This window comes from Agromyces tropicus (genome assembly GCF_039531345.1).
GTDB lineage: Bacteria > Actinomycetota > Actinomycetes > Actinomycetales > Microbacteriaceae > Agromyces > Agromyces tropicus.
Genome location: NZ_BAAAPW010000004.1, coordinates 110,668 through 168,039 on the forward strand (window position 1 = coordinate 110,668; position 57,372 = coordinate 168,039).

General features: G+C 73.5%; 51 protein-coding genes (2 of these 51 cut by a window edge). 13 read left to right on the plus strand and 38 right to left on the minus strand.

Annotated elements, in window-relative coordinates; translation table 11 throughout:
• The 4 genes from exaC to ABD230_RS13000 form a co-directional block, all read right to left on the minus strand.
• Positions 1-30: the beginning of an acetaldehyde dehydrogenase ExaC gene (gene exaC, locus ABD230_RS12985; protein ID WP_344374800.1), read on the minus strand. 1,494 nt of this gene lie to the left of the window's left edge; only the first 30 of its 1,524 coding nucleotides appear in the window; the start codon lies at positions 28-30; the stop codon falls past the left edge of the window.
• 161 nt (positions 31-191) lie between these two features.
• Entirely contained in the window at positions 192-1,484 is a 1,293-nt protein-coding gene (locus tag ABD230_RS12990) for a GAF domain-containing protein (RefSeq protein WP_344374805.1), read from the minus strand.
• 73 nt (positions 1,485-1,557) lie between these two features.
• A complete protein-coding gene (locus ABD230_RS12995; protein WP_344374809.1) occupies positions 1,558-2,733 on the minus strand; it encodes a PrsW family intramembrane metalloprotease in 1,176 nt (391 codons plus the stop codon).
• 9 nt (positions 2,734-2,742) lie between these two features.
• Entirely contained in the window at positions 2,743-4,164 is a 1,422-nt protein-coding gene (locus ABD230_RS13000) for an FAD-binding oxidoreductase (RefSeq protein ID WP_344374812.1), read from the minus strand.
• Positions 4,165-4,238: 74 nt separating this feature from the next.
• On the opposite strand from ABD230_RS13000, the gene ABD230_RS13005 reads away from it, so the two are divergent.
• A complete protein-coding gene (locus ABD230_RS13005; RefSeq protein ID WP_344374815.1) occupies positions 4,239-5,789 on the plus strand; it encodes an AlkA N-terminal domain-containing protein in 1,551 nt (516 codons plus the stop codon).
• Positions 5,790-5,914: 125 nt separating this feature from the next.
• Complete coding sequence (locus ABD230_RS13010) at positions 5,915-6,790, plus strand: fumarylacetoacetate hydrolase family protein (protein ID WP_344374819.1); 876 nt, start codon at positions 5,915-5,917, stop codon at positions 6,788-6,790.
• 85 nt (positions 6,791-6,875) lie between these two features.
• On the opposite strand, the gene ABD230_RS13015 is transcribed toward ABD230_RS13010, so the two are convergent.
• The 9 genes from ABD230_RS13015 to ABD230_RS13055 form a co-directional block, all read right to left on the minus strand.
• Positions 6,876-8,387, minus strand: coding sequence for an aspartate ammonia-lyase (locus ABD230_RS13015; protein WP_425546233.1), 1,512 nt, complete (start codon positions 8,385-8,387; stop codon positions 6,876-6,878).
• 167 nt (positions 8,388-8,554) lie between these two features.
• Positions 8,555-9,934 carry an adenylate/guanylate cyclase domain-containing protein gene (locus tag ABD230_RS13020; RefSeq protein WP_344374824.1) on the minus strand — a complete coding sequence of 460 codons (1,380 nt, stop codon included), beginning with the start codon at positions 9,932-9,934 and terminating at the stop codon, positions 8,555-8,557.
• Between the two features lie 117 nt (positions 9,935-10,051).
• On the minus strand, positions 10,052-10,342 hold the full coding sequence (locus ABD230_RS13025) for a hypothetical protein (protein ID WP_344374827.1): 291 nt from the start codon (positions 10,340-10,342) through the stop codon (positions 10,052-10,054).
• 130 nt (positions 10,343-10,472) lie between these two features.
• Positions 10,473-12,008 (minus strand): NCS2 family permease, encoded by a 1,536-nt coding sequence (locus tag ABD230_RS13030; RefSeq protein ID WP_344374830.1) that lies wholly within the window; start codon positions 12,006-12,008, stop codon positions 10,473-10,475.
• A gap of 100 nt (positions 12,009-12,108) precedes the next feature.
• On the minus strand, positions 12,109-12,444 hold the full coding sequence (locus ABD230_RS13035; protein WP_344374833.1) for a peptidase: 336 nt from the start codon (positions 12,442-12,444) through the stop codon (positions 12,109-12,111).
• Complete coding sequence (locus ABD230_RS13040) at positions 12,441-13,619, minus strand: inorganic phosphate transporter (protein WP_344374836.1); 1,179 nt, start codon at positions 13,617-13,619, stop codon at positions 12,441-12,443. The genes ABD230_RS13035 and ABD230_RS13040 overlap by 4 nt, the downstream gene beginning before the upstream one ends.
• Positions 13,620-13,712: 93 nt before the next feature.
• Entirely contained in the window at positions 13,713-14,231 is a 519-nt protein-coding gene (locus ABD230_RS13045; protein ID WP_344374838.1) for an 8-oxo-dGTP diphosphatase, read from the minus strand.
• A 3-nt stretch (positions 14,232-14,234) separates the two neighbouring features.
• Positions 14,235-15,266: a 6-phosphofructokinase gene (locus ABD230_RS13050; RefSeq protein WP_344374841.1), complete on the minus strand. Its 1,032-nt coding sequence runs from the start codon at positions 15,264-15,266 to the stop codon at positions 14,235-14,237.
• Between the two features lie 154 nt (positions 15,267-15,420).
• Complete coding sequence (locus ABD230_RS13055; protein ID WP_344374843.1) at positions 15,421-17,544, minus strand: DEAD/DEAH box helicase; 2,124 nt, start codon at positions 17,542-17,544, stop codon at positions 15,421-15,423.
• A gap of 293 nt (positions 17,545-17,837) precedes the next feature.
• Between ABD230_RS13055 and ABD230_RS13060 the strand changes: the two genes are divergently transcribed.
• The gene (locus tag ABD230_RS13060) at positions 17,838-18,041 is read left to right on the plus strand and encodes a hypothetical protein (RefSeq protein ID WP_344374844.1); all 204 of its coding nucleotides are present in this window, start codon (positions 17,838-17,840) and stop codon (positions 18,039-18,041) included.
• 12 nt (positions 18,042-18,053) lie between these two features.
• On the opposite strand, the gene ABD230_RS13065 is transcribed toward ABD230_RS13060, so the two are convergent.
• Positions 18,054-20,042: a DUF2207 family protein gene (locus ABD230_RS13065; RefSeq protein WP_344374846.1), complete on the minus strand. Its 1,989-nt coding sequence runs from the start codon at positions 20,040-20,042 to the stop codon at positions 18,054-18,056.
• A 109-nt stretch (positions 20,043-20,151) separates the two neighbouring features.
• Here ABD230_RS13065 and ABD230_RS13070 point away from each other — a divergent pair, with 109 nt between their 5' ends.
• Positions 20,152-20,430, plus strand: coding sequence for a metal-sensitive transcriptional regulator (locus tag ABD230_RS13070; RefSeq protein WP_344374850.1), 279 nt, complete (start codon positions 20,152-20,154; stop codon positions 20,428-20,430).
• Position 20,431: 1 nt separating this feature from the next.
• The gene (locus ABD230_RS13075) at positions 20,432-20,980 is read left to right on the plus strand and encodes an O-acetyl-ADP-ribose deacetylase (protein WP_344374855.1); all 549 of its coding nucleotides are present in this window, start codon (positions 20,432-20,434) and stop codon (positions 20,978-20,980) included.
• A gap of 34 nt (positions 20,981-21,014) precedes the next feature.
• Here the strand turns inward: ABD230_RS13075 and ABD230_RS13080 are convergent, their stop codons facing one another.
• The 9 genes from ABD230_RS13080 to ABD230_RS13120 form a co-directional block, all read right to left on the minus strand.
• Entirely contained in the window at positions 21,015-21,959 is a 945-nt protein-coding gene (locus ABD230_RS13080) for a glycerophosphodiester phosphodiesterase (protein ID WP_344374860.1), read from the minus strand.
• A 77-nt stretch (positions 21,960-22,036) separates the two neighbouring features.
• Positions 22,037-23,572, minus strand: a complete 1,536-nt coding sequence (locus tag ABD230_RS13085) for an SDR family oxidoreductase (RefSeq protein ID WP_344374863.1) — start codon at positions 23,570-23,572, stop codon at positions 22,037-22,039.
• A gap of 34 nt (positions 23,573-23,606) precedes the next feature.
• The gene (locus ABD230_RS13090) at positions 23,607-23,846 is read right to left on the minus strand and encodes a hypothetical protein (protein WP_344374866.1); all 240 of its coding nucleotides are present in this window, start codon (positions 23,844-23,846) and stop codon (positions 23,607-23,609) included.
• A gap of 10 nt (positions 23,847-23,856) precedes the next feature.
• On the minus strand, positions 23,857-24,717 hold the full coding sequence (locus tag ABD230_RS13095) for an aldehyde dehydrogenase family protein (RefSeq protein ID WP_344374869.1): 861 nt from the start codon (positions 24,715-24,717) through the stop codon (positions 23,857-23,859).
• Positions 24,714-26,276, minus strand: a complete 1,563-nt coding sequence (locus tag ABD230_RS13100; RefSeq protein ID WP_344374872.1) for an aldehyde dehydrogenase family protein — start codon at positions 26,274-26,276, stop codon at positions 24,714-24,716. Before ABD230_RS13100 ends, ABD230_RS13095 begins: the two co-directional genes overlap by 4 nt.
• Before the next feature lie 17 nt (positions 26,277-26,293).
• Positions 26,294-27,301: a deoxyribose-phosphate aldolase gene (gene deoC, locus ABD230_RS13105; RefSeq protein WP_344374874.1), complete on the minus strand. Its 1,008-nt coding sequence runs from the start codon at positions 27,299-27,301 to the stop codon at positions 26,294-26,296.
• A gap of 33 nt (positions 27,302-27,334) precedes the next feature.
• The gene (locus tag ABD230_RS13110) at positions 27,335-28,279 is read right to left on the minus strand and encodes a sugar-binding transcriptional regulator (RefSeq protein ID WP_344374877.1); all 945 of its coding nucleotides are present in this window, start codon (positions 28,277-28,279) and stop codon (positions 27,335-27,337) included.
• Between the two features lie 125 nt (positions 28,280-28,404).
• On the minus strand, positions 28,405-29,628 hold the full coding sequence (locus ABD230_RS13115; protein WP_344374879.1) for an MFS transporter: 1,224 nt from the start codon (positions 29,626-29,628) through the stop codon (positions 28,405-28,407).
• A 100-nt stretch (positions 29,629-29,728) separates the two neighbouring features.
• Positions 29,729-30,358 carry a TetR/AcrR family transcriptional regulator gene (locus tag ABD230_RS13120; protein ID WP_344374882.1) on the minus strand — a complete coding sequence of 210 codons (630 nt, stop codon included), beginning with the start codon at positions 30,356-30,358 and terminating at the stop codon, positions 29,729-29,731.
• A gap of 78 nt (positions 30,359-30,436) precedes the next feature.
• On the opposite strand from ABD230_RS13120, the gene ABD230_RS13125 reads away from it, so the two are divergent.
• The gene (locus tag ABD230_RS13125) at positions 30,437-31,918 is read left to right on the plus strand and encodes a DHA2 family efflux MFS transporter permease subunit (RefSeq protein ID WP_344374887.1); all 1,482 of its coding nucleotides are present in this window, start codon (positions 30,437-30,439) and stop codon (positions 31,916-31,918) included.
• Between the two features lie 144 nt (positions 31,919-32,062).
• Entirely contained in the window at positions 32,063-32,743 is a 681-nt protein-coding gene (locus ABD230_RS13130; RefSeq protein ID WP_344374890.1) for a hypothetical protein, read from the plus strand.
• Between the two features lies 1 nt (position 32,744).
• Here ABD230_RS13130 and ABD230_RS13135 read toward each other — a convergent pair whose 3' ends face one another.
• From ABD230_RS13135 to truB, 4 genes are read right to left on the minus strand one after another with little or no spacing between them, the layout of a single operon-like run.
• Positions 32,745-33,674, minus strand: a complete 930-nt coding sequence (locus tag ABD230_RS13135) for a bifunctional riboflavin kinase/FAD synthetase (RefSeq protein WP_425546234.1) — start codon at positions 33,672-33,674, stop codon at positions 32,745-32,747.
• Entirely contained in the window at positions 33,671-34,120 is a 450-nt protein-coding gene (locus ABD230_RS13140) for a hypothetical protein (protein WP_344374894.1), read from the minus strand. Before ABD230_RS13140 ends, ABD230_RS13135 begins: the two co-directional genes overlap by 4 nt.
• A gap of 26 nt (positions 34,121-34,146) precedes the next feature.
• Positions 34,147-34,515 carry a hypothetical protein gene (locus ABD230_RS13145; RefSeq protein ID WP_344374896.1) on the minus strand — a complete coding sequence of 123 codons (369 nt, stop codon included), beginning with the start codon at positions 34,513-34,515 and terminating at the stop codon, positions 34,147-34,149.
• Positions 34,512-35,378: a tRNA pseudouridine(55) synthase TruB gene (gene truB, locus ABD230_RS13150; protein ID WP_425546238.1), complete on the minus strand. Its 867-nt coding sequence runs from the start codon at positions 35,376-35,378 to the stop codon at positions 34,512-34,514. Before truB ends, ABD230_RS13145 begins: the two co-directional genes overlap by 4 nt.
• Before the next feature lie 102 nt (positions 35,379-35,480).
• On the opposite strand from truB, the gene ABD230_RS13155 reads away from it, so the two are divergent.
• Both ABD230_RS13155 and ABD230_RS13160 read left to right on the plus strand, forming a co-directional pair.
• Entirely contained in the window at positions 35,481-36,485 is a 1,005-nt protein-coding gene (locus tag ABD230_RS13155) for a ketopantoate reductase family protein (RefSeq protein ID WP_344374899.1), read from the plus strand.
• 68 nt (positions 36,486-36,553) lie between these two features.
• Positions 36,554-37,639, plus strand: coding sequence for a hypothetical protein (locus ABD230_RS13160; RefSeq protein ID WP_344374902.1), 1,086 nt, complete (start codon positions 36,554-36,556; stop codon positions 37,637-37,639).
• Positions 37,640-37,663: 24 nt separating this feature from the next.
• Here the strand turns inward: ABD230_RS13160 and ABD230_RS13165 are convergent, their stop codons facing one another.
• Entirely contained in the window at positions 37,664-38,320 is a 657-nt protein-coding gene (locus ABD230_RS13165; protein WP_344374905.1) for a nucleoside/nucleotide kinase family protein, read from the minus strand.
• 60 nt (positions 38,321-38,380) lie between these two features.
• Here ABD230_RS13165 and ABD230_RS13170 point away from each other — a divergent pair, with 60 nt between their 5' ends.
• The gene (locus ABD230_RS13170) at positions 38,381-39,292 is read left to right on the plus strand and encodes an HhH-GPD family protein (RefSeq protein WP_344374907.1); all 912 of its coding nucleotides are present in this window, start codon (positions 38,381-38,383) and stop codon (positions 39,290-39,292) included.
• 74 nt (positions 39,293-39,366) lie between these two features.
• Here ABD230_RS13170 and ABD230_RS13175 read toward each other — a convergent pair whose 3' ends face one another.
• The 3 genes from ABD230_RS13175 to ABD230_RS13185 form a co-directional block, all read right to left on the minus strand.
• Entirely contained in the window at positions 39,367-40,767 is a 1,401-nt protein-coding gene (locus ABD230_RS13175) for an adenylate/guanylate cyclase domain-containing protein (RefSeq protein WP_344374909.1), read from the minus strand.
• A complete protein-coding gene (locus tag ABD230_RS13180; protein ID WP_344374910.1) occupies positions 40,764-42,488 on the minus strand; it encodes an NAD(P)/FAD-dependent oxidoreductase in 1,725 nt (574 codons plus the stop codon). The genes ABD230_RS13175 and ABD230_RS13180 overlap by 4 nt, the downstream gene beginning before the upstream one ends.
• Before the next feature lie 194 nt (positions 42,489-42,682).
• Positions 42,683-44,053: an MFS transporter gene (locus tag ABD230_RS13185; RefSeq protein ID WP_344374913.1), complete on the minus strand. Its 1,371-nt coding sequence runs from the start codon at positions 44,051-44,053 to the stop codon at positions 42,683-42,685.
• Between the two features lie 124 nt (positions 44,054-44,177).
• Here ABD230_RS13185 and ABD230_RS13190 point away from each other — a divergent pair, with 124 nt between their 5' ends.
• On the plus strand, positions 44,178-45,095 hold the full coding sequence (locus tag ABD230_RS13190; RefSeq protein ID WP_344374915.1) for a LysR family transcriptional regulator: 918 nt from the start codon (positions 44,178-44,180) through the stop codon (positions 45,093-45,095).
• Between the two features lie 21 nt (positions 45,096-45,116).
• On the opposite strand, the gene rbfA is transcribed toward ABD230_RS13190, so the two are convergent.
• The 4 genes from rbfA to nusA all read right to left on the minus strand — a co-directional run bounded on the left by rbfA (position 45,117) and on the right by nusA (position 49,812).
• Positions 45,117-45,566 carry a 30S ribosome-binding factor RbfA gene (gene rbfA, locus ABD230_RS13195; protein ID WP_344374918.1) on the minus strand — a complete coding sequence of 150 codons (450 nt, stop codon included), beginning with the start codon at positions 45,564-45,566 and terminating at the stop codon, positions 45,117-45,119.
• Positions 45,567-45,645: 79 nt separating this feature from the next.
• Positions 45,646-48,423 carry a translation initiation factor IF-2 gene (gene infB, locus ABD230_RS13200; protein ID WP_344374922.1) on the minus strand — a complete coding sequence of 926 codons (2,778 nt, stop codon included), beginning with the start codon at positions 48,421-48,423 and terminating at the stop codon, positions 45,646-45,648.
• Between the two features lie 87 nt (positions 48,424-48,510).
• Positions 48,511-48,756: a YlxR family protein gene (locus tag ABD230_RS13205; protein WP_344374925.1), complete on the minus strand. Its 246-nt coding sequence runs from the start codon at positions 48,754-48,756 to the stop codon at positions 48,511-48,513.
• 57 nt (positions 48,757-48,813) lie between these two features.
• The gene (gene nusA, locus ABD230_RS13210) at positions 48,814-49,812 is read right to left on the minus strand and encodes a transcription termination factor NusA (RefSeq protein WP_344374928.1); all 999 of its coding nucleotides are present in this window, start codon (positions 49,810-49,812) and stop codon (positions 48,814-48,816) included.
• 140 nt (positions 49,813-49,952) lie between these two features.
• On the opposite strand from nusA, the gene ABD230_RS13215 reads away from it, so the two are divergent.
• Positions 49,953-51,458 (plus strand): alanine/glycine:cation symporter family protein, encoded by a 1,506-nt coding sequence (locus ABD230_RS13215; RefSeq protein ID WP_344374931.1) that lies wholly within the window; start codon positions 49,953-49,955, stop codon positions 51,456-51,458.
• A gap of 15 nt (positions 51,459-51,473) precedes the next feature.
• On the opposite strand, the gene ABD230_RS13220 is transcribed toward ABD230_RS13215, so the two are convergent.
• Entirely contained in the window at positions 51,474-52,037 is a 564-nt protein-coding gene (locus ABD230_RS13220) for a helix-turn-helix domain-containing protein (RefSeq protein ID WP_344374934.1), read from the minus strand.
• Positions 52,038-52,183: 146 nt separating this feature from the next.
• Between ABD230_RS13220 and ABD230_RS13225 the strand changes: the two genes are divergently transcribed.
• Positions 52,184-53,794: a flavin monoamine oxidase family protein gene (locus tag ABD230_RS13225; RefSeq protein ID WP_344374938.1), complete on the plus strand. Its 1,611-nt coding sequence runs from the start codon at positions 52,184-52,186 to the stop codon at positions 53,792-53,794.
• A 51-nt stretch (positions 53,795-53,845) separates the two neighbouring features.
• On the opposite strand, the gene ABD230_RS13230 is transcribed toward ABD230_RS13225, so the two are convergent.
• Both ABD230_RS13230 and ABD230_RS13235 read right to left on the minus strand, forming a co-directional pair.
• On the minus strand, positions 53,846-57,205 hold the full coding sequence (locus tag ABD230_RS13230) for an AfsR/SARP family transcriptional regulator (protein WP_344374942.1): 3,360 nt from the start codon (positions 57,203-57,205) through the stop codon (positions 53,846-53,848).
• Positions 57,206-57,250: 45 nt separating this feature from the next.
• Positions 57,251-57,372, minus strand: the final stretch of a protein-coding gene (locus ABD230_RS13235; RefSeq protein ID WP_344374945.1) for a hypothetical protein. 391 nt of this gene lie beyond the right edge of the window; 122 of the gene's 513 nt are visible here — the last part of the coding sequence; its start codon lies off the right edge, out of view; it ends in the stop codon at positions 57,251-57,253.

Genomic DNA, 57,372 nt, shown 5'->3' on the forward strand with positions numbered 1-57,372 from the left:
GGCGGTGCCGGGCGCGGCGTACACGGTCATCGTGTCTCCTCGTGACGTCGTCGTCATGCCCTCGGAGTGGGGCGTTCGTCACGGTACGGGCGGGGGCGTTGCGGGCCGGTTGCCCGAGGGTTGCAACCACGTTGCAGTGCGGACGCGCGGCGGATCCGTCCTCGATGCGGCGGACGAGCGCGGGGCGCGACTCAGCGGAGCGCCGCGTCGATGCGCTCGAGGTGGGCCACGACCGAGGCGCGCCGAGGGGAGCGCGCGGGCAGCACCTCGAGGAGCGCGCGCCACAGCGCCGCGTCGTAGCGGTGCTCGTCGCGCTCGGCGAACGCGAGCAGCACCTCGGCTGGGGCATCCGCGAGCATGGACTCGCGGAGGCGGCTCGCGAGCTCCTCGCGGAGCTCCACGACGCCCGGCGCGGTCGACGAGGGGAGGATGGGCCCCGGGTACTGCTCGAGCGCCCGGCGCAGCGCGCCCTGCCCGACCAGTCGGGCGACACGGGCGGCATCGACGTCGAGCTCGCGGGCGAGGCGGTACGGACGGGACTCGAGGGGCGGCTCGCCGGCCGCCTCCAGCACGCGGCGGAGGCGCGTCATCTCGGCGCGCAGCGTGACCGGCGACGGGTCGCCCTCGTAGACGAGGGCGGCGAGGCGTTCGGCGCCGAGACCGCGCGGGTGCCACGCGAGCAGGGTCAGGATCTCGGCGTGCCGGGGGCTGAGCTCGTGGACGCCGAGGCGGGGACGCTGCTCGCCGAGCACCGACAGCGAGGTGCGCTCGACGGGCACGGCCCGCATGCGGGAGCGGCGGATGGTGCTGCGCACGGTCGTCTCGAGGTTCGCGATGCGCAGCTCGGCCTCGACGGCCGCGACCGTCGCGGACACGAGCGAGAGCGTGTGCGGCGCGACGGCGAGGTCGGTTCCCGTGATGTCGATGACGCCGAGCAGGGCGCCCGTCTCGGGGTCGTGGACGGGCGCCGCGGTGCAACTCCACGGGTGCACGATGCGGTTGAAGTGCTCGGCGCCGCGGATCTGCACGGCGCGGTCGAGCGCGAGCGCGGTGCCGGGCGCGCTCGTGCCGATGCTGCCCTCCGACCAGTCGGCCCCCGCCACGAACAGCATGTCCTCGGCGCGCCGCCGCAGGTGCGGGTCGCCCTCGACCCAGAGCAGGCGCCCCTGCGCATCGCCGATCGCGACGACGAGGCCATGGTCGTCCGTGCCGTCCACGAGCAGCCGACGGATCACGGGCATCACGGGCGCGAGCGCGTGCGCCGCTCGGTACTCCCGGAAGGCGTCCTCGTCCATGTCGATGCGCGGGAGCGCCCGGTCGGGATCGATGGCCCCCCGGATGGCGCGCTCCCAGGACGCGCGAACGACCGGGCGGAGGCTGAGCGGCACGACCCCCGTCGTGATCGCGTCCTCCTGGGCGCGCACCAGTCGGTCGCGCAGGGAGCCGTCACCGCCTCCTCGCGGGTCCTGCTGCGGCACGGGCATGCCGCCTCCGATCGCCGTCAATCCGGAACGGGGCCATCATAGTCGCCGCGCACCCCCGGGCGACCGGTCGGGGTCAGGACGAGATCGTGTTCCGGTCGCGGACCACGGCCTCGAGCAGCGCCCGTTCGTCCTCGAAGCGACGGACGTCCGCGCGCCCGGTCGCGATCGCGTTGCGCGTGAACGCCAGCCTCGTGGCATCCGCGATGAATCGCTGCACCTGGCCGGTCCGGGGAGGACGCTGCGCGCGCGCCCAGGCGAGCGCGGCACGTCGGCCGGCCCAGCTGGAGAGGCCGTCGACCTCGTCCGCGCTGAACCAGCCCGCCGCGGCGTACTCGCCGAGTCTCGCGCGCGTGACGCGCCGCTCTTCTCGGCGGAGCAGCACGGTGACCACGATCGCGCCGACGAAGAAGGGCACCTGCACCGTGAAGTAGAGCGCGAAGGCGTCGGCGAACGCGAGCGAACCGTTCCAGAACGCGTGCAGGAGCACCGCGCAGGCGAGGCCGAGCCCGAACCAGCCGAACACGTTCGCGCCGTGGCCGCGCCGCGCGGCGATGCCGACGGCGATGCCCGTGCACGCGGTGAAGAGGACGTGGGCGAACGGCGAGAAGAGTCCGCGGATGACGAACGTCATGCCGAGCTCGCCGGCGCCGCCTTCGATGAGGGCGGAGCCGAAGTAGAGGATGTTCTCGGTGAACGCGAACCCGGCCGCGATCGTGGCGGCGTACACGAGGCCGTCGACGGGGCCGTCGAGGTGCGAGCGGGCGAGCGCGTAGATGAGCAGCACGCCGAGGCCCTTCGCGAGCTCCTCGACGAACGGCGCCTGCACGACCGCCTGCAGGGCCTCGTCGCTCGAGGCGCCGTCGGGCGAGGCGAACGCCGCGAACAGCTGCACGCCCAGGTCGACGAGGAGCGCGATCGCGACCGACACCGCGGCACCCCACAGGAACGCCAGCCAGAGCGCCCAGCGCGGCTCGGGCTCCCACCGGTCGACCCAGCGCACCGCGAGCAGGACGATCGCGAGCGGCACGAGGGCGACCAGCGTGCCGACGGCGAGCACCGACATCCCGAGCGCGACGGCGAGGTAGCCGGCGACGAGGAGGCCCACGAGCCCGGCCACGGCGATGAGCACCACGACTGCGGTGCCCGCACCGGAGCGGCGCCGCGACGGCGGCGGGAAGGCCGGCATGCCGGCGACGGGGCCGCCCGGGCGCGGCCCTGCGGCGGAGGGGTCGATGGGGGGCGCGGTCACCCGGGAAGCCTAGCGATCGCCGCCGTCCTCCGGCGCGAAGATCACGCCGGGGTTCAGGATGCCGTCCGGGTCGAACACCGCCTTGATCCGGCGCTGGAGGTCTACGGACGGCTCGCCGAGCTCCTCGGCGAGCCACCGGCGCTTCAGCACGCCGACGCCGTGCTCGCCCGTCAGGGTGCCCCCGAGGCGGACCGCGGCGCGGAACAGCTCGCCGGCGGCCGCCCAGATCCGATCGGGCACCTCGTCGCCCTCGAACACGAAGTTCGGGTGCAGGTTGCCGTCGCCGGCGTGGGCGAGGGTCGGGATCTCGACCTCGTACCGCTCCCCGATGCGGGCGATCTCCCGGAACATCTCGGGAAGGCGCGACCGGGGCACGGCGACGTCCTCGATGAGGACGCTGCCGCGCGACGCGAGCGCGGGATGCATCGCGCGCCGCACCGCGAGGAGCCGGTCGCCGGTCGCAGCGTCGGTCGAACGGCTGACCCGGCCGCCCGCGTCGGCGAACACGCGCGCCACGACCTCCGCCTCGTCCGCGGCATCCCCCGCGTCGAGCTGGGCGAGCAGGAACGTCTCGCCGGGCGCGAAGTCCTCGAGCGGGGTCCCCGCGAGCGCCGCCGGACCGAGGTGCTCGGCAACGCGGGCGAGTCCGACCGGATCGATGAGCTCCAGGATGGCGGGCCGCACGCGCGCGGCCGCGACGCCGCCGACCGCCGCGCCGGCGGACTCGACGTCGGGGAAGGCGGCCGCGACGGTCTCGACGGCGCCGCGCACGATCGGCCGGAGGCGCACCGTCGCCTCGACGATCACGCCGAGCGTGCCCTCCGAGCCGGTCACGAGGGCCGTGAGGTCGTATCCGGTGACGCCCTTGACGGTGCGGTGGCCGGTGCGGAGCAGGGAGCCGTCGGCGAGCACCACGCCCAGGCCGAGCACGCTCTCGCGCGTCACGCCGTACTTGGCGCAGAGGAGCCCGCCGGCGTTCGTCGCGATGTTGCCGCCGATCGACGAGATCGCCCGGCTCGCCGGGTCGGGCGCGTACCAGAGCCCGTGCTCGCGCGCGGCCGCATCGAGGTCGCCGTTCAGGACGCCCGGTTCGACCACGGCGAGCTCGTCGACGGCGTCGAGCTCGAGGATGCGGTCCATGCCCGACACGTCGAGGACGATCGACCCGCGGCTCGACATCGCGCCGCCCGCGAGCCCGGTCCCGGCACCGCGCGGGACCACCGGCGTGCGGGTCGCCGACGCGATCCGCATCAGCGCCTGCACGTCCTCGACGGAGGCGGCGCGGACGACCGCCACGGGCGGCGCGTCGCTCCGCTGCCCGGACCGGTCCTCGCGCGTGGCCTCGAGCGACGGCCCCTCGAAGGCGACGCGGTCGCCGAGCACCGCCGCGAGGCTCGAGTGCAGGTCGGTGGTCGTGGCATCCGTCGGCATGGGGTTCAGCGTAGCGTCGCCGCGATGTCCGATTCCCGCTATGCGGAGCCGCCGGGGGATGCGACGCTGGAGGGGTGACCACGACCAGCGCCACCCGCCCGGGCAGCCCCCACCGTCCCACGAGGACCGCCGACCCGCTCGCGGACCCCGTCTTCGCCGAGCGGTACCGCGCGATGCTCGCCCGCGACGCCCGGTTCGACGGGCAGTTCATCACTGGCGTGCACTCGACCGGGATCTACTGCCGGCCCAGCTGCCCCGCCGCGCCGCCGAAGCCGGGGAACGTCACCTTCTACCGCACGGCGGCGGCCGCGCACGAGGCCGGGCTGCGGGCCTGCAAGCGGTGCCTGCCCGACGCCGTGCCCGGCTCGCCGGAGTGGGACCTCGACGACGACCTCGCGGCGCGGGCCATGCGGCTCATCGCCGACGGCACGGTCGAGCGCGAGGGCGTGCCCGGGCTCGCCGCCCGGCTCGGCTACACGCCCAGGCATCTCACGCGGGTCCTCACCGCCGAGCTCGGCGCCGGGCCGCTCGCACTCGCCCGCGCGCATCGGGCCCAGACCGCGCGGGCACTGCTCACCTCGACCGCGATGCGCGTGTCCGACGTCGCCTTCGCGGCGGGATTCGGCAGCATCCGGCAGTTCAACGACACCGTCCGCGCCGTCTACGAGCGCAGCCCGCTCGAGCTGCGCGCATCGGCCCGCGCGCGGCGCCGGCCCGTCGGCCCGGCCGCGGTCGAGCCCGCCGTCGGCGAGACGGGCGTCGTGCGGCTCCGACTGCCCGCGCGCGCGCCCTTCGACGCCGCGGGCGTGTTCGCCTGGCTCGCGACCCGCGCCCTCGAGCGCGTCGAGGTCGCCGGCGCCGACCGCTACGAGCGGACGCTCGCGCTGCCGACCGGCCCCGCCCTGGTCCGCCTCGCCGCGGTGCCCGACGCCGCAGCCCTCGACGTCGAGGCGCACCTGGCGAGCCTCGCCGATCTCGCTCCCCTCGTGGCACGCGTGCGCCGGCTGTTCGACCTCGATGCCGACGCCGAGGCCATCGACGCGGCGCTCGCGTCCGACCCGGCGCTCGCGCCCGCCGTCGCGGGCGTGCCCGGCATCCGCATGCCCGGCGCGCTCGACCCGCACGAGCTCGTGATCCGGGCGCTCGTCGGCCAGCAGGTCTCGGTGGCGGCGGCGCGGACCGCGCTCACCCGGCTCGCGTCGGACCTCGGCGAGCGGGTCGCGCTCGGCGGCGCCGAGCGCGTCCTGTTCCCGACCGCGGCCGCGATCGCCGAGCACGGCGCCGACGTGCTCCGCGGCCCGGCCGCCCGGATCCGCACCATCCTCGACGTCAGCGCCCGGCTCGCGTCGGGCGAGCTGGTGGTCGCGGCCGAGCGGGAACGGAGCGAGCTCCGCGCGGAGCTCCTGTCGCTGCCCGGCATCGGCCCGTGGACGGCGGGCTACCTCGCGATGCGGGTCACGCGCGAGCCCGACGAGCTGCTCGTCTCCGACGTCGCGCTGCGCAACGGCGCCGCGCGGCTCGGCCTGCCGTCGGAGGCGCGCGCGCTCGCCGCGCGCGGTGCCGCCTGGGCGCCGTGGCGCAGCTACGCCTCGATGCACCTCTGGCGTGCCGCCGCGGCCACGTGAGTGCAGTACGGCGCCCGCGCCGATGCGGGCGCCCCGACGGCATTGTCGACGTGACGGAGCATCACAGGTGGTTCGTTGTACGTTCTGCACAGCGACGACGCGAAGCCGGCCGATAGCCTAGACAGGTGAAGTTCGCGCACCTCCGAGTCGAAGGCCAGACGACCCCCCGACTCGCGGTGGTCCTCGACGAACAGGCGCTCTTCCTCGACGACGCGATGCCCGATGCGCCTCGCGACCTGCAGGAGCTCATCGAACGCGGGCCCGAGGGCCTCGCCGAGGTCCGTTCCGTGGTCGACGCGGCCGTGTCCGCCGGCTCGCCGACCGCCCCGGTCGCCGAGCTCCGCCACGACTCCGCGGTCCTCAGGCCCACGCAGGTGCTCGCGATCGGCGCCAACTACGCCGCGCACGCGTCCGAGCTGAAGCTCCGTTCCGAGTCGGCCATGACGATCTTCTCGCTCTGGCCGAACTCGCTCACCGGCCACGGCGCGACGACGACGTGGGCCGGCGACGTCGCCACCCAGGTCGACTACGAGGCCGAGCTCGGCGTGATCATCGGCACGCCCGCGCGCGACGTCGCCGCGCGCGACGCGCTCGACCACGTCTGGGGCTACACCGTCGTCAACGACATCACGGCACGGGACATCCAGTTCAGCGAAGCCCAGTGGTCGCGGTGCAAGTCGTTCGACGGCTTCACGCCGACCGGTCCGGTGGTGGTCACGGCCGACGAGGTCGCCGACCCGCAGGACCTCTGGCTGACCACGAACCTCGACGGCCACATCCTGCAGGACGCCTCGACGAACGAGATGGTCCGCAGCGTCGCCGAGATCATCGCGTACCTCTCCCGCACGGCGACGCTGCCCGCCGGCACGCTCATCTCGACCGGCAGCCCGGGCGGCGCCGGCTACTCGCGCAATCCGCAGGTCTTCCTGCACGACGGCTCGACCGTGACCGTGTCGATCGAGGGCATCGGCTCGCTGACCACGCACTGCCGCGTCATCTGACGCGCGTCGTCCGGACCGCCGCCGCCCCGACGCGCGAGGGGGCGGATGCCGCGGCATCCACACCCTCGTCGACGCCCCGGACGGGTCAGTCGCTCGGCTCGCCCTTGCGCTCGACGACGTTGATCGCCTGCGTGATCGGGGCGACGCCCGACAGGCGCGAGGGCAGGAGCTGGCGGGTCACGTCCTCGCGGGTCATGAGCCCGGCCTCGACGACGAGGTCGGCGACCGGCCGGCCGGTCGCGAGCGCGGCCTTGGCGAGCTTGGCCGCCTCGGTGTAGCCGATGAACGGGATGAGCGCGGTGATGACGCCGACGCTCGACGCGACCTGCGCCTCGAGCCGCTCGGTGTTCGCGGTGATGCCCTCGACGCAGTTCACCCGCAGCGTCCAGCACGCCTGGCGCATCCACGTGATCGACTGCAGCAGCGAGTGCGCGATGACCGGCTCGAACGCGTTCAGCTGCAGCTGGCCGTTCTCCGCGGCCATCATCACCGTGACGTCGGCGCCGGCGACCGCGTAGGCGACCTGGCTGACCGCCTCGGGGATGACCGGGTTCACCTTGCCCGGCATGATGCTCGAGCCCGCCTGCTTGGGCGGGAGGTTGATCTCGGCGAGCCCGGCCTGCGGACCGGACGAGAGCAGCCGGAGGTCGTTGCAGATCTTCGAGAGCTTGATCGCGCTGCGCTTGAGCGCGCTCGAGAACGTCATGAACACGCCGGTGTCGCTCGTCGCCTCGACGAGGTCGGGCGCCGTCTCGAGGCGCTGGCCCGTGATCTCGCTGAGGTGCCGGACGACGGCGGCCGCGTACCCGGGGTCGGCCGTGATGCCCGTGCCCACCGCGGTGCCGCCGAGGTTGACCTCGGAGAGCAGCTTGATGGTCTCGCGGAGTCGCGCGATGTCCTCGCCGAGCGTCGTCGCGAACCCGTGGAACTCCTGGCCAAGCGTCATCGGCACCGCGTCCTGCAGCTGGGTGCGGCCTACCTTGAGCACCTCGTGGAACTCGCGTCCCTTGCGGCCGAACGAGATGCGCAGCGCGTCGAGCTCGGCGAGCATCGTCGTGAGCGAGGCCGTCATCGCGAGCTTCAGCGCGGTCGGGTACGTGTCGTTGGTCGACTGGCTGCGGTTGACGTCGTCGATCGGGTGGATGAGGTCGTAGCGGCCCTTGGGCCGGCCCGAGATCTCGAGCGCGACGTTGGCGATCACCTCGTTCGCGTTCATGTTCGTCGAGGTGCCCGCACCGCCCTGGATGACGCCCACCACGAACTGGTCGTGGAACTCGCCGTCGATGATCCGCTGGCACGCCTCGTCGATCCACGCCTGCTTGCGCGGCTCGAGGGCGCCGAGCTCCTTGTTCGCGCGGCACGCGGCCTGCTTCACCTGCGCGAGCGCGACCACGAGCTCGGGGTACACCGAGATCGGGCGCTTCGAGATCGGGAAGTTCTCGAGGGCGCGCATGGTGTGCACCCCCCAGTACGCGTCCTCCGGGACCTCGACCGACCCGAGCGAGTCGGTCTCGGTCCTCGTCTCGGTCGTCTTCGTGGGGATCACGTCGTCCTCCGATCGGACGCTCTCGACGGTTCGGGGATGCGGTCGGGTCATCGACACTGTGGCTCCATCGCCTCGGGGATGCACGGGATCGCCGCGCCTGGTACGCCCCCGAGCCTACTCGCGGCGCTCCGGCGATTGCCGCCGCAGCGTGTACGATCCGTGCGCATCCGTTGTACACGGCGTCCGATTCGTGCGCCCCGGCGCCCGCGCATCGCACTTCACCCGATGCCCGCCACCTCGAACAGCCGCCACTCCCCCGGCACGCCGCGCAGCTCGTGCACGCCGCGGTCCTCGAACGCGATGCCCGAGCCGACGACGAGGTCCTTGACCGTGCCGGACGCGAGCACCGTGCCGGCGCCGGCGAGCGACATCACGCGCGAGGCCAGGTGCACCGCGATGCCGGCGACCTCGTCGGCCTGGAACTCGACCTCGCCGCTGTGCACCCCCGCGCGCACCTCGATCCCGAGCGACCGCACCGCGGACGCGATCTCCCAGGCGCAGCGCACCGCACGCGCGGGGCCGTCGAAGAGGGCGAGGAACCCGTCGCCCGTGGACGAGACGTGGGTGCCCCGATACCGCTCGATGCGCGAGCGGACGAGTTCGTCGTGCGCCTGCTTGAGGTCGAGCCAGCGCTGGTCGCCGAGGCGCGCGGCGAGGTCCGTCGAGCCGACGATGTCGGTGAAGAGCACCGTCGCGAGCACGCGGTCGTCGGTCGGCACGGGTCGGTCGCCGGTCACGAACTCCTCGACCTCGTCGAGGAGGGCGTCGGCCTCGACGAACGCGGGGTACCACGCGGACCCGGGCAGCTCGACCAGCCGCGCGCCCGGGATGTGCTCGGCGAGGTACCGCCCCATCGGGAGCCGGTAGTGCCGGTTGCCCGCCTTGTGCAGTACGAGCGTCGGCACCTGGATGCTCGGCAGCACCGACCGCACGTCGAGCTGGAGCACCCACTCGTACATCCGGGTCGCCGCGGCCGGGGATGCCGACAGCCGCATGTACCGGCCGACCCACCGCTGCAGCTGCGGGTCGTCGGCGACGTCGGGCGCGGTGAGCTGGAGCACGGCCCCGGTCCCCCAGTTGCGACGCCACTCGCCGAGGAGGAGCTCGGCCGTCGGCTCGGGGATGCCGATCGGGTAGTCGGGGGCCCGCAGCAGCCGCGCGAAGGTGTTGACGAGCACGAGGGAGTCGGTGCGATGCGGATGGCTCGCCGCCAGCATCATCGCCATGGGGCCGCCCTCCGCATCGCCGAGGAGCGTCGCCGACGTCGACCCGACGGCATCGAGCACGGCCCGCGCGTCGTCCATCCAGTGCTCGAGGGTTGGCAGCGCGCCCATGGCCACCGGATCCGACAGTCCGGCTCCGCGCTTGTCGAAGCAGATGACGCGGGAGAAGCGGGCGAGGCGGTCGAGGTAGCGGACCATCGACGGGTGCTCCCACATCACCTCGATGTTGCTCGCCCAGTTGCCGATGAACATGAGGTCGCGCGGGCCGCGACCGAACACCTGGTAGGCGACGGAGCCGTCCTCGCTCTCGGCGTAGCGCGGCTCGGGTGCACCCGTCCCCCAGGTCGAGATGCGTGCCCCGTGATCCGCGTCCATGCCGCCCCCTCAGCGTCAGGGTAGCGCCGCGGGCCGTACGCCGGGAGCAGGCGACGGGGCCCCGACCGGATCGGCCGGGGCCCCGTCGGGCGCGCGCCGTGGAACCGGCGCGCCGGATCAGATGAACGCGAGCGGCGCGAACGGCAGCAGGAGCAGGCCGAAGGCGAGGAACGCCAGCGTGGCGATCACGGCGCCGGCGAGCACGACGCCGTTGAGGACGACGCCCCAGATCGCCATGGTCCGGGCCGAGGGCTCGCGCCGCAGTGCCAGGATGCCGAGCACGAGGCCGGCGACGGGCACCACGACGGTGAATCCGGCGACGAGCGAGACGATGCCGAGCACGAGGCTCGAGACGGCGAACCCGCGCGTCTCGACGTCGGTCGCCGGTGCGGGGGTGACGGTGGTCATGAGTGGATCTCCTTGTCCGTGGGTACGTCGTCCACGCTAGGGATCGCGCCGTGACCGCGACATGGGGCAGACCCCCGCATCGGCGCGGTGGCGCGCCGTCGGGACGGCGGGCCGGCCGGCGGACGGCGCGTCAGCCGGCGAGCAGCGCCTCGACGGGACCGCGGGCGAAGTAGACCACGAACCCGGCGGCGACGATCCACAGCAGCGGGCTGATCTCCCTCGCCCGGCCTGCGAAGGAGCGCACGACCACCCAGCTCACGAAGCCCGCGCCGATGCCGTTCGCGATCGAGTACGTGAGCGGCATGACGGTGACCGTGAGGAACACCGGCAGCAGCACGCTCACGTCGCGGAGGTCGATCTCGCGGATCTGCGACATCATGAGCGCCCCGACGATGACGAGGGCCGCGGCCGCGACCTCCGACGGCACGACCGAGGTGAGCGGAGTGAGGAACACGGCCAGCAGGAACAGCCCGCCGGTGACGACGTTCGCCAGGCCCGTCCGTGCGCCCTCGCCGATGCCGGAGCCCGATTCGATGAACACCGTGTTCGACGAGCTCGACGCGAACCCGCCGGCGACGGCGCCCACGCCCTCGACCACGAGCGCCGACCGCAGCCGCGGGAACTCGCCCCTCGCGTCGGCGACGCCGGCCTCCTTCGACAGCCCGGTCATGGTGCCCAGGGCGTCGAAGAAGTTCGTGAACACCAGCGTGAAGACGAGCATGAGCGCGGCGAGGACGCCGATGCGCTCGAAGGACCCGAAGCTCACCTGGCCGACGAGCGAGAGGTCGGGCAGGCTCACCCACTGCGCGGGCAGCTCGGGAACGGAGAGGCCCCAGCCCTGCGGGTTCACGGCACCGTCCGCGCCGACCTTCGGGCCAAGGTCGAGGATCGCCTCGAGCACGAGCGCCAGCACGGTGCCCGAGAGGAGCCCGATGAGAATGCCGCCCTTCACCCGACGCGCGACGAGCACGCCCGTGAGCAGCAGCGTGACGACGAAGACGATCGTCGGGACGGTGCCGACCGAGCCGTCGACCCCGAGGCCGACGGGCGGCGAGGCCGAGCCGGTCGCCGTCACGAACCCGGCGTCGACGAAGCCGATGAAGGCGATGAACACGCCGATTCCGACGGTGATCGCGAGCTTCAGCGGCATCGGCACGGCCTCGAAGATGAGCCGGCGCAGGCCCGTCGCGGCGAGCAGCACGATGATCAGCCCGTTGACGAGCACGAGTCCCATCGCCTCGGCCCACGTCACCTGGCCGACGACCGAGACGGCGAGGAAGGAGTTGATGCCGAGCCCGGCCGCGAAGGCGAACGGCAGGCGCGCGACGAGGCCGAAGACGATCGTCATGACGCCCGCGGTGAGCGCCGTGACGGCGGCGACCTGCGCGAACCCGAGGGTCTCGCCGGCGACGTCGGTGCCGCCCGAGAGGATGATCGGGTTCAGGATGACGATGTAGGCCATCGTGACGAAGGTCACGATGCCGCCGCGCACCTCCGCGGCGACCGTGGAGCCGCGGCGGGTGATCTCGAAGAAGCGGTCGAGCGCGTTCCGGGGCGCAGGCTCGTGGGGGGCGGCCGGGTCGGCGACGGGTGCGTCGGCGACGCCCGCGGCGTTCGTCTCGGTGGTCGTCTCGACGGGCGGCTCGGTGTCGGGTCGGAGGGTCATCTCGTCCAGTGCGTGGTCGGGTGCGCGGTGCGCACGATCGGTCGGGGTCCGCTCTGCGGAGCGGGAGCGGGACGACGTCGGCCCGACGATCGGGGGCGGATCAGCCGCCGTGGAAGGCGGGCACGATCAGGTAGATGCCGTACAGCACGGCGAGGCCGCTGAGGCCGAAGCACGAGTACCCGCCGATGACGGCGAGGCGCTTCTGGGCGTCGGTCAGGGGGTTCTTCCTCGCGGCCTTCTGCGCCCGCTTGGCGGCCCTGGCCGCCTCCTCGGGCGAGATGACCGTGATCGCGTCGGTGAACTCCGCCGGGGCGACGACCGGCGTGCGTCCGCCGATCGTGAGCAGGCGGAGGCCGAGCGCGTAGGCGCTGACGACGACGCTCGCACCGACGAGCGAGGCGACGAGCACGATCACGAACGCGATCCAGTCGATCACGAGGTCACCTTCCGCTTGGGCTTGGGGTTGCGCTTGATCTTCACGGCCCGGCCGGAGTCGGCCACCTCGCTGAGGATGTTGCGGTGCGACACCTCGTCGCGCCGCGACCAGAGGAAGATGCCGCCGATGATCACCGCGGCGCCGACCGCGTCGATGAGGACGCCCGCGATGCCCATGGTCGCGACGACCGCGGCGAGGGCGCCGACGCCGCCGGCGGCGGGGAGCGTGAGGATCCAGCCGATGCCGATGCGTCCGGCCGTGCGCCAACGCACCTTCGAGCCGCGGCGGCCGAGGCCGGAGCCGATCACCGAGCCGGACGCGACCTGGGTGGTCGAGAGCGCGAAGCCCAGGTGGCTCGACGCGAGGATGGTCGCCGCGGTCGAGGTCTCGGCGGCGAAGCCCTGCGCCGGCTTGACGTCGGTGAGCCCGGTGCCGAGCGTCTTGATGATGCGCCATCCGCCCATGTACGTGCCCAGCGCGATCGCGATCGCACAGGTCACGATGACCCAGAACTCCGGACCGGAGCCCACCGGCTGCGCTCCGACCGAGATGAGCGTGAGCGTGATGACGCCCATCGTCTTCTGCGCGTCGTTGGTGCCGTGCGCGAGCGCGACGAGCGAACTCGAGAACACCTGGGCGTAGCGGAAGCCGTCGCGCCCGTCCGGGCGTCCGTCGTAGCGGCGCGTGATCGCGTAGGCGAGCTTCGTGGCCGTGAACGCCACGACGCCCGCGGTCAACGGGGCGAGCAGCGCCGGGAGGATGATCTTCGACATCACGACGCCGCCGTCGATGGCCTGGATGCCGAAGCCCACGAGCGCGGCGCCGATCAGGCCGCCGAAGAGCGCGTGGCTCGACGACGAGGGCAGGCCGAGCAGCCAGGTCACCATGTTCCAGGTGATCGCGCCGATCAGGCCGGCGAAGATGAGCTCGGGAGTGATGAAGATCCCGTTCTCGCCCTCCTTGATCAGGCCGCCCGAGATGGTCTTCGCGACCTCGGTCGACAGGAAGGCGCCGATCAGGTTGAGCACCGCGGCGAGTGCGACGGCGACCTTCGGGCGCAGGGCACCCGTGGCGATCGGCGTCGCCATCGCGTTGGCGGTGTCGTGGAAGCCGTTCGTGAAGTCGAAGAAGAGCGCCAGTGCGATGACCAGCACGACGATGAGGGTGAGATCCACCGGCGTCTTTCTGTCCGTCGGTGAGACCGTGGTTCACCGGATGTTCACGGAAGGTGGGTTGCGGAGGTCGGCGAGCGCCGAGCCCCGTAGATCCTACGCGACGTGATCGTGCTCATCCACCACGGTCGCGAGGTCGGGCCCGAACACGTAGGTGCGCTCGACCCGGCCGCCGGCCAGCACGCCCGGCAGCCACCGCCTGGCGTCGTCCCACATCTCCCCGAGCGGCACCCCCTCGAGCGGGAACCACTCGGGGTCGAGCTCGTCGGACGGCGCGGGGACGCCGCGGAACGCGCGCACGACGAACACGTTCGACACCTGGCTCCAGGCGCGCCGGTGCGGGAACAGGTAGGTGAGCCGCCCCCGTGCCTCGAGGTCGGCCGCGGACACGAGCAGCCCCGACTCCTCGTGCACCTCGCGCACCGCGGCGTCGACGGCCGACTCCCCCGCCTCGAGCTTGCCGCCGAGGCCGACGAAGTAGCCGGTGCCGAGCCCGTGCTTCTTGCGCCCGAGCAGCACCTCGGTCCGCCCCGCCGCCTCGCGCAGCACGTAGCAGACGCAGACCTCGGGCAGCGGCATCCGCCCGCCCGGGCCCTGCGACGGCTGGTCGGCCACGGATCAGCCGAAGAGGATCTTGGCCTCGTCGTAGCGCGACTGCGGCACCAGGTTGAGGCCGCCGGTCGCCTCGGCGATCGTCACGCGGGCGATGTCGGTGCCGCGCAGGGTGACCATGCTGCCCCAGGCGCCGTCGACCGCCGCGTCGACCGCGGCCATGCCGAGCCGCGTCGCCAGGACGCGGTCGTACGCGGACGGCGCACCGCCGCGCTGGATGTGGCCGAGCACCGTGTGCCGCGACTCGATGCCCGTGCGCTCCTCGATCATGGGCGCGAGCTTCTCGGCGATGCCGCCGAGGCGCGGGCGGTTGAAGGCGTCGAGTCCGAGGTGCGAGTGCGCCTCGTCCATGGTGTCGAGCTTGAAGCCCTCGGCCACCACCACGAGCGGCGCGCGGCCGCGGTCGCGGACCGACTCGACGTACTCGCAGATCTCCTCGATGCCCATGGGCTGCTCGGGGATGAGGATGGCGTGGGCGCCCCCGGCCATCCCGGAGTGGAGCGCGATCCAGCCGACGTGCCGGCCCATGACCTCGAGCACCATGCAGCGGTCGTGCGACTCGGCCGTGGTGCGGAGGCGATCGATCGCCTCGGTCGCGATCTCGACCGCGGTGTCGAAGCCGAACGAGTAGTCGGTCGCCGCGAGGTCGTTGTCGATGGTCTTCGGCACGCCGATGACGGGCAGTCCGCCCTCGTCGACCAGGCGGCGCGCCGCCGTGAGCGTGCCCTCGCCGCCGATCGCGACGATCGCATCGATGCCGTTGGCCTCGAGCATCTCGCGGATGTTGTCGGGACCGCCGCGCTCGCCCTCGAACGGGTTGGTGCGGCTCGAGCCGAGGATCGTGCCGCCCTGCTTCGAGAGGCCGCGCACGTCGTGGCGGGTCAGCGGCATGATGTCGCCCTCGACGACGCCGCGCCAGCCCCAGCGGAAGCCGACGAACTCGGCCTCGTGCGAGATGACGCCCTTGAGGACGGCGCCGCGGATCACCGCGTTCAGCCCTGGACAGTCGCCGCCGCTCGTCAGAATGCCGATCTTCATGCCTGTGTGACTCCTCGTGAGGGTGGACGTTCGCGGGGGTGCCGCATCGTCGAGGCGCGAACGTGGGGAGTCTAGCGGGGCCCGCGGCATCCGGTCGCGCCGACGACCGCCGCCGGTCCGGCGTGCGGTGTCGGGCGGATGCCGCGGGCCGGCGCTACAGCGCGCCGTCCAGCGCCTGGCGGAGCAGGTGCTGGAGGGCGTCCAGCTGCACCGAGTCGGCCGAGCCCGGCTCGATGTCGCTTCCGTCGAGCGCGCGGAGGGCGAGGCCCTGCTTCTGGTCGATCAGCTCCGCGATCCGCGCGTCGACCGTGTGCGCCGCGATGATGCGCCACGCCGTGACGGGCTCGTCCTGGCCGATGCGGTGCACGCGGTCGATGGCCTGGGTCTGCTCGGCCGCCGTCCAGCTCAGCTCGGCGAGCACGACGTTCGACGCGGACTGCAGGTTCACGCCGACGCCCGCCGCCGTGAGCGAGCAGACGGCGATGGCGACCTCGGGATCGGTGTTGAACGCGTCGATGGCCTGCTGGCGGGCGACCGCGCCCTGGTCGCCGCGGATCGACACCGTGCGCAGCTCCCGCGCCGCGAACGAGGCCTCGGCCTGGTCCATGACGTCGATGTGCTTGGCGAAGAACACGACCTTGCCGGCCGAGCGGGCCAGCTGCGCGGCGTAGTCGGCCGCGAGCCCGGCCTTGGCCTGGCCGATCCGGCGGACCATCGTGAAGACGTTCTCGCCCGACTTCGACGACTTCGACTCCTCGAGCTCGGAGAGGGCGACCGCACGGATGAACTGGTCGCGCTCGAGCTCGTCGAGGTCGCCCACGCGGAGCTTGCGCGACTCGACCAGCGCGCGGAAGCGGCTCGCGAGCCGGTTGCCGAGCTCGCGCTCGGCGGCGCGGATCGAGCGCCCGAGCTCGTCGTCGAGTTCGACGGGCAGGTCGGCGATGCGCTTGTCGGGCAGGTCGGCGGCCACGTCGACCTTCCGGCGGCGGACGATGCCGAGGTCGATCACGCTCTGCCGTGCCTCGGGGTAGAACCCCGGGTCGGCCGGCGTCAGGCCGGTCTCCTCGAGGCGTCCGAGCAGCTCCGGCGACGGCCGGTCGCCGACGATCCAGCCGAGGAACTGCCAGATGGCGCGGAAGTCGTCGACGTCGTTGATGAGCGGCGTGCCCGTGAGCGCGAGCAGCAGCGGGTCGCCCCCGGGCGTGTTCGCGCGGATGCGCTCGGCGAGCGCGAGCACGTTGCGCGAACGCTGGGACTGCAGGTTCTTGATGAAGTGCGCCTCGTCGACGACCATGCCCCGGAACCCCAGGGTCGACAGCCACGCCATGTGGCGGTCGAGCACGTCGTAGTTCACGACGATCACGTCGGCGAACGCGTCGACGGTGTCGCCGTCGCCGTGGATGACGGTCGCGCGGCGGTGCGGGGTCCAGCGCTCGACCTCGCGGGCCCAGTTCATCTTCACGACGTTCGGCACGACGGCGAGCAGCGGGTAGGCGTCGGCGACGGATGCCGCGAGCACCGACTGCGCCGTCTTGCCGAGCCCCGGCTCGTCCGCGAGCAGGAAGCGGCGGTGACCGTCGCGGGCGGACTCGATGAAGCGCGCCTGGTGCGGCATGAGCTCGAGGCCGCGCGGGGCGAGCCGGTCGACCTTCGGCGCCTCCGGCAGCTCCATCGACGCGGCCTGGCCGCCCGAGCCGGACTCGAACGACTTGAACAGCGGGCCGAGCAGTTCCCAGTTCGCCAGTCGCCGCACCGGCACGGCCGCCGGGGCGCCGCGGTCGAAGTCGGGAGCCAGGAACGGGTTCGCGAGCTGTCGCGACTTCACGGACGGCGGCACGACCTGGTTCTCGGACAGCATCGGCCGGGGCTCGGGTTCGCGGACGATGATGAGCTCGTCGTCGCTGAGCTCGGCGCCCGACTCGAGCAGCCAGTCGCGGCGGAAGCGCTGGGCGACGGTCGAGATCGACGCGTCCGGCTCGAGCAGCGTGATCAGGCTCGTGTCGCGCGCGGCGGTCTTCGCGAGGATCTGCGCGATGCCGTCGAGCCGCTTCAGGAGCTCGGTGCGGGCGGCGTCGCCCAGCTCGGCGTCCGCCTTCACCCGCGCGCGCTCCTCGCGCATGAGCAGCGCGATGACCTGGAACTTGGTGCGGTTCGTGGGACCCAGCTTGTTCTTCTGGGCCTTCTGCTCGACCTCGCGCACCTTGCGCGCGAGGATCGGGATGATGGGCGCGTCGTCGTCGCGCGAACGCGTGCGCTGCCGCTGCCTCGTCTGGGCCAATGGTCCTCCCCTTCTGGGCCCGATGCGATCCGGCGCACTCGGCCACGGGCAGGTGGCCGGCACCGGCGAACGGGATCGGACGAGCGAGGCCGTCGCGGTGCGGCGGATCCGTGAAGGGCCGAGCATGGCGGAGCGAGTTCCCCCCGGCCGTCGGCCCGCGGATGGATCCGTCGAGCGCCGGAGCACATTCTACGCGCCGGAGCCGATTCCGCGCGAATGCGGGCCCGATCGGGTGTCTCGGAGACGGGACCGATGCCCTGTCGCGGCGCGACGCGCAGGGCTAGTCTCGTCGCATGGACGTGTCGACGGGGGTCGGCGGAGGCATCGCCGACGATCACGAGTTCCAGGTCGCGCAGGACGGCGAGCTCCCGCCGGAGCCGGAGCCGGGCGCGGACGACACCCGCGAGATCGGCGACGGCGACCAAGACGACGTGGTCGGCATCGACGCCGAGCGCCGGGTGGTCCTGCCCCAGGAGCGCCCCGCCGACGAGGACTGACGCGGCCGCGCGTCAGACGCCGCCGCCACCACCTCCGCCGCCGCCCCCGCCCGACGAGCCGCCGCCGCCGGAGCCGCTCGACGAGGAGCTCGACGACGACCCCGACCAGCTCGTGCTCGACGCGGCGCTGAACGAGCTGACGCTCGCGGCGAAGTACGCGGCGTTGAAGCCGCTGCGGCCCGAGTACCAGTCGGGCTCGCGGCCCTGCTGCGCGTAGAGCGCCGCCAGCACCTGGCTCCACTCGCGCTCCATGCCGAAGAGCACGGAGTACGGCAGCAGTCGCTCGTTCAGTCGCAGCATGACCTCGGGGTCCGGCGAGCCGTCCGCACGGATCGGCCGGCCACCCGCCGGTGCGGGCCGCTCGAAGCGCGCGGCGCCCGGTGCGGGCGGCGGGATCGCCGGCGCCGGGACGGTGGCGCGCTCGGCTCCGCTCGGCGACTGCAGCACGCGCAGGCGGTCGGCCTCGGCGAGGCGGATGTAGAGGCGGAGCCCCTCGAGGTGGTCCTTCGCGGTCCGCCCGCGCTCGGTGAGCGGACGCACCGAGCCCACGATCCCGAACGTGACGAACACGGCGACGCCGCCGACGAGGATGGTCGCCCACGGCCAGGCGCCGCCCATCTGCTCGTCGAGCGCCAGGAACCCGAACACGACGGCGACCACGGCCGCGCCGATCGCGAGGAACGACAGCAGCGCGCGCAGGCCGCGGTCGGGCTTCCGGCGCAGTCCCTCGCGCTCGACGCGCGAGTGCACGGTGGTGCGCAGCCGCGCCAGCGCGGTGCCGAGCGAGCTGTCGCGCGACTTCAGGTCGCGGGTCGCGCCGATCGGTGCCAGCGGTCCGAACAGGGCCCGGAGCACGCGCGACGCGTCGCGGTCGGCGCCCTCGATCGACCCGGCGACCTGGACCGAGTACCGGCGCGAGCCGGTCTCGAGCACTCGGACGCGTCGATCGACGGCCTCGCCCAGCAGCGTCGCGGTGACGCCCTTCCCGGCGGCGCCGACGAGGTCGGCGGCCTCCATGAGGGTGATCCCCTCGGGTGGTTCGTACTCGGCGATGATGAGCCCGCGACCCGGATGGTCGCGCCAGCGCGTCGCACGCCGCACCCCGGCGAAGATCGCGACGCCGACGGCGCCGAGCGCCCCGAAGAGGGAGGTCATCGCGACCGGCGAGGAGGTGAACCGCTCGTCCCGCGGCTCGAACGTCCCCGTTCGGAAGCCGAGCGCCACCGTCAGGTTCTGGTACGGGCCGAGCGCGTCGGCCCGGGCGATCACGACCGGCTCGCCGCCGGGTTGCACCTCGAGGCTCGCGCACGGCGTGCTCGAGCCCTCGTAGCCGCTGTAGCAGGCGACGTCGCCGGTGAAGGCGGGAACGAGGTCGGGCGCGAGCCGGACCTCCCCGCGGACCACGCCGAACGGCTGCCGCCAGCCGGTGCCGTTGACGTCCCAGTAGAACTCCTGGAGGTCGGCGTCGTCGGGGTCGAACGTGACGTTGCGCTGGTCGTAGGCGATGACGTAGGTCTGCTCGCCGTGCACGAAGTCGTCGGCGGCGATCGTGACGAGCTCGAACTCGCCGTCCTCACTGCGCTCGGTCTCGAACCCGCGCGCGGCGCCGGTCTCGTCGACCACGGACACCACGTGCACGTCGGTGGGGTGTCCGTCGTACCAGCGCGGGATGGCGCGGCGGATGCCGCGGTTCTGGTCGTACTCGGGGAACACCGCGACCAGGGTCTCCGTCGTCCGCAGCGTCGACCGCCCGTCGCCGTCGCGACCGAGGTCGTAGACCGCGTCGAAGCTCGCGAACGTGAAGTCGTCGACGCCCGCCGGGACCGCGACGACCGGCGCGACGGCATCGGCGGCGAGATGCGGGGCGGGGCGGACGGGGACGGAGCCGGGGGTCGCGGACGCGGTGGCGGCGACGGGAGCGCCGAGGCCGAGCACGACGACGGCGGCGGCGAGCGCGGCGGTGGCGAGCCGGCGGAGCCGGACCGGTCGCGGGGTGGACATGCGATCACGCTAGCGAACGGCCCGCGCGGCGTCACGCGCCGCATCGTGCACCGCGGGCGCGTGGGCGCGATACCGGCCCGGGTATGGCGCGCGGGCGTATCCTGACGTGGTGATCGAGGACATCAAGAAGCGGGCGCTGCACCGCACGAAGATCATCGAGGGCCAGCTGCGCGGCATCGAGAAGATGATCGAGAACGAGGACTACTGCGTCGACATCATCACGCTGTCGCTCGCAGTCCAGAAGTCCCTCGGATCGCTCAACAAGCTCCTCGTCGAGAACCACCTCCGCACGCACGTCTCCCATATGTACGAGGAGGGCGGCGACCAGCGCGAGGAGGCGGTGGCGGAGCTGGTGCGCATCTTCGAGCTCTCCAACAACCGGAGCTGAGATGGCGCGCATCGAACTCGTCACGGGCGACCTCACGCTCGAGCGCGTCGATGCGATCGTGAACGCCGCCAACTCGTCGCTGCTCGGCGGCGGCGGGGTCGACGGCGCGATCCATCGCGCGGGCGGCCCGGAGATCCTCGCGGCGTGCCGACGGCTGCGCGAGACGACGCTGCCGGACGGGCTGCCGACCGGCGAGGCGGTCGCGACGACGGCGGGCCGGCTCGCGGCGCGCTGGGTGGTGCACACTGTCGGTCCGGTGTGGCCGGGCGCGGGCGCCGAGGCGGTCCGGCGGCGCGCCCTGCTCGTCGGCGCCTACCGGAACTCGCTCGCGGTCGCGGCCGGCCTCGGCGCGGCATCCGTCGCCCTGCCCGCCGTCTCGGCGGGGATCTACGGCTGGCCGGCCGACGACGCCGCGGAGGTCGCGATCGGCACCGCCGTCGCGGCGACGGAGGCCCCGGAGCTGGTGCGGTTCGTCCTGTTCTCGACGCGCATGCACGGCGAGTTCGTGGCCGCCGCGGAGCGGCTCGGTGCGGAGGTCGTCGTCGCCTGACGCCTCGGCGCCGGTCACGCCGGCCGGCGGCGGCTCAGGTGCCCGGCGAGGTCGAGGCGATCCAGGCGTCGAGGTCGCTCGGCTGGTCGGTGATGATGCCGTCGACGCCGAGTTCGCTCACCTCCTGCCACCGGTCCTGGCTGTTGAGCGTGTAGCAGAGCACGGCGACCCCGGCGGCGTGCGCCGCGTCGACCGCGTCGGGCACGGCCGTGACGGATGCCGCGGTCGTGCCGAACCCGATCAGCCCGAGCTGCTCGGCGAGCGGCACGGGGTCGGCGGGGAGCTCGCGGATGAGCATGATGCGGGGCGTCGTCGGTGCGACGCGCTGGATCGACTGCAGCGTCTCGACGCTGAAGCTCTGGAACACGACGCGGCCGCGGAGTCCGTGCCGCTCGACGAGGTCGAGCACCGTGCGGACCTCGGTCGGGGTCCAGTCGGCCTTGAGCTCGACGAGCGCCCGGGCGTCGTCGCGCTCCGCGAGCGCGACGAGGAACCGCTCGAGCGTGGGGATGCGCTCCCCCGCCCACTCGTCGGAGTACCACGCGCCGGCGTCGAGCCGCTCGAGGTCGGCGAGGTCGAGCTCCTCGACGGTGTCGTCGCGCCCGGCGACCCGCTCGAGGTCGGTGTCGTGGAAGAGCACGGGCACGCCGTCGCGCGTGAGTCGGACGTCGGTCTCGACGTACGCGAGCTCGTCCATCGCGAGCTCGAGGGCGGGCATGGTGTTCTCGGGCGCCTGCGATCGGTCGCCGCGGTGGCCGATGATGGCGGCAGCGTCGCCAGGCTGGCGGAGCGCGCCGAACACGTCGATCGCGTAGACGTCGGTCGGGGTGGACGCCGTCCAGAGCAGTCCCGCGGTGGCGATCATGCCGGCCGCGGCGAGCGGGATGCGCACGAGCGGGCGCGGCGGTCGGAGCAGGCGGGCGGACGGTCGAGCGGGGGTCGCGGTCGCCGGGTCGACCGCGTCTCGGGTGGGACGCACGGATCGGGCCTTTCCACGGACCGCGCCGCGTTGCGCGGACCGTGCAGGTCACCCTAGCAAAGGTCGTTACCGTTTCGTTATCTATTTCCCGGAGGGGCCGCGCCAGCCTCATGCGCGCGGCCGGAGGACGCCGGTTCGGCGTCCGGCGCGTCCTCGGCGGCGGCCGCCTCGGCCTCCGCGGTGATCCGATTGGCCATGCCTGCGAACACGATGCCATGGACCGGCACGATCGACCACCAGTAGAGCCTGCCTGCGAGGCCCTTCGGGAAGAAGACCGCCCGTTGCAGGTAGCGCGATCCCGACCCCTCGGGCTCGGCCGACATCTCCAGCCACGCACGGCCGGGCACGCGCATCTCGGCGCGCAGGCGCAGGAACCGCGGCCGCTCGATGCGCTCCACGCGCCAGAAGTCGACCGCGTCCCCGGGATGCAGCGTGTCGGGATCCCGGCGGCCGCGCCGGAGCCCGACGCCGCCGAAGAGCTTGTCGATCCAGCCCCGGATGGCCCAGGCGAGCGGGAACGAGTACCAGCCGTTCTCGCCCCCGACGCCCTCGATCACACTCCACAGGTCGTCGACGGACGCACTCGAGCGCCGCTCCCGGCGATCGGTGTACACCACGTGCCCGGACCACTCCGGGTCGCTCGGCAGGGGGTCGCTCGGCGCGCCGGCGACCTCGGCGTTGCGCCAGCTCGTCTCGACCTCGCCCTCGCGCTCGCGCTCGAGCGCCAGCCGCACCGCCCGGCGGTACGGCGTCAGGCCCTCGGCGGGCGGCGGGATCACGTCGTCGATGTCGTGCTCGCGCATCACGCAGTCGAACTGGAGCGACTCGATGATCGGCACGGCCAGCCGACGCGGGATCGGGGTCACGAGGTTCACCCACTGGCCGGCCAGCCATGGGGTGAGCACCGGCAGCGAGGCGATCGGCCGCTGGTGCAGCCCCGCCTCGACCGCGTAGCCGTTCATCAGCTGCCCGTAGCGGAGCACGTCCGGTCCGCCGATGTCGAACGCGCGGTTCACCTCGGGCGGCACGTCGGCGGCGGCGATGAGGTAGTGCAGCACGTCGCGCACGGCGATCGGCTGGATGAAGTTGCGGACCCAGTGCGGCGCCGGCATGTACGGGAGCACCTCGGTGAGGTGCCGGATCATCTCGAACGAGGTCGACCCCGACCCGATGATCACCCCGGCCTGCAGCACGACCGTCGGCACGCCGGAGGCGAGGAGGATCTCCCCCACGCGCACGCGCGAGCGCAGGTGCCGCGACAGGGGCCCGTCCGTGGGATGCAGGCCGCCGAGGTAGACGATGCGGCCCACGCCGTTGCGACGGGCGGCCCCGGCCACGTTCCGTGCGATCGTGAGCTCGATGTCCTCGAAGTCCCCGCGCCCGCCCATCGAGTGGACGAGGTAGTAGACCACGTCGACGTCGCGCGTCGCGCGGTCGACGGCCGCGGCATCCGTGAGGTCGCCCTCGACGACCTCGACGTCGTCCGCCCAAGGCACGTCGCGCAGCCGCTCGGGGCGGCGCACGATCACGCGGACGTCGTGGCCCGCCGCCGCGAGGCGCGGCACCAGGCGGCCGCCGATGTACCCCGTCGCTCCCGTGACCAGGACCCGCACGGCGCCCCTCCCCTCGGCCGGACGCGCACGGGACCTACCCGTGCTCGTTCCCCCGACGATAGTTCCCGCTCGCCCGGGCCAGCAGGTGCTGCGCCTGTGAATCGTCCGCACGTTGCAGGGCGGCGACGAGCTTCGCGGCCTCACGGCCGCCCACGGTCATCACGGCGCGACCGCCCCGGATGACCACCACCGCGCCGCGACCCGTGACCCGGTAGTCGAAGGGGTCGGCGAGCAGCCGGCCGCGCTCGTCGGATGCGTCGTTGCGTCCGGACATGCGCGACCGCCTACCGCAGGCTCTTCGTGTGCCAGACCGTCTTCGTCTCGGTGAACGCGGCGATCCGGTCGAGCGTCGGCGCCGCGGCGTCGGGGCCCGGCTCGGGGCGCAGCACGCGCTTCAGCGTCTCGGCCGCGGCGATCTCGAGGTCGACCCAGTCGAGCTCGCCCGCGCCGACGAGGTCGAGGGCGTTCACGTCCGAGTGGCTCGCGAGCCACGGCGCGATCTCGGCGGGCGAGCCGGTGAGCACGTTGACGACGCCCTTGGGCACGTCGCTCGTGGCGAGCACCTCGGCGAGGCTGATCGCCGAGAGCGGGAACCGCTCGCTCGCGACCACGACGACGGCGTTGCCCGCGACGAGCGCCGGGGCGATCGCCGAGACGAACCCGACGAGCGACGAGTCCTGCGGCGCGACGATCGCGACGACGCCGGTGGGCTCGGGCACCGAGATGTTGAAGTAGGGTCCGGCCACCGGGTTGGCGTTGCCCGCGACCTGCGCGAACTTGTCGGCCCAGCCTGCGTACCAGACCCACCGGTCGATGGCCTCGTCGACCTGGGCGCCGGCCTGGGCGCGGGTGACGCCCTCGGCGGCCTCGATCTCGGCGACGAACTGCGCCCGCCGGCCCTCGAGCAGCTCGGCGATGCGGTACAGCACCTGGCCGCGGTTGTACGCGGTGGCACCGCCCCACCCGGCGACGGCGCCGCGCGCGGCCAGGACCGCGTCGCGGGCGTCCTTGCGCGAGGCCTTCGCGGCGTTCGCGAGGAAGGCGCCGTCGGCGGCCGCGACCTCGTAGGTGCGGCCGGACTCGCTGCGCGGGAACGCGCCGCCGATGAACAGCTTGTAGGTCTTGGGCACGGCGAGGCGGCTCACTTCGCGGCTCCCTTCTTCGCGGGCTTGGACGGTCGGCGGGTACGCTTGGCGGGCTTCTCCTCGACGGCGGCCGTGGCGCGGGCCTCGACGGCGCGCGCCGGGGTGCGGCCGGCGGACGCGGCCGTCGCGGGCGACAGGTAGGCGCCGAGGCCGTGTCGACCGCCCTCGCGGCCGTAGCCCGACTCCTTGTAGCCGCCGAACGGGCTCGACGGGTCGAAGCGGTTGAAGGTGTTCGCCCACACCACGCCCGCGCGGAGCTGGTCGGCGACGGCGAGGATGCGGCTGCCCTTGTCGGTCCAGATGCCGGCGGAGAGGCCGTAGGGGGTGTTGTTCGCCTTGGCGATCGCCTCCTGCGGCGTGCGGAAGGTGAGCACCGACAGCACCGGCCCGAAGATCTCCTCGCGCGCGATCCGGTTCGACGTCTGCACGTTCGTGAAGATCGTCGGCGCGTACCAGAACCCGTTCTCGGGGATCTCGCACGGGGCGCTCCAGCGCTCGGCGCCCTCGGCGACGCCGGCGTCGGAGAGCTCGCGGATGCGCTCGAGCTGCTCGCGCGAGTTGATCGCGCCGATGTCGGTGTTCTTGTCGAGCGGGTCGCCGAGGCGGAGCGTCGACAGGCGGGTCTTCAGCCGCTCGACGACCTCGTCGTGGATCGACTCCTGGACCAGCAGGCGGCTGCCGGCGCAGCACACGTGGCCCTGGTTGAAGAAGATGCCGTTGACGATGCCCTCGATCGCCTGGTCGATGGGCGCGTCGTCGAACACGATGTTCGCGGCCTTGCCGCCGAGCTCGAGCGTGACCTTCTTGTGGGTGCCCGCGACCTGCTTCGCGATCGCGCGGCCGACGGCGGTCGAGCCGGTGAAGGCGACCTTGTCGACGCCGTCGTGGCCGACGAGCGCCGCACCGGTGTCGCCCGCGCCCGTGATGATGTTCACCACGCCCGGCGGCAGGTCGGCCTGCTGCACGATCTCGGCGAACAGCAGCGCCGTGAGCGGGGTCGTCTCGGCGGGCTTCAGGACGACGGTGTTGCCGGCCGCGAGCGCCGGCGCGATCTTCCACGCGAGCATGAGCAGCGGGAAGTTCCACGGGATGACCTGCGCGGCCACGCCGAGCGCGCGCGGGTTCGCGCCGAGTCCGGCGTAGTCGAGCTTGTCGGCCCAGCCCGCGTAGTAGAAGAACCACGCGGCGACGAGCGGCACGTCGACGTCGCGCGACTCCTTGATCGGCTTGCCGTTGTCGAGCGACTCGGCGACGGCGAGCTCGCGGGCGCGCTCCTGGATGAGCCGGGCGATGCGGAAGAGGTACTTGCCGCGGTCGCGGCCGGGCATGCGCGACCAGACGCGGTCGTGGGCGCGGCGCGCCGCGGCGACGGCGGCGTCGACGTCGGCCCCGTTCGCGTTCGCGATCGTCGCGATCTTCTCCTCGCTGGCGGGCGAGACGGACTGGAACGGGGTGCCGTGGCCGTCGACGAACTCGCCGTCGATGAAGAGGCCGTACTCGTCGCGGAGCGAGAGGATCGCCCGGGACTCGGGGGCGGGTGCGTACTCGAGGAAGCTCATGATGCGGTGCTCTCGTCTCAGTCGATCGTCACGTAGTCGGCGCCGGAGTAGTGGCCGCTCGCCATCTTCTGGCGCTGCAGGAGCACGTCGTTCAGCAGGCTCGAGGCGCCGAATCGGAACAGGTGCGGCTGCAGCCACTCCTCGCCGACGGTCTCGGCGACCGTGACGAGGTACTTGATCGCGTCCTTGGACGCGCGGATGCCGCCGGCGGGCTTCACGCCGATGCGCTGGCCGGTCAGCAGGTGCCAGTCGCGCACGACCTCGAGCATGAGGAGCGTGACGGGCAGGGTCGCGGCCGGCTGGACCTTGCCGGTGGACGTCTTGATGAAGTCGCCGCCGGCCAGGATCGAGAGCCAGGACGCGCGGCGCACGTTGTCGTACGTGACCAGTTCACCGGTCTCGAGGATGACCTTCAGGCTGGCGCTCGTGCCGTCGGGGCGACGGCAGGCCTCCTTGACGGCGGCGACCTGGTCGAAGACCTGGCCGTAGCGGCCGGCGAGGAACGCACCGCGATCGATGACCATGTCGATCTCGTCGGCGCCGTTCGCGACGGCCTCGGCCGTGTCGGCGAGCTTGATCTCGAGCGACGAGCGGCCCGACGGGAACGCCGTCGCGACGGCGGCCACCGAGATGAGCCCGTCGTCGGGGTCGCCGTGCACGGAGCCGAGCGCGTCGACCGCGAACGGGACCATGTCGCCGTAGACGCACACGGCCGCGACGCGCGGCGTCGTGGCATCCGCCGGATCGGGGTTCATCGCCTTGGCGACGAGCGAGCGCACCTTGCCGGGGGTGTCGGCGCCCTCGAGCGTCGTGAGGTCGATGAGCGAGATGATGCGGTCGAGCGCCCACTGCTTCGAGGACGTCTTGATGGAGCGCGTGCCGAGCCCGGCGGCGCGCTGCTCGAGGCCGACGGCGTCGACGCCCGGGATGCCGTGGAGGTACCTGCGGAGCGTGGCGTCGTCGGGCTGGCCGCCGAGGACGGCCACCGCGCGCTCGCGCGCGGTGACGAGGGAGGTGCCGGACATGGTGGATGACCTGTCTTTCGTGGTTCGGCCGGATCAGCCGTCGAGGAGGTGGAGGGCCGTGGCCTCGTCGGTGACGAGGACGGAGCAGAGGCCGGAGCGCACGACCGCGTCGGCGACGGGGTGCTTGCTGCGACCGGCGATGACGGCGATGCGCAGCCGGCTCTCGCGGACCTCGTCGAGGGTCAGGCCGACCGTGCGCGCGTCGAGCGCCGGGTCGACGATGTTGCCCTCGGAGTCGATGTAGCGACCGACGACGTCGCCGACCGCGCCCTTCTGCACGAGCAGGTCGACGTCGGTCTCGGTGAGGTAGCCGCTCTCGATGTGGACGGAGGTGTGGTCGGCGGGCCCCGCGCTGAACAGGTACGCGTCGGCGGACCTGGCGAACTCGATCACGCCCGCGACGACGCGGTCGGCCTCGATGGCCTCCTTGGTCGCGAGGTGCTCGAGGATGGCGGGGCTCGGGAGGAGGGTGGCGCTGCCGCCGCCCTTCTGGGCGATGGCGACGGCCGTCGCCGCCGCCGTGCCGGCGCGGCGGTTGAGGCTCACGCCGCCGTTGATCTGCACGACGTTCACGCCCGTCGCCCACCCGTTGCGCAGGTGCTGGGACAGCTCGAAGAGCGTGCGGCCCCAGCTGACGCCGAGGGTGCGGGGCACGGGGCGGAGCGCGGTGAGGTAGTCGGCGGCCGCCTGCGCGGTGCGCGACTGCAGTTCCTCGGAGGAGGACACGCCGGCGGCGGAGACGACGATCGCGTCCTCGAGGCCGCGCTCCTCGCGGAGCCGGCGCTCGATCGGGAGCCGTCTGGCCCGCGGGTGCAGGATCTCGATGCGGATGAACCCGCGCTGCTTCGCCTGGGCGAGCAGCCGGCCCACCTTCCAGCGCGTGAGCCGCAGGGCCTGGCCGATCTCGTCCTGCGTCTTGTTCTCCTCGTAGTAGAGCTCGGCCGCACGGATCGAGAGGAGTTCGTCGGTCTCGTCCATTCGCCTCCTTCCGCCGTGACCAGCGTAGGCAGCGGATGGCGCATCGGCAACACTCGCGTGCAAGTCTGCTCACATGAGCAGCGAGGAGCGGATGGCGCGCCCGCATGCGGTGCGCCGTCCCGGAGTCATCGGCCCCGGACGGCCGCCCGCTCGTCCTCCAGGAAGCGCGCCCGGGAGACGACCAGCCCCGCCGCGAGTGCGGGCACCGCCGTCGCGAGGAGGAGCGCCATCGGCACCGCCCACGTACCGGTCGCCTCGTGCAGCAGTCCGACCGCGATGGGGCCGAGGGCGACGATGACGTAGCCGACCGACTGCATGAAGCCGCTCAGCGCGACCGCCCCGGCGTGCGTGCGGGTCCGCAGGTTCACGAGCACCAGCGAGAGCGGGAAGAGCAGCGGACCGATGCCCGCGAGCGCGACCCACAGCCAGGTCGCGGCGGCGGGCGCGACCAGCAGTCCGGTCCAGCCCGCCGCGATGGTCGCGGCGGCGATCGCGACCATCACGCGGACCGTCGCGGGCCGCGTCGCGAGGACCGGGACGACGAGGGAGACGGGCAGTCCCATCGCGGCGTAGAGGGCCAGCAGCACGCCCGCGGCGGCGGCGCTCGTGCCGGCCGTGTCCGCGAGCATCGACGGCAACCAGGCGAAGACCGCGTACGCGTTGAATCCGGCGACCGAGAAGACGGCGGCGAGCGCCCACGCCAGCGGCGAGCGGAAGGCGTGCCGGAGCAGGCCCGGCTCCGCCTCCTCGGGGAGCGCCGCGGGCGCCGCACGGCGCGGGTGCAGCAGCAGCGCCATCCACGGGACGATCGAGGCGAGCGCGACGGCCGCCCACACCTCGAACGAGGTGCGCCACCCCGCCGCCTCGGAGACCGGCACGGCGACGAGCGGCGGCACGAAGGTGCTCACCGACAGCGCGGTGACGTACAGCGAGGTCACGAGGCCGATGCGATCGGGGAAGTACCGCTTCACGAGCGGCGGGAGCAGCACGTTGCCGACGCCGACCGCCGCGAAGGTGACCGTGCTCGCGGCGAACAGCCACCATCCGGAACCGGCGAGGCCGCGGCCGGCGCTGCCGACGACGAGCGCGATGAGCGCGCCCACGAGCACCGGTTCGAGCCCCGCCCGCCGGGTGAGCACGGGCGTCGCGATGCCGAAGACCGCGTAGCAGAGCGGCGGGAGCATGCCGAGCAGGCCGACCAGCGCCGTCGGGACCGACATGTCCGCCTCGATCAGGCCGAGGATCGGCGAGAGGGAGGCGACCGCGGTGCGCAGGTTGAACGCGACGAGCAGGATGCCGAGGAGGGCGAGGGTTCGACCCCGCCACAGCGGGGCGGTCTCGGGGCTCACCAGCCGAGTCTAGGCGCCGCGCCGGGCGCCCGACGCTCCCGGGGCCGTGCCGGACGCCCGGCCCCTCCCGGGGTCGCGCAGGCCCCGCCGCACCTGAGCGTCAGGCCGAGGCGCGCTCCAGCACCTCGGCGACGTGGCTGCCGAAGGTGCAGTCCATGAGCTCGGCGGCGTCGCGGTCGCCCTTGGCCGCGAGCCCGATGCCCGAGGCGAGCAGCGTGTTGATGAGCATCCCGTCGGCGAGGAACCGGTGGATCTGCTCGGGCTCGAAGCCGGCCTCGTCGCGGAGCATGCGGAAGACCTGGAGGAAGCCGTCTCGCGCGACCGGCCCGATCACCGGGTCGGATCCCATCATGAAGCCGTGCAGCAGCGTGAGCAGCGTCCCGCGGTCCTCGACGAGCTCGAGGTAGGCCTCGCCGAGCCGGGCCTCGCGGGCCTTCCCGTCCGCGTCGGCGGCGACGTCGGCGGCGACGTCGCCCGCGTCGTCCGCGTCGGCGAGCGCCGCACGGAATGCGGCGAGCAGCCGGCCGAGCGTGCGGCGCAGCGTCTCGATGAAGAGCTGCTCCTTGGTGCCGAAGAGCCGGACCACGTACGGCTGGCTGATGCCCGCGGCCCTCGCGACGCGGTCGGTGGTGGCCGCGGAGTAGCCGAGCTCGCCGAAGACGGTCGTGGCGGCGGCGAGGATCTGCTCGCGCCGCTCATCCGCTGAGATGCGCTCGGTTCGTGGGGTCATGCTTGACATGTTATCAGTCGATAACTACATTGCATTCTTGTAATCATTCGATTACTCCGACGAACGGAACGTACTCCCATGCCATCTCCACGACGGGCCCCCGTCTGGCTCATCCTCATCGCGACGTCCCTCCCGATGTTCATGGCGTCGCTCGACAACCTCGTCATCACCAACGCGCTCCCGGTCATGGCCGCCGACCTCGGCGCCGGCATCGAGGAGCTGCAGTGGTTCCTCAACGCCTTCACGCTCGCGTTCGCGACGTTCATCCTGCCCGCGGCCGCACTCGGCGACCGGATCGGCCGCCGCACGGTCTTCCTCGGCGGCATCGCGATCTTCACGGCCGCGAGCGTGCTCACCGCCCTCAGCACCGAGCCGTGGATGGTCATCGGCGCCCGCGCCGTCCAGGGCCTCGGCGCCGCGGCGATCATGCCCCTCTCGCTCACGCTCGTCGCCGGCGCGGTGCCGGCGCGCCTCCGACCGCTCGCGATCGGGATCTGGGGCGGCGTGTCGGGCCTCGGCGTCGCGCTCGGACCGCTCGTCGGCGGCGCCGTGATCGAGGGATGGAACTGGCAGTCCATCTTCTGGATCAACGTGCCGATCGGCATCATCGCGTTCCTCCTGGTCCGACTCGTCCTCGCGGACGTCCGCGGCGAACGGCGGCCGATCGACCTGGCCGGCGTCGCCCTCGCCGGACTCGGCGTCCTCGGCCTCGTGTTCGGCATCGTGCGCGGCAACGAGGCGGGGTGGACGAGCGCCGACGTGCTGCTCCCCCTCGTCGCAGGCGTCGTGCTCCTCGTCGCGTTCCTGCTCTGGGAGGCGCGCGCGAGCGCTCCGGTGCTGCCGCTGTCGCTCTTCCGCGACCGCAGCTTCAGCGTCGCGAACGCCGTGGGCTTCACGTTCAGCTTCGGCGTGTTCGGGGCGATCTTCCTGCTCGTGCAGTTCCTTCAGGTCGTCCAGGGCCGCAGCGCGCTCGAGGCGGGGCTCATGACGATGCCGTGGACGCTCGCGCCGATGTTCGTGGCACCGCTGGCGGGACTGCTCGCCCCGCGGATCGGCACCCGGGCGCTCATGGTCGCCGGCCTCGCCGCGCAGGCGACCGCGATGTTCTGGATCGCCGCGACGCTCAGCGCGGACGTCGCCTACCCGACCCTCGTGCCCGCGTTCGCGCTCGCCGGCATCGGCATGGGCCTCGTCTTCGCGCCGATGGCGACCGCGGTGCTCGCCCGGATGCCCGAGCGCGACCACGCGAAGGCCTCGGGCACCAACTCCACGCTCCGCGAGATCGGCGGTGCCCTGGGCGTCGCCGTGCTCACCGCGGTCTTCACCGGGGCCGGCGGCGAGCTCACGCCGACCGCCTATGTCGACGCCGCGATCCCCGCGGTCGCCACCGGGGCCGCGGTGCTCGCGCTCGCGGGCGTGCTCGCCGTGCTGCTGCCCGCCGGACGCGCGGAGCGCCCGCTCGACCCCGCGCCTGTCCCCGTCGCGGAGCCGGTCACGGGTGCGCAGCCGGTCGCGCCGGCGGCCGCGCCGGCGGCCGCGGCGGTCCCCGTCGCCGGCTGAGGCCGGGCGACCGGACCCGATCGCCCCCCGCCCCGTCCCGCGCGGGCGAGGGGCGATCGGCGCGCGCTCCCCCGTCTCGGTCGCGCCCCGCCGACGGCCGGTCGAGCCGGCGCCGCGGCGGCCGCGCGCGTCTAGGCTGGTGTGGTGGCCGACCTCTCGCGCTATCTGCCGCTCAGCCGCCGTCCCGACGTGGACGAGTCCGGCGTGACCGCCGACCGGCGCGCCGAGACGGCCGAGGTCCTCCGGTCCGTCGCCACCGTCCTGCGCGCGGGCGGCGACGAGCTCTGGTCCGCCCCCACCGACCGACCCGGCTGGCGCGTCGCCGACGTGACGGCCGACCTCGTCCGCGGATTCGACCGGACGCGCACGCGCCGGGCGCTCGACGCCGCGGAGCGGCTCGTGCGCGGCGGCGAGGCGCGGCGGCTCGACGAGCTCGAGCGCCTGTCGGGCCCGTCGGCCGGAGCCGACGCGCTCGACACCCGCGCCGCGACCGTCCTCGGACGCGAGCGCGCGACCGGGGTCGCCGAGCTCGACGACGCCGTGGTGGCCGCCCTGCTCGTCGGCGGCGCGGCGGGCGCCGACGTGCCGCTGTCCGCCCGCGCCTCCGGCGCCGTAGCGCTCCGCCGCGCCGCCGCGGCGCCGACCGAGATCCGGGCCGTCATCTCAGGGCACGCGCTGCGGGCGACGGATGCCGGCTGGGAGTTCGGCCACGGCAGCCCGCTGGTCGACACGGCGAACGCGCTGCTGCGCTTCCTCATGGGCATCGGCACGGTCGCCCCGCACCCGCCGCGCGGCGACGAGCGGGACGACGTGCCCTCGGCCTGACTCAGCCGACGAGGTCGCGGGCCCGCACGACGTCGCGCCCCATCTGCTCGACGAGGGCGTCGATGCCGTCGAACTTCTCCATGCCGCGGATCCGATGCGCGAACTCGACGCTGACCACGTGGTCGTACAGGTCGAGGTCGCGGTCGAGCACGTACGCCTCGACGGTGCGCCGCTCGACCCCGTCGAACGTCGGGTTCACGCCGACCGAGATCGCGGCCGGATAGGTCGTGCCGGCGTCCGTGAGCCAGCCGGCGTAGACGCCGTCGCCGGGGATGAAGCCCTCGGCGTCGGGCGCGAGGTTCGCCGTCGGGTAGCCGAGCTCGCGGCCGCGCTTGAACCCGTGCACGACGAGGCCGCGGACCGTCGGCAGGTGTCCCAGGAGCTCGCCGGCATGCTCGACGGCGCCGGCGTCCAGCAGTTCGCGGATCCAGGTCGACGACACGCGGCGCCCGCCCTCGGGCACGACGTCCTCGACCACCACGACCTCGAATCCGTATTCCTCGCCCTGCCGCTGGAGCATCGCCACGTCGCCCTCGTTGCCCGCGCCGTACCGGAAGTCGCTCCCGACGAGGAGGACCCGTGCGTCGAGCGCCTCGACGAGGAAGCGCCGCACGAACGCGTCGGCCGTGTTCGACGCGAGGGCGGCGTCGTAGTGCAGCAGCACCGTGGCGTCCAGCCCGGTGGTGGCGAGCAGCTCGAGCTTCTGCCGCGTGCTCACGAGCTCGGGCGGCGTGCGCTCGGGGGCGTGGAAGGCGGCCGGATGGCGGTCGAAGGTGATCGCCACGGCCTCGAGCCGACGCGCGTCGGCGATGTCGCGCAGGGCGCCGATGACCGCACGATGTCCCTGGTGGACGCCGTCGAATTTTCCGATCGTCACCGCGGAGGGCCCGTAGTGGGCCGGCACGGCCTCGATCCCCGGGAACGTCCTCACTCGGCGTCCCCGCTCGCATCGGCGTCGACGGGGTGACGGGCGAGCCACCACATGCCGAGCGGTGGCAGCACGAGCGGGATGAACAGGTAGCCGCGGCCGAACCACGACCACACCGTGTCGTGCGGGAACAGGTCGGGCCGGAGGATGCTCAGCAGGCCCACGACGATCACGCCGGTGAACTCGAACACGATCGTCGCCCACGCCACGCGGTACCACGTCCGTCCCGGCAGCACGAGCGCGACCGTGGCGAGGATGTAGACCACGGCCGCGAGGGCCGAGAGCGCGTACGCCACCGGCGCCTCGTCGAACTTCTCGACGATCTGCACGACCGAGCGTCCGGTCGCGGCGAGCGCGAGCACGCCGTACACGGCGACGAGCACCCGGCCGATCCCGCTGAGTCGCCCTCGGCGACGCGCGTCGGCGGGGGCGGTGGATGTGTCGTTCATGTCGTCCGATTCTCCCAGACCCGGCCTCACGCCTGCTGGACCGTCCAGATCTGCAGCATCCGGTACACCATCACGGCCACGGCGAGCGCAGCGACCCCGCACACGACGGTCGCCCAGCGTCCCCGGTCGATGAGGGCCCAGAGCGCCGCGGCCGGCGGCAGCAGCACGGCGCTGACGAGGTACACCCAGAACTCGAGCAGGCTCCCCGTCGGCGGGTTGCCGACGGCGGGCGCGACGAGGGCCACGACGACCTGGGCGACGAGCAGCAGCTCGACGAGCGCGAGCGCGCCGAGCACGAGGTCGTTCGGCACCCGGCCCGCGAGGCCCAGCACGATGCCGACGAGGCCCGAGAGCACCGCGACCGCGACCTGCACGTAGGCGAACCACTCGATCATGCGCCCTCCTCGGCGGGGAACCCGGTGACGACCTTCAGCTGGGGGCCGCGGCGCTCCACGATCGCCACGAGCACGTCGCCCGGTCCGACCGCGGCGATCGGCGTGCCGCCGTCGAGGGCCGCCGCCGCGGCGTCCGCGGCGATCCGCTTTCCGTGCCGCAGGTCGCGCGTGGCGTCGTCGTCGACCTCGACCACGGGCAGCGTCCGGCGCGCGGCGTCGGCGGGACCGAGGCGGGCGGCGTCGACGTCGAGCCCCTCGAGCCCGCCGGCCTCGGCGACGTCGAACGCGCCGATGCGGGTGCGCCGGAGCGCGGTGAGGTGGCCGCCGACGCCGAGCGCGGCGCCGAGGTCGCGCGCGAGGGCGCGCACGTAGGTGCCGGACGAGCACGCGACGCGCACGTCGAGGTCGCGCCATCCGTCGCCGCCGCGGGTGTCGAGCAGTTCGAACGCCGAGACGGTCACGGTGCGCGGCGCCAGCTCGACCGCCTCGCCGTCGCGGACGCGCTGGTAGGCGCGCCTGCCGTCGACCTTGACGGCGCTCACGGCGCTGGGGACCTGGTCGATGGTGCCGGTGAGGGCGGCCATGCCGCGGGCGAGGTCGTCGGGATCGACGGCGGCGACCGACTCGGCGGATGCCGCGGGCAGCGGCTCGCCCTCGGCGTCGTCGGTGGTCGTGGCCCAGCCGAGCCGGATCGTCGCGAGGTACTCCTTGTCGAGCCCGACCAGGTGGTGGAGGAGCCGGGTCGAGCTCTCGACGCCGAGCAGCAGCAGGCCCGTCGCCATCGGGTCGAGCGTGCCGGCGTGGCCGACCTTCCGGGTGCCGGCGAGGCGTCGCACGCGGGCGACCACGTCGTGGCTGGTCATCCCCTGCGGCTTGTCGACGAGGAGGATGCCGCTGTTCACGCCGTACAGGCTAACAGCGCCGCGGTGGCCGATTCGTCGCCGGCATCCGCCTACGCTGGTGCGGTGAGGATCGGGATCATCGGCGCGGGTGCGCTGGGCGGCACGTTCGCCGCGCTGCTCGCGCGAGCGGGGCACGACGTGGAGGTGACGGCCCGCGGCGCGGGCCTCGAGGCGATCCGCGCGGACGGCATCCGGTTGTCGGGCGGGTACGGCGAGGCGCACGTGCACCCGGCGGCCGGCGAGCGCCTGTCGGTCCGCCCCGACCTCGTGCTCGTGTGCACCAAGGCGCAGGATGCCGCGGCCGCGATCACCGCCAACGGTGCGGCGATCGACGGCGTGCCGGTCGTGGTCGTGCAGAACGGGCTCGACGGCGTCGCGACGGCCGAGCGGCTGCTGCCGAAGTCGTCGTGCATGGGCCTGCTCTCGATCATCGCGGCCAACTACACGGAGCCCGGCACGGTGCGCGTGACGACGACCGCCGCCAGCTACCTCGGGCGCGGCGACGGTCCGGCCGACGACGAGGTCCGGCGCATCGCCGCGGACCTCTCCGGCGCCGTGCCGATCGTCGCGGTCGCGAACTTCCGCGGCTCCCAGTGGACCAAGCTCGTCGTCAACATGCTGAACGCGGTGCCCGCCATCGTCGGACGGAGCGTCCAGGACGTCGTGGACGATCGGGAGCTGCGCCGGGTCGTCGCCGCCTCGATGCGCGAGTGCGTCCGGGTCGGCATCGCCCGCGGCGTCCGGTTCGGCTCCCTGCAGGGCCTGGGCGACCGGCGACTGCGCGCGTTCGCGAGCCTGCCCCTCGCGCTCGGGCAGGCGCTGCCGTGGTCGATGCGCGTGCGCATGGGGAACGTGCCGAACCTCGGCTCGACGCAGCAGAGCCTGCGACGCGGCCAGCGCACCGAGGTGGACTTCCTGAACGGCGCCGTGGTGCGCGAGGCGGAGGCCGCGGGGATCGACGCCCCCGTGAACCGGGCGCTCACGGCCCTCGTGCACGAGGTCGAGGCCGCGGGGGCGCCGTTGCCCCCGGAGCGCGTGGTCGCCGTGCTCGCCGACACCGGCGCGTAGCGCCGACGGCGCCGGCCGCTCGGGCTAGGGTTCCCTCGATCCGGACCCTCCGAACGAATCGAGTCGACGTGGAACCCTACGACCCCGTCCCCGAACGCGCCGATGCGGGCACCGACGACGACGCGGCGGCGCCCGCCCGGACCGGAGCCGACGCCGATCCGGCCGCGCCGGGGCGCCGCCCCCTGCGCTGGTGGCTGACCCTTCCGATCGGCATGGCCGCGGGCGCGTTCGGACTGCTGCCCTGGCTCGTGACGGGCGGACGGCTGCCGCTCCAGAACCTCTGGGCGACCGACGCGCTGCCGGACGAGTACCCCGTCGTGCTGCTGCCGTTCAGCCAGTACGCGCTGTCGACGATCGCGGCGCTGCTCGTCGTCGGCGCCGCGGTCGCCGGCATCGCGGCCCGCGCGACGCGTGGGGTCCGCCCGCGCTCGGGCGTCGCGTGGTTGCTGGTCGGGCTCCTCGTCGTGCAGGCCGCCGCGATCGTGCAGACGACGACCGTCCTGGCCGACGGCCTCGAGGACCGGACCGAGTCCGACCTGTACCTGGCCGCACTCGTCGCCGTGGCCGTGCTGGCGAACCTGGTCGGCGTGCTCGTGATGCTGCTGGTGGCCGTCGCGCCCCGCGCCGGCGCCGTGATCGGGCTCGCGCTCGCGGCGGTGCTCGTGCCGTCGTGGCTCGGACTGCTGCTGGCGCCGCACCCCGCGCTCGCCGACCCGGCGATCACCGAGGCGCTCGGGCTGCTCAGGTGGCTGCCGGCGGTGCTCGTCGGGGCCGCCGTGGCCTGGGCGGGGATCGGCACGGTCGGGCGCGTCCTCGCGGCGATCGTCGCGCTGGTGGTGCTCTGGATCGGACCGGCGCTGATCACGGCGGTGACCGCCGCCGCGGGCAGTCGCGTGCTCGCCCGTCAGCCGGCCGAGATGCTCGACTACGCCGCCGACGTCTTCCGTGCGGCGACGACGCGCCCCGAGGTCGTGCTCCCGCCACTCGTGGTCGCGGTCGTCGTGGCGGCCGCCGGTCTCGTCGGGCGACTCGTCGTCGGCCGCCTCCGCCCCGCCCCCGCCGACCCGGTCGGCCCCCGTGACGAGGTGCCGCAGGCGGACGCCGGGCCGCACGCGGACGCCGGGCCGCAGGCGGACGCCGGGCCGCAGGCGTAGCCGGCGGGGCCTCGCGACGCCGCGTCAGTCCCCCTCCGCCGCCTCGGCACGCGCCTCGGCGGCGGGTCCGTCGTCGTCGCCGAGCCCGCCGGCATCGCCGCGCCGCGGGTGCGCCGGATCCGACTGGTCGATCACGATGGATGCCACGGCACGCGGATCGCTCGACGCGTAGGCGATGCGATCGGCGGCATCCGTCGGCTCGCCGTCCACCGCGAGCGCGACGTCCCAGCGGTCGCGAAGCCGACGACGCAGCAGGAAGCGCCCGTCCAGCACGAGGATCGCGTCCGCCGGACCCGTGCGCCACTTCGGCTCGACCCACGCGTCGCGCGCGAGGTCGAACCCGCGCGTCACGAACGCGGTCGAGCCCGCCATCCGGAACGGCTCGACGAGCGTGCGCTCGAGGAGGGACTCGTCGATGCCGTAGCGCCAGTACCGTTCGGCGGTGTCCGGGCCGTAGTCCGCCTGCGCCTCGCGCGACCGGTGGAAGTCCTCGGTGCTCGCGCGGAAGACCGAGAGGTCGCGCTCGCGGAGCACGTCGGCGAGGTCGTCGCCGAGCTGCGTCTTGCCGCTCCGCAGGGGACCGTCGATGGCGACGATCACCCGCCCGCGACCGATCCGGGCGAGGAACTCGTCGGCGATCCCCCGGAGGAACGCCACGCGGGGCGTGGTGACCAGGCGCATGCTCCGAGCGTACGTCGCCGCACCGGTCGCGTCGACGCAGACCGGGCCTACGCTGGACGGATGCCGACCCGCGAACCCGCCGCCGAGACCGGGACGACCGACGCCACCGCCGCCCTCTCGGGGGCGATCGTCGACTGGTTCGCCCACGCGGCGCGCCCCCTGCCGTGGCGCGCGGCCGACGTGTCCCCGTGGGCGGTGCTCGTGAGCGAGTTCATGCTGCAGCAGACCCAGGTCGCGCGCGTGCAACCGCGGTGGGAGGAGTGGATCCGCCGCTGGCCGACGCCGGCCGACCTCGCGGCCGCGCCCGCGTCGGACGCGGTGCGGGCGTGGGATCGACTCGGCTACCCGAGGCGGGCGCTGTGGCTGCACCGCGCCGCGACCGAGATCGTCGAGCGGCACGGCGGCGAGGTGCCCTGCGACCTCGACGCGCTGTCGGCGCTGCAGGGCATCGGGCCGTACACGGCCCGCGCGATCGCCGCGTTCGCGTTCGGCGAGCGGCACCCCGTGGTCGACACCAACACCCGTCGCGTGATCGCCCGCGCCGTCGGCGGCGTCGCGGAGGCCGGTCCGCCGTCGACGCGTCGCGACCTCGACGCGATGTCGGCCCTGCTGCCGCCCGACCGCGCGCGGGCGAGGGCGTTCAACGCGGGAGCGATGGAGCTCGGGGCGACGGTCTGCGTCGCCCGCGCGCCGCGCTGCGACGACTGCCCGATCGCGGATCGCTGCGCCTGGCGGGCCGCCGGGTACCCGGCCTACGACGGCCCGCGGCGCGCCCGACAGGCGAGGTTCGCCGGCAGCGACCGCGAGGCGCGCGGCCTCGTCCTGCGCGAGCTGCGCGCCGCGCATCGGCCAGTCGCTCTCGAGGAGCTCGCGCGCGTCGTCGACGACCGGCTCGACCGCGCGCTCGAGGGCCTCGTCGCCGACGGCCTCGCGGTCCGCGTCGACGGTGGCTACGTCCTGCCGGACTCCTGACCGCGTCGCGGATCCCGCCCCGGCCCGCCGCCGCGTCGGCCCCGCCCCGAGACGTGCCGGGCGCCGACGGCGGGTCAGCCGCCGGCGAGTCCGAGCAGCTGGAAGGCCTCGACGGGCGCGTCGCGACCCTTCACCTCGAGGGCGCCGAGCGGCCTGGTGATCGCCTCATCGCCGAGCAGGCGGGCCGTCGCCGCGCCGATCGCGACGCCGCCGACCGGAGCGAGGCCCTCGAGTCGCGACGCGACGTTCACGGCGTCGCCGATCACGGTGTAGGTCCTGCCGCCGCCCGTGCCCAGGATCCCCACGTTCACCTCGCCCGAGTTCACGCCGACGCGGAACCGCGGCCAGTCCGGGTGCTCGGCCTGCACGGCCGACGCCGCCTGCTGCAGGGCGAGACCCGCGCCGACGGCGCGCTTGGCGTGACCGCCGTCGGCGCCGCCGTCCTCGAACACCACCATCACCGCATCCCCGATCAGGCGGTCGACGCGGCCCCCGTAGCGTCCGACGAGCGGCGGGATCACGTCGGTGAAGTACGCGTTGAGCATCGCCGTCACCTCGGCGGGCTCGTGCTGCTCCGAGAAGCGCGTGAAGCCGGCGAGGTCGGCGAAGAGGATCGAGACCTCCCGCTCCCCCGCCGCGGTCTCGCGCGTGTACAGTCCGGCCCACCGCTCCTCGCGCCACGACCGCTGCGCGGCGACCACGATGAGCACGAACGCGGCGAGCATGAGCACGTGCCACTCCCACCACGACAGGTGCCAGTTGCGTCCGAAGACCACCGCGATCTCCGCCTCGGCGAGCAGCGTGAACGCGGCGGCGAACGCGAGCGGCAGCGGGGAGGCGGGATGCCGCGGCATCCGCAGGTACCGGACGACGGCGATCGCGTAGCAGGCGAGCCCCACCACCGCGAGCACCGTGAAGGGGGCGTCCAGCCGTTCGGGCGGCGCGCCCGCGAGCGGGCCGAGCTCGAGCAGGGAGACCGCGCCCCAGGCGACCATCACCGCGAGCAGCGCGACGATGAGCCACGGGGTCATCTTCAGCACCCGGGCGCCGTGCGCCCCGTCGAGGTCGGCGCTCGACCACGCCGCGAACACGGCGGCCACCGTGAGTCCGACGGGAGTCGCGAGCGCGAAGCCCGTGTTGCTGCCCGCGAGCAGCACGCCGGGCGTCGCGAGCGCGTGCAGGGCGAGGAACCCGGCCGCCGCGAGGAACGAGAGCGACACGAGCACGAGCCGCGGGTCGCGCCGCAGGCGAGCGGCTGCGGCGACCGCCCACGCCAGGGCCGCGTTGATCGCGCCCGCGGCGAGCACGAGCCAGAAGTGGGTGGGCTGGTGCTCCCACTCGAGGTCGAGTGCGGGCCGGGCGATGAGGAGTCCGAGCCCGAGCAGTGGGATCGCGAGCACGACGGCGGTCCAGGCGACGCGTCCGGCGGGCGGCCGCGGGGCCGCCGGACCGGTGCCGGACGCCGCAGAGGTCACGTCGGACCGCTCCCGCGTTCGGCGGCCGCGTCCGCGGCGGCGGCTTCCGCGAGCCGCCGGTGCACCGAGGAGACCACCACCGACCCCTCGCCGACGGCCGAGGCCACGCGCTTGATCGCGCCGCGGCGCGCGTCGCCCACGGCGAAGATGCCCGGCACGCTCGTCTCGTGCGGGAATGGCTCGCGGTCGACCGTCCATGCCGGCCGCTCGGGCGCGGCGACGACCTCGGGCCCCGTGAGCACGTAGCCCCAGCGGTCGCGGAGGATCTCGGGCGGGAGCCACTCGGTGCGCGGCGACGCCCCGATGAGCACGAACAGGCCCGCGCACTCCTCGTCGTGCTCCTCGCCGGTGTCGCGGTCGCGCAGCCGGATGCGCTCGAGCGCCCCGTCGCCCCCGCCGCCGACCACCTCGACGCGGGTGTGGACCCGGACGCCCTGCGCATCGAGCTGGTCGATGAGGTACTGCGACATGCTCTCGGCGAGGCCCGTGCCGCGGACGAGGATGGCCACGGATGCCGCGTACCGCGCCAGGTGGAGCGCGGCCTGCCCCGCCGAGTTGCCGCCGCCGATGATGAACACGGGGCGACCCGCGACGCCCTGAGCCTCGATCGCGGACGCACCGTAGAAGACGCCGGCGCCCTCGAACCGCTCGAGCTCGGCGACGCCGAGCCGGCGGTACGACACGCCCGTGGCCAGCACGATCGCACGGCACCGGATGTGGTCCTCCGGCGCGACGTGCACGACGAACCCGCCGTCCTCGACCTCGATCGCGACGGCCTCGCGGGCGTGCGCGAAGCGGGCGCCGAAGACCCACGCCTGCTGGTAGGCGCGCTGCGCCAGTTCCGAGCCCGAGATGCCGCGCGAGAAGCCGAGGTAGTTGCGGATCAGCGAGCTCGACCCGGCCTGCCCGCCGATCGACTCGCGCTCCACGACGAGCACGTCCAGGCCTTCGGAGGCGGCGTACACCGCCGCCGCGAGCCCGCCCGGCCCCGCGCCGACCACGACGACGTCGGCCGACGGCTCCGGGCCGAGCGAGGTGGTGAGGCCGTAGGCCTCGGCGAGCTCCGCGTTGCCCGGGTTCCGGAGCACGCGACCGTCGAGCATCACGACGACGGGCTCCTCGGGCACGGCGTCGAGGCCCGAGGCGGCGAGGCGGTCCCGCGCCGCCGCGGAGCCCGGATCCAGCCACTCGTGCGGCACGCCGCCGCGCGCGAGCAGGCTGCGCAGCTCGTGCGTGCGCGGCAGCGCGGTGCGGCCGATGACGGCGACCTCGCGGGGTCGCAGGCCGATCGAGCGCTCCCACTCGAGGAGGAACTCGGTGATGGTGCGGTGGAAGTACTCGTCCGGGGTGTGCCACGGGCGGATGACGTAGTACTCGAGCTCGCCGGCGCCCATGAGCGACAGGATCTCGTCGCGCACTGCGACATCGCCCCACTGGCCCCACTCGATGAGCCGACCGCGTCGCACGTCCGGGAACCTCCGGCGCGCACGCGAGAACACGGTGCGTCCGTCCAGGTCGCCCGCCCGGTCGGCGAGGATCAGGGCGAGGAGCCCGCCCTCCTCGGCGATCGCGTCGATGCGTTCCGCCGCTTCGTGCTCGTCGACCGCCTGCTCGATGCGGTAGTCGCGGGCGTAGCGGCGCTCGAGCTCGGCCACGACCGAGCTGCGGGCGTCGCGATCGCGCGCGACGACGAGGATGACCGGCGGTGCGACGCTCGACATTGACCCCTCCTCCGACGGGCCGGACGCGCAACCCGTCCACGGCGCCGACGTCCGGGCGCCGACGCCCCGCAGTGTACCCCGGCGCCGGGGCCGACGGACAGGGCCGCACGGCACGTCGGCCGGATCGACCGGACGGCGGGGTCCGGAGGCGTGCGCCCCGGGACCCCGCCGCGGCCCGCGGTCGGACCGCCGGGTCAGCCGACGGTGGCGGTCGCCTCCGTGCGGGCGCGGTCGGCGGCGTCGAGCTCGCGCAGGTCGAGCCCCCGGGTCTCGCGCGCCGCGGCGACGGCGACGAGCGTGATCGCGCACGCGATCGCCACGTAGATGGCGATCGGCACGCTCGAGCCGAACTGGCCGAGCAGGCTCGTGGCGATGATCGGCGCGAGCGAGCCGGCGAAGATCGACGTGACCTGGTAGCCGAGCGAGACGCCCGAGTAGCGCATGCGCGTCGGGAACATCTCCGCCATGATCGCGGGCTGCGCCGCGTACATGAGCGCGTGGAAGACGAGGCCGAGCGCGATGGCCGCCCAGATGACGATCGGGTTGCCGGTGTTCATCAGCGGGAAGGCGAAGAACGCCCACGAGGCGCCGAGGACCGCGCCGAGCGCGTACACGGGCTTCCGGCCGAAGCGGTCGGACAGGTTGCCCGCGACCGGGATCGCGACGAAGTGCACGGCGTGCGCGGCGACCAGGATGAGCAGCGTGTTCGCGGTGCCCTCCTGCACCACCTGCGTGAGGTAGACGATCGAGAACGTCACGACCACGTAGTACAGGATGTTCTCCGCGACGCGGAGGCCCATGGCGGTGACGACGCCGCGCGGGTAGCGCGTGATGACCTCGAGCACGCCGTAGCTGGTCGCCTTGGCGGCATCCCGCTCGGCCTGCATCTCGAGGAAGATCGGCGCGTCGGTGACCTTGGTGCGGATGTACCAGCCGATGAGGACGATCACCGCGGACAGCCAGAACGCGACGCGCCAGCCCCAGCCGAGGAACGCCTCGTCGGACAGGGTCGAGCTCAGCACGAAGAGCACGAGCGTGGCGAGGAGGTTGCCGACCGGGACGGCGGCCTGCGGCCAGCTCGCCCAGAAGCCGCGGCGCTCGGACGGGCTGTGCTCGGCGACGAGCAGCACGGCGCCGCCCCATTCGCCGCCCAGCGCGAATCCCTGCAGGAAGCGCAGGACCACGAGCAGCGTCGGGGCGAGCAGGCCCACCTGGGCGTAGGTCGGCAGGCATCCGATGAGGAACGTCGCGACGCCGATGAGGATGATGCTGAACTGCAGCAGCCGCTTGCGTCCGTACTTGTCGCCGAGGTGCCCGAAGACGATGCCGCCGAGCGGACGCGCGATGAATCCCACGGCGTACGTGAGGAACGCGGCGATGATGCCGGCGTACGGGTCCTCGGACGGCGGGAAGAAGGCGGTGCCGAACACGAGCGTGGCGGCCGAGGCGTAGAGGAAGAACTCGTACCACTCGACGACGGTCCCGGCCATCGACGCGGTGACGACGCGGCGCAGGCCGGAGGTGCCGGACGTCGCGCTCGCCTCCTTGACGGGTGCTTGGGTCATTCGATGCTCCTTCGCATGGAACGTGGTGGGGTGCTGACGCTGTCGCGCCACCGGTTGAGTCTCGCGTGCACACCCGTGCAGACCAATGACGAAGATCGCACCTGCGATGTGCGAAGCTGCACAGATGCCATCGACACCCCGCCGGCCGACGAGCGCCGACGACCTCATCGTGCTCCTCGCCGTCGCCCGTGAGGGTCGGTACACGGGAGCCGCCGAACGCCTCCGCGTGAACCACACCACGATCGCCCGCCGCATCGACGCGCTCGAGCGGTCGCTCGGCGGGCGCGTGCTCGTTCGCGGCGCCGCCGGGTGGGTGCTGACGCCGCTCGGCGAGCACGCCGTCGCGGCCGCTGAGGAGGTCGAGCGGGCGATGCGGGGCCTCTCCCCCGACGAGCCGGCCCTCGCCGGCGTGGTGCGGCTGTCGGCCACCGACGGGTTCAGCGGGTTCATCGCGTCGCCGGCGGTCGCGGCGCTGCGGGAGCGGCACCCGGGCGTCTCCCTCGAGATCGTGGCCGCGACCCGCCGCGCCGCGGCGCAGCGCGTCGGCGTGGACCTCGAGGTCGTGGTCGGCCGACCGCACGTGCACCGCGCCGAGGCGACCCACCTCGGCGACTACGTGCTCGGGCTCTACGCGAGCCGCACGCTGCTCGAGCGACGGGGCGCGCCGGCGTCGGTGGACGGACTGGCCGGGGAGCCGCTCGTGTACTTCATCGAGTCGATGCTGCAGGTCGACGCGCTCGACACCGCGCGCCGCTCGACGAGACGGATGGTCGACGCGGTCTCGAGCACGAACGTGTACGTGCACGTCGACGCCACGCGTGCGGGCGCCGGGTACGGCCTCCTGCCCGCGTTCCTCGCGGACCGGCACGACGACCTGGTGCGGATCTTCCCCGACGAGATCGAGGAACGGCTGCCGTACTGGCTGGTCTGCCGGCCCGAGGCCCTGCGCCAGCCGACGGCGGTCGCGTTCATCGCCGCGTTGCGCGGGCGGATGGCCGAGGTCTCCGACGCGCTCCTCGGTCGGCCGTCGCCGGCGGGCTGACGCCCGCTCGCGACGTCGGGCTCAGCGCGCCTCGGCCTCGTCCTCGTCGACCTCGCGCGGCTTCACGTACGGGTCGGCGTCGCCCGCGTACTGGGCGGACGATGCGGCCACCGTCGTCGCCGCGTCGCGCTCGCGCGCCTCCCGGAGGAGGTCCTCGATGTGCTTGGCGTTCTCGGGCACCGCATCGGCGATGAACTCCAGGGTCGGCGTGAGGCGGGCGGTGATGTTGCGCCCGACCTCGGTGCGGAGCATCCCCGTGGCGGCCTTGAGCGCGAGCGCCGAGTCGCGGCGCTCCTCGTCGGTGCCGTACACGGTGTAGAAGATGCTCGCGTGCTGGAGGTCGCCGGTGACGCGCACGTCGGTGATCGTGACGAACCCGAGCCTCGGGTCGCGCAGCCCCTTGTCGAGGCGGCGGGCGACGATCTCCTTGATCCTGTCGGCCAGCTTCCTGGCCCGCTGCGGATCGGCCATGATGGCCTGCCTTTCCGTTCTGGTGGGAGGGGTCGGGGCCCCGCTCATCTCGTGACGAGCGGGGCCCCGCACCGTGGGATCAGACCCGCGGCTTCTCGCGCATCTCGGTCGTCTCGATCTCGTCGCCGACCTGGATGTCGTTGTACTTGCCGAGGCCGATACCGCACTCGAAGTCCGTGCGGACCTCGGTGACGTCGTCCTTGAACCGGCGGAGCGACTCGATCGCGAGCCCGTCCGCGATGACGACGCCGTCGCGGATGACGCGCGCCTTCGCGTTGCGGGTGATGGTGCCCGAGCGCACGATGCAGCCGGCGATGTTGCCGAACTTCGACGAGCGGAACACCTCGCGGATCTCGGCAACGCCCGACTGCACCTCCTCGTACTCGGGCTTGAGCATGCCCTTGAGCGAGTTCTCGATGTCGTCGATCGCGTTGTAGATGACGTTGTAGAAGCGCACGTCGACGCCCTCGCGGGCGGCGCGCTCGCGCGCCTTGACGTCGGGACGGACGTTGAACCCGATCACGATCGCGTTGTCGATCGTGGCGAGGTCGATGTCGCTCTCGGTCACGGCACCCACGCCGCGGTGGAGGATCCGCAGCTGCACCGAGTCGTCCACCTCGATCTTCATCAGCGACTCCTCGAGCGCCTCCACGGCACCCGACACGTCGCCCTTGATGATGAGGTTGAGCGCCTCGACCTTGCCCTCCTCGAGGGCACGGGTGAAGTCCTCGAGCGAGATCCGCTTGCGGGCCTTGGCCAGCTGGGCGTTCCGCTCCGCGGCTTCGCGCTTCTCGGCGATCTGACGGGCCGTGCGGTCCTCCTCGGTGACGAGGAAGGTGTCGCCGGCGCGCGGGACGCTCGAGAGGCCCTGCACCTGCACCGGACGCGACGGCGTCGCGGCCTCGACCGGCTCGCCGTTCTCGTCGCTCATCGCACGGACGCGGCCGTAGGCCGTGCCCGCGACGATCGCGTCGCCGACCTTGAGCGTGCCCGACTGGATGAGCACGGTCGCCACGGCGCCGCGGCCCTTGTCGAGCTTGGCCTCGATGGCCACGCCTCGGGCGTCCTTGTCGGGGTTCGCACGCAGGTCGAGCCCGGCGTCGGCGGTCAGGAGCACTGCGTCGAGCAGCTCCTGGATGCCGATGTTCTCGCGCGCCGAGACGTCGACGAACATGACGTCGCCGCCGTACTCCTCGGCCACGAGGCCGAACTCGGTGAGCTGCTGGCGCACCTTGGCCGGGTTGGCGTCGGGCTTGTCGATCTTGTTCACCGCGACCACGATCGGCACGTTCGCCGACTGGGCGTGGTTCAGCGCCTCGACCGTCTGCGGCATGATGCCGTCGTCGGCCGCGACCACGAGGATCGCGATGTCGGTCACCTGCGCACCACGGGCGCGCATGGCGGTGAACGCCTCGTGACCCGGGGTGTCGATGAAGGTGATCGCGCGGTCGATGCCCTCGTGCTCGGTGTGCACCTGGTACGCACCGATGTGCTGGGTGATGCCGCCGGCCTCGCCCGCGACGACGTTCGCGTTGCGGACGGCGTCGAGCAGTCGCGTCTTACCGTGGTCGACGTGACCCATGACGGTCACGACCGGCGGACGCGGCATGAGGTCCTCGTCCGACTCCTCCGCCTCCTCGGCGTCGAGGTCGATGTCGAAGCCCTCGAGGAGCTCCTTGTCCTCGTCCTCGGGCGAGACGACCTGGATCTTGTAGCCGAGCTCGGCGCCGAGCACCTCGAAGGTGGCCTCGTCGAGCGACTCCGTCGCCGTCGCCATCTCGCCGAGGTGGAACAGCACGGTGACGAGCGAACCGGGGTTCGCGTCGATCTTGTCGGCGAAGTCCGAGATGGAGGCGCCTCGGCGCAGGCGGATGACGGTGTTGCCGTCGCCGCGCGGGACGCTCACGCCGCCGAGCGACGGGGCCTCCCGCATCTCGAATTCCTGCCGCTTCGTCCGCTTCGACTTGCGCGCCTTGCTCTTGCCGCCGCCGCGACCGAAGGCACCCGCGGTGCGGCCGCCGCGGCCGCGGCCGCGGCGGCCGCGGCCGCGACGCGGGCCGCCGAAGCCGCCGCCGGGACGACCGGCGAAGCCGCCGCCGGCGCCGCCGCCGCCACCGGGCCGCTGGCCGCCGCCACCGCCGCCGGGGCGCTGGAAGCCGCCGGGACGGCCGCCGCCGCCACCGCCGCCGGGACGCGGCGCGCCCGGACGGGGCGAGCCGGGACGCGGGGGCTGGGGCCGCGGGATGTTCGGCTGGCTCGGCCGCTGGCCCATGCCCTGCGAGCTCGAGTACGGGTTGTTGCCCGGGCGCGGCTGGCTCGGCCGCTGGCCCATGCCCTGCGAGCTGGAGTACGGGTTGTTGCCGGGGCGCGGCGCGCCGGGGCGCGGACCGCCCGGACGCGGGGCGGACCCGCCGGGCTTGGGCGCGCCGGGACGCGCGACGTCGGCGGGCTTGGGCGCGCCGGGCTTGGGGCCGCCGGGCTTGGGCGCCGACGACGTCGCGGCGGCCTTCTCGGTCGCCGCCTTCTCGGCGGCCGCAGCGGCCGCCTTCTGCTCGGCCTCGGCCTGGCGTTCGGCGACGCTCTTCGGGGCGTCGGCCGGGGTCGCCGCGGGCGCGGGCGCGGGCTTCGGGCCCGGCTTGGGGCCGGGCTTCGCCGCAGCGGGCTTCGCCGCCGCCGCGGGCGCGCTCGCCTTGCTCGCCCCTTCGAGGGCGGCGCGCAGGCGACGCGCGACGGGGGGTTCGATCGAGGACGACGGGCCCTTGACGTACTCGCCCATCTCCTTCAGCTTCTCGAGCGCGACCTTGCTGTCGACGCCGAGCTCGCTGGCGATCTCGTGCACTCGTGGTTTGGCAGCCACTTCTCTCCTGTTCCGGGTCCGACCCCGGACAGGGGCGGACCATCAATGGCGGACGGGTCTCATTTCGAGCCGCTCATGAGTTGTCCATTAGCCGTTCAGCCTGTTCTCTACTTCGGATGTGTCCAGATCGCCGCTCACGCGAAGCGCGCGCCCGAAGGCGCGCCGTCGCTGGGCGAGTCGGAAGCACTCGAGCGTCGGATGCAGCCACGCGCCGCGCCCCGGGAGCACCGCCGACGTGTCGGCGACGACTCGAGGATACTGGGCGACGATCCTCAGAAGTGAGGATCGCGGGGCGCGCGAACGGCATCCGATGCACGTTCTGACGGGTTCCATCCTACACCTCCACGCTGGGCGCCTCCCGACCGCGCCCGCCGCGGCGGGGAGGAGCCGTCACGCCTGGTCGAGGATCGAGTCGGGCTGGATGTCGATCTTGGCCCCGGTGAGCTTCGCCGCGAGGCGGGCGTTCTGGCCCTCCTTGCCGATCGCGAGCGAGAGCTGGTAGTCGGGGACCAGCGCGCGGACCGCACGCGTGCCCTCGTCGATGACGTAGGCGCTCGTGACCTTGGCCGGCGACAGCGCCGACGCGACGAACGTCGCGAGGTCCTCGTTCCAGTCGACGATGTCGATCTTCTCGCTGCCGAGCTCGGCGGTGACCGCCCGCACGCGCTGGCCGAGTTCGCCGATGCACGCGCCCTTCGCGTTCACGCCGGGCTGGTTGGCGCGCACGGCGATCTTCGTGCGGTGGCCCGCCTCGCGGGCGAGCGAGACGATCTCGACCACGCCGGACGCGATCTCGGGGACCTCGAGCGCGAACAGCTTGCGGACGAGCGCCGGGTGCGTGCGCGAGACCGTGATCGACGGCCCCTTCGTGCCCTTGGACACGCTCGTGACGTAGACGCGGATGCGGGCGCCGTGCGGGTAGTCCTCGCCGGGCACCTGTTCCTCGGGCGGCAGGATCGCCTCGACCGTGCCGAGGTCGATGTGCACCATCTTCGGGTTGGGTCCCTGCTGGATGACGCCGGCGACGATGTCGCCCTCGCGGCCGCGGAACTCGCCCAGGACCGCGTCGTCCGCGATGTCGCGCAGGCGCTGGTTGATGACCTGCTTCGCCGCGAACGCGGCGATGCGCCCGAAGTCGCTCGGGGAGTCCTCGGCCTCGCCGATGACGTTCCCCTCCTCGTCGTACTCGGGGACGTAGATCGACACGTGACCGGTCTTGCGGTCGAGGTGCGCGCGGGCGCCACGGGGGTTCGCGTGGCCGTGCTGGCCGGGGTTCGTGTGCTTGAGGTAGGCCATCAGGATCGCCTGCTCGATGATCTGCACCAGTTCGTCGAACGGGATCTCCTTCTCGCGCTCCATCATTCGGAGCACGCTGAGGTCGATGTCCATTCCGGCCTCCCATATTCAGCTCTCAGTCCGCCTCCCCTCGTGGGCGGAACACTCAAGCGTACCGGATGCCGCGGAGGCGGAGCCACGCCGACGACGGCTCGCTCCCGGGCGCTCCGGAAGCGGGCTGGCATGCTGGGGCGATGGACGCGCTCAACGACCTCGTGCTCGCCGCGGGCGACACGCTCTGGACCTGGATCGTGCTGCCCGTCGTGGTGCTGCTCGGCCTCTACTTCACGGTGCGATCCGGCGTCGTGCAGTTCCGCCTCATCCCCGAGATGTTCCGGACCCTCACCGACAGGACCCCGCGCGACGAGTCGGGCGAGCCGCAGTCCGTCTCGGCCTTCCAGGCCTTCACCATCTCGGCCGCGTCGCGGGTCGGCGTCGGCAACATCGCCGGCGTGGGCACCGCGATCGCGATCGGCGGGCCCGGCGCCATCTTCTGGATGTGGCTCATGGCCTTCATCGGGGGCGCCTCCGCGTTCGTGGAGTCCAGCCTCGGCCAGCTGTTCAAGGTCCGCGACAGGGACGGCTTCCGCGGCGGGCCCGCGTACTACATCGAACGCGGCCTGAAGGCGCGCTGGGCCGGCATCCTCTTCGCGGTCATCCTCATCGTCTGCTTCCCGTTCGCGTTCTCGTCGCTGCAGGCGAACACGATCAGCGCGTCGCTCACGGGCGCCGTCGCGCCCGACGGCGGCGGCGAGTGGATCGCGTGGGTCGCCGGGGCGGTGCTCGCCGTGCTCACGGGCCTCGTGGTCTTCGGCGGCGTGCGCCGCATCGCGCACGTCACCCAGGCCGTCGTGCCGCTCATGGCGCTGATCTACCTGCTCGTCGGGCTCATCATCGTCGCGCTGAACATCACCCGGCTTCCCGAGGTGTTCGCCTCCATCTTCACCGAGGCGTTCGGGTTCAACGAGGTCGTCGGCGCGGCGCTCGGCACGATCATCCTCACGGGCGTCAAGCGGGGCATGTTCTCGAACGAGGCCGGCCTCGGCTCGGCGCCGAACGCGGGAGCCAGCGCGGCGGTCACGCATCCCGTCAAGCAGGGCCTCGTGCAGACCCTCGGCGTCTACTTCGACACCTTCCTCGTCTGCACGGTCACCGCGTTCATCATCCTCGTGTCGAACCCCGACCTCGCGAACGCCGAGCGCGGCATCGGACTCACGCAGGACGCGATGGTCGCGAACCTCGGGCCCTGGGCGAGCGTCCTGCTCACGATCGTCGTGTTCCTGCTCGCGTTCAGCTCGATCCTCGGCAACTACTACTACGGCGAGTCGAACATCGAGTTCATCTCGCCGAAGCGGTGGCTGCTCGCGACGTACCGATCGCTCGTGGTCGTGGCCATCTTCGTCGGATCGGTCGCCGCCAGCGACCTCGTCTGGAACACGGCCGACGGCATCATGGGCCTCATGGCGCTCGTGAACCTCATCGCGATCGCCCTGCTGTCCGGCATCGCCTTCCGGCTCCTCGGCGACTACACCCACCAGCGCCGCCAGGGCCGCGATCCCGTGTTCACGCGGGACCGGCTGCCGGGCGTGACGGGCATCGAGTGCTGGGTCGACGAGCGGTCGGTCACGGGACCGATCGACCTGTCGGTGGCGGAGCACCAGGCCGACAAGCACCGCGACCACCTGCACCACGAGGAGTGAGGGGGCGGGGCCGGCTCATTCCGGCGTCGGCGGCGAGTTCACCCAGACGAGCTCGACCCGGTCCTCGCCCGGGTTGGCGACGCGATGCGGCGTGCTGCTCGCGAAGACGATCGTGTCCCCCTCCCCGAGGTCGTAGGCCTCCTCGGCGAGCTCGACGCGGACGCGCCCGCGCGTGACGAGGATGACCTCCTCGGCGTGTCCGTGCCGGTACTGGTGCGGCCCGGTCGAGCCGCCCGGCTCGATCTCCACGGCGTACATCTCGACGTGCCCGTGCGGCGGCTCGGTGAGGAACCACTTCACCATCCCGTCGGTCGCGGAGAACCGCCGACGGCGGTCGGCGCGCACGACCCGGCCGGAGGGCACCGGCCCCGGCGCGACGAGGTCGGCGAGCGAGACGCCGAGCGCGTCGGCGAGCCGGCGGAGCGTGGAGACGCTCGCGTTCGCGCGGCCGGTCTCGAGCTGGCTGAGGAACCCGCTGGTCACGCCGGCCTGCGCGCCGAGCGCGCGCTGCGACATCCGTCGCGCGGTCCGGTAGCGCCGGACCTGCCCTCCGACCCCCTCGCCGCCGTCATCGGACACACCTGCCTCCCCTCGGACCCCGGGCCCCGTCGTCGCCGCGCCCCGCCCGGGTGTTGACGCGGGCCATGGATTGCTGCTCAATGGCACTAAGCAACATGTTAAGCAGCACTCCACCCCACTTCGAGACGGATCGCGAGGCTCTCATCATGGCAGGACGCATGGGCACGACCCCCATCAGCGCACGGATCGGACGCATCATCCGCGCCCACGCGGAATCGGACCGCACCGGCGTCCCGGTCGCCGACGTGCTCGGCCGCGACGAACCCGGCGCCATCTCGCGTCGCACGCTGCTGCGCGGCGGCGCCGCGCTCGGCGCGGGCGCGGCGCTCGCGATGGCCGCCCCGGCGAACGCGGCCACGGCGGCCAAGGCCGCCGCGCCCCGCGTGGCGATCGTGGGCGCGGGCCTCGCCGGCGTTCGCGCGGCGCACTGGCTCTGGCGGGTCAAGGGCATCCCGTCGACGGTGTACGAGGCGAACACGCGCGCCGGCGGCCGATGCTGGTCGCTCCGCGGCCACTTCTCGAACGGTTTCGTGGTCGAGCACGGCGGCTCGCTCATCAACACCGACCACAACGCCATCCGCAACCTCGCCTCCAACCTCGGCCTGAGCCTCGACGTCGTCGCGGGCGGCAGCTATCAGGGCCTCGAGGACAAGTACTGGATCGACGGCGCCGACTACCCCTACGACGACGCCGACGAGGACTGGGGCGAGGTCTACCAGGCGTTCAAGTCGGCGCTCGCCTCGGCGCCCTACTGCCAGACGTTCGACTCCTCCACCGCCTCGGGCATCGCGCTCGACGCCATGACCGTCGACGAGTGGATCGACGAGGTCATCCCGGGGGGCACGGCCGGCCGATTCGGCAGGCTCATGCAGTCCAACGTGATGGCCGAGTACGGCCTCGAGCCGCACGAGCAGTCGGCGCTGAACCTCGTCTACCTGCTCGGTTGGAACGCCCAGAACAGCCTCTCCCCCGTCAACGGCGCCGACGAGAAGTACGGCGTGCGCGGGGGCAACGACCAGATCGTCAGCCGGATGATCGACCAACTGCCGTCGGGGACCGTGCAGTACGACCGCGAGCTGGTCGCCGTCACGCGTCTCGCCGACGGCACCGTGCGGCTCAGCTTCCGCAACGGCACGACGACCGCCGACGTGGTCGCCGACCGGGTCGTCCTGGCGCTGCCCTTCTCGACGCTCAGGGACTGCGACCTCGACGGATCCGGCTTCTCGGCCCTCAAGCGCCGCGCGATCGACGAGGTCGGCCTCGGGGCCAACGCGAAGCTGCACGTCGAACTGTCGAGCCGGCCGTGGGTCGAGCAGGGCTACGGCGGCGCGGCGTACACGGACAAGGAGGGCTTCCAGTGCGGCTGGGACGACACGGCCGCCCAGCCCCTCCCTGCGGGCGTCTTCAACTTCTTCCCCGCCGGCGACCAGGTGAAGGCGTGGACGGGCGCGGCCTTCGGCCCGGCGCCGGCGTCTCAGGTCGACGCCTACCTCGCGCAGCTCGAGCCGATCTTCCCCGGCGCCACCGCGGCGTACACCGGGCGTTCGTATCGGGACTTCTGGGTCGCGAACCCGTGGGCCAAGGGCGCGTACACCTGCCAGAAGCCGGGCCAGTACACCGAGCTGTTCGGCGTCGCGGCGGTTCCGGAGGGCAACGTGCACTTCGCGGGAGAGCACACGAGCGTCGAGTACTACGGGTTCCTCAACGGCGCCGTCGAGTCCGGGGAGCGGGCGGCGAAGGCGGTCGCCCTCTCCTGAGGATCGGTGGGCGGATGCCACGGCACGCCCCGGGTCCGGCGCGGCGCCGGCTCAGGGCGCGTCGGGGCAGGTGGGCCGGTACGGCTCGTCGCCGAAGTGGTCCGCCCATTCCGTTCTGGTGAGCTGACGGGACGCGACGGCGCACGCCGCGTCGCGCAGGCCCTCGAGGTCCCGCACCGCGTATCCGCCGCTCGGACGCCAGCGCCGGATCATGGCGGGGTCTCGGGTCACCGTCATGACCTCGGCGGCGCCCGCGATCCAGTCCACCGTCGACGTCCACGACGACAGCGGCTCCAGCATCCGGCGCGTCGGCTGCCCGGTGTCCGGGTCGTACGCCCAGATCCCGTCGACGCGGGCGCAGAGGAAGCCCGCTTCCGGTCCGGCGAGCACGGTCGAGCAGTTCAGGTCGGTCCGCACCCAGTCCACGTCGCCGGACGGGATGCCGACGCGCGCCGCCCGGGCGGACGACATCGCGAGCAGTCCGCCGACTCCGTCCGACGCGAGGAGGAGTGAGGTCATCGACGCCGTCCCCCTGACCGGCAGGTCGATGACGCCGGTGCGCCTGAGCGACTCGGGGTCGTAGACGCGGAGGTGGTCGCCTGCGCCGCCGTACAGTCGGTCGTCGACGAGCGCGATCCGCTGCACGCCGACGCCGGTCTCCGACGCCGCGGCCGAATCGGGCGGGCGGATGAGGCGGCCCGTCGTCAGGTCGATCCTCGCCGGTTCGCCGGCGCCCCGGAGGAGCAGGAATGCGGCGCGGCCGTCGGGCGCGAGCACCGGGCGGTCGACGAGATCCGCCTCCAGCGTCAGCGCCTCGAGCGCGACCCCGTCCGAACGCAGTGGCACCGCGACGAGGTCGCTCACGCAGCAGGTCCCGGGATCGGCGGGCGACTGGCGCCGCGTGTGGATCAACGCCGTCGACCCGTCCTCGCTGACCACCACCTGACGGTACGGCGCGGCCGATCGGCTCGCGCTGCGGGCCGCATCGCCCCCGAGGGAGGCGAGCTCCACGTCGACGTCGCGCACGACCGCGCCGGTCGTGAGGTCGAGGACCGTCGTGGTCGGGCCTGCACCGTCCTCGCCGCCCTCCGAGGCGGGATCGACCGTGACGAGCGCCGTGCGGGTACCGGGGATGACGGCCGCGGCGACGCTCACGGCGTCGGGGAAGCGCACCGTGCGCACCAACCCGCCCGCGCGGCCGAGGGCCCCTTCGAGTGCGATCCTCGCTCGCGGGTCGTCGGGCCAGCGCCGATGGACCTCGGCGGCCAGGAGTGCCGCGACCTCCCGGTCGGTCTCGGTGCTCGACGCGGCCGAGGTGAGCGCTTCGATGCGGGCCTGCTCGGCCGCGGCCTCGGCGTCCGCGCTCCGCACGACCGCCAGGCCGGAGGCGACGACGGCGATCACCGCGAGGAGCGCCGCCACCGCCAATGCGACACGCAACCGGCGGTTGACGCGCTGCTCCCGCTCCGCGCGCGCCTCCAGGTCGCGAATCTCGTCGCGGTGCGCGGCGACGGACGCGGCGAGGTAGTCGGATTCGGTGCCCGTGAGCGCCGGGGCGGCGCGCTCCCGCCATTCGACGGCCGACTGCAGCCTCGCGCCGCGCAGGAGCTCGTCGTCGGGCCGTCCGGCCGCATGCCACGCCGCCGCGGCGGCCTCGGTCCGCCGCAGCATCCGCGCGTCCCCGGCATCCTCGTCGAGCCACGCATCCAGCCGCGGCCAGGCCCGTCCGACGGCCTCGTGGGCGATGATCGCGGAGTCGCGGTCGATCGTGACCAGCCTCGCCGCGACGAGGGACTCGAGGACGGCGCGACGCGTGGCCCCGTCGGCGAGCGTCTCCAGCGGCACGCGGCGACGGACGGTCGCCCCCTCCGGCGTGCGCTCGACGAGCCGCATCATGAGGGAGCGGCAGACCTCCCGCCCCTCGGTGCCGAGGGCGCCGTACACCCGCTCCGCCGAGCCCGCGATCGCGCCGGCGATCCCGCCGACCGCGTCGTAGCCCTCGAGGGTGAGGGTCGCGCCGTCCCGACGACCCCACGTCGCCGCGAGTGCGTGGGACAGGGCGGGGAGGATGGCGGCGCGGTGCCCGGCATCCCGGAGGATGACCTCGACCAGCCCGGTCTCGAGTGAGAGGCCCGCGGCCTCGGCAGGCCCCGTGCAGGCGAGCCGGAGGCCCTCGTCGTCCATCGGGGCGAGGGCGTAGACGTCCTGCCCGAGCGTCGTGCCGATCACGGGCACCGCGCTGGCTCGGTCGAGGAAGTCCGAGCGGAGCGTGAGGACCATGCCGCCGCCGGCCTCGAGCCACGAGCGGATGAGCGCTCCGAGCTCGCGCAGCTCCGCATCGGGCAGGTCGAGCAGCTCTTCGGCCTGGTCCACGGCGAGCGTGGCGGGTTCTCCGCCGACCGTCTCGCGGAGCTCGGCGAGGCCGGGCTCGTCGGGAGTGACCACGACCACGCGTCGCCCCAGCTCGCGCATCCGCGGCACGACGCCGGCGCGCAGCACCGAGGACTTCCCCGACCCGCTCGGACCGACGATCGTCACGATCGCCCGGGCGCGCACGCGCGCGAGGATCGCTCCGATGTCGCCGTCCCGGCCGAAGAACACCGCGGCGTCGTCGACGTCGTACGCCGCGAGGCCGCGGTACGGGCACTCCGCATCCGGGCCACCTGCCCCCTCGGCCCCCGCGCCCGGTTCGAGTGCCGGATCGTGGCGGAGGATGTCGACCTCGAGGCCGCGGAGCTCGCTGCCGAGGTCGAGTCCCAGCTCCTCCACGATCCGCACGCGTGCGGATCGGAGGACCCCGATCGCCTCGGCCTGCCGGCCGGCCCGGTAGTTGGCGAGCGCGAGGACGGCCCAGCGGTGTTCGCGCAGCGGTGCCTCCCGCACCATCCGCTCGGCCTCGGGGATGACCGCCGCGTCCTCGCCGAGGCGGAGTCGCGCGTCGAGCAGTTCCTCCTCCGCGTCCGCACGGATCCCGGCGAGGCGCATCGCCTCGGCGCGCGCGGGCGGCCAGTCGGGGACGTCCGGGTAGGGATCGCCTCGCCAGAGCCCGAGCGCCCGACGGTATGCGGCGGCCGCGCGATCATGCGCGCCCTCCAGCCCGTACCGCCGCGCGCGCGACACCTCGCGCTCGAACCTGACCGCGTCGACGGCGCCGTCCGGAACGCCCAGTCGGTAGCCGCCGCCGACCGTGAGCACGGCGTCCCGGCCGAGACGCGAGCGGATCCTCGCGATCGCGTTCTGGACCTGCTGCGTCCAGGTCTTCGGGAGCCGCTCGCCCCAGCACGCGTCGGCCAGTTCATCCGGCGACACCGGCCGCGCGCGCCGCACGACCAGGGCGGACAGGATGATCCGCTCCCTCGGGCTGAGCGCCGGCCCACCGGTGTCGAGGGGACCGAGCACGCACACGGTCATGCTGGCAGTGTGGGCCGGGGCGACGGACGCGTCAACGGGGCGGCGTCACCGCTCGAGCACGGTGATGGCCACCATCGCCGGCGGGTTGGGACCGGGCCGCATCTCGAGCGCGACGACGAAGCGGTCGTCGACGAAGCCCCACTCCGCTCCCTCCTCGCCGCTGCGCA

What these genes read in the sequence shown, in the direction of transcription:
- ABD230_RS12990 (WP_344374805.1), bottom strand. Translation starts at nt 1,484, where the DNA reads ATGCCCGTGCCGCAGCAGGACCCGCGAGGAGGCGGTGACGGCTCCCTG.
- ABD230_RS13000 (WP_344374812.1), bottom strand. Translation starts at nt 4,164, where the DNA reads ATGCCGACGGATGCCACGACCACCGACCTGCACTCGAGCCTCGCGGCG.
- ABD230_RS13015 (WP_425546233.1), bottom strand. Translation starts at nt 8,387, where the DNA reads ATGACCCGACCGCATCCCCGAACCGTCGAGAGCGTCCGATCGGAGGAC.
- ABD230_RS13020 (WP_344374824.1), bottom strand. Translation starts at nt 9,934, where the DNA reads ATGGACGCGGATCACGGGGCACGCATCTCGACCTGGGGGACGGGTGCA.
- ABD230_RS13025 (WP_344374827.1), bottom strand. Translation starts at nt 10,342, where the DNA reads ATGACCACCGTCACCCCCGCACCGGCGACCGACGTCGAGACGCGCGGG.
- ABD230_RS13030 (WP_344374830.1), bottom strand. Translation starts at nt 12,008, where the DNA reads ATGACCCTCCGACCCGACACCGAGCCGCCCGTCGAGACGACCACCGAG.
- ABD230_RS13050 (WP_344374841.1), bottom strand. Translation starts at nt 15,266, where the DNA reads ATGAAGATCGGCATTCTGACGAGCGGCGGCGACTGTCCAGGGCTGAAC.
- ABD230_RS13060 (WP_344374844.1), top strand. Translation starts at nt 17,838, where the DNA reads ATGGACGTGTCGACGGGGGTCGGCGGAGGCATCGCCGACGATCACGAG.
- ABD230_RS13065 (WP_344374846.1), bottom strand. Translation starts at nt 20,042, where the DNA reads ATGTCCACCCCGCGACCGGTCCGGCTCCGCCGGCTCGCCACCGCCGCG.
- ABD230_RS13075 (WP_344374855.1), top strand. Translation starts at nt 20,432, where the DNA reads ATGGCGCGCATCGAACTCGTCACGGGCGACCTCACGCTCGAGCGCGTC.
- ABD230_RS13090 (WP_344374866.1), bottom strand. Translation starts at nt 23,846, where the DNA reads ATGTCCGGACGCAACGACGCATCCGACGAGCGCGGCCGGCTGCTCGCC.
- ABD230_RS13100 (WP_344374872.1), bottom strand. Translation starts at nt 26,276, where the DNA reads ATGAGCTTCCTCGAGTACGCACCCGCCCCCGAGTCCCGGGCGATCCTC.
- deoC (WP_344374874.1), bottom strand. Translation starts at nt 27,301, where the DNA reads ATGTCCGGCACCTCCCTCGTCACCGCGCGCGAGCGCGCGGTGGCCGTC.
- ABD230_RS13110 (WP_344374877.1), bottom strand. Translation starts at nt 28,279, where the DNA reads ATGGACGAGACCGACGAACTCCTCTCGATCCGTGCGGCCGAGCTCTAC.
- ABD230_RS13120 (WP_344374882.1), bottom strand. Translation starts at nt 30,358, where the DNA reads ATGACCCCACGAACCGAGCGCATCTCAGCGGATGAGCGGCGCGAGCAG.
- ABD230_RS13125 (WP_344374887.1), top strand. Translation starts at nt 30,437, where the DNA reads ATGCCATCTCCACGACGGGCCCCCGTCTGGCTCATCCTCATCGCGACG.
- ABD230_RS13140 (WP_344374894.1), bottom strand. Translation starts at nt 34,120, where the DNA reads ATGAACGACACATCCACCGCCCCCGCCGACGCGCGTCGCCGAGGGCGA.
- ABD230_RS13145 (WP_344374896.1), bottom strand. Translation starts at nt 34,515, where the DNA reads ATGATCGAGTGGTTCGCCTACGTGCAGGTCGCGGTCGCGGTGCTCTCG.
- truB (WP_425546238.1), bottom strand. Translation starts at nt 35,378, where the DNA reads ATGACCAGCCACGACGTGGTCGCCCGCGTGCGACGCCTCGCCGGCACC.
- ABD230_RS13165 (WP_344374905.1), bottom strand. Translation starts at nt 38,320, where the DNA reads ATGCGCCTGGTCACCACGCCCCGCGTGGCGTTCCTCCGGGGGATCGCC.
- ABD230_RS13170 (WP_344374907.1), top strand. Translation starts at nt 38,381, where the DNA reads ATGCCGACCCGCGAACCCGCCGCCGAGACCGGGACGACCGACGCCACC.
- ABD230_RS13180 (WP_344374910.1), bottom strand. Translation starts at nt 42,488, where the DNA reads ATGTCGAGCGTCGCACCGCCGGTCATCCTCGTCGTCGCGCGCGATCGC.
- ABD230_RS13185 (WP_344374913.1), bottom strand. Translation starts at nt 44,053, where the DNA reads ATGACCCAAGCACCCGTCAAGGAGGCGAGCGCGACGTCCGGCACCTCC.
- ABD230_RS13190 (WP_344374915.1), top strand. Translation starts at nt 44,178, where the DNA reads ATGCCATCGACACCCCGCCGGCCGACGAGCGCCGACGACCTCATCGTG.
- rbfA (WP_344374918.1), bottom strand. Translation starts at nt 45,566, where the DNA reads ATGGCCGATCCGCAGCGGGCCAGGAAGCTGGCCGACAGGATCAAGGAG.
- ABD230_RS13205 (WP_344374925.1), bottom strand. Translation starts at nt 48,756, where the DNA reads ATGGAACCCGTCAGAACGTGCATCGGATGCCGTTCGCGCGCCCCGCGA.
- nusA (WP_344374928.1), bottom strand. Translation starts at nt 49,812, where the DNA reads ATGGACATCGACCTCAGCGTGCTCCGAATGATGGAGCGCGAGAAGGAG.
- ABD230_RS13215 (WP_344374931.1), top strand. Translation starts at nt 49,953, where the DNA reads ATGGACGCGCTCAACGACCTCGTGCTCGCCGCGGGCGACACGCTCTGG.
- ABD230_RS13225 (WP_344374938.1), top strand. Translation starts at nt 52,184, where the DNA reads ATGGCAGGACGCATGGGCACGACCCCCATCAGCGCACGGATCGGACGC.
- ABD230_RS13230 (WP_344374942.1), bottom strand. Translation starts at nt 57,205, where the DNA reads ATGACCGTGTGCGTGCTCGGTCCCCTCGACACCGGTGGGCCGGCGCTC.